This window comes from Soonwooa sp. (genome assembly GCF_032062245.1).
GTDB lineage: Bacteria > Bacteroidota > Bacteroidia > Flavobacteriales > Weeksellaceae > Soonwooa.
Window position 1 is genome coordinate 1 of the sequence record NZ_DAMBQF010000006.1, and the last position, 57,671, is coordinate 57,671.

At 34.8% G+C, this 57,671-nt stretch carries 46 protein-coding genes and 1 tRNA gene (1 of these 47 running past the window's edge); 28 read left to right on the forward strand and 19 right to left on the reverse strand.

Annotated elements, in window-relative coordinates:
• Positions 1–59: 59 nt before the first annotated feature.
• Positions 60–1,610, forward strand: coding sequence for a recombinase family protein (locus RT037_RS05020; RefSeq protein WP_313028554.1), 1,551 nt, complete (start codon positions 60–62; stop codon positions 1,608–1,610).
• 389 nt (positions 1,611–1,999) lie between these two features.
• Here the strand turns inward: RT037_RS05020 and RT037_RS05025 are convergent, their stop codons facing one another.
• From RT037_RS05025 to RT037_RS05040, 4 genes are all read right to left on the reverse strand, one after another.
• The gene (locus RT037_RS05025) at positions 2,000–4,015 is read right to left on the reverse strand and encodes a LamG-like jellyroll fold domain-containing protein (RefSeq protein ID WP_313028556.1); all 2,016 of its coding nucleotides are present in this window, start codon (positions 4,013–4,015) and stop codon (positions 2,000–2,002) included.
• A 107-nt stretch (positions 4,016–4,122) separates the two neighbouring features.
• Positions 4,123–4,776, reverse strand: a complete 654-nt coding sequence (locus RT037_RS05030; protein WP_313028558.1) for a response regulator transcription factor — start codon at positions 4,774–4,776, stop codon at positions 4,123–4,125.
• 3 nt (positions 4,777–4,779) lie between these two features.
• The gene (locus RT037_RS05035; RefSeq protein WP_313028559.1) at positions 4,780–6,495 is read right to left on the reverse strand and encodes a sensor histidine kinase; all 1,716 of its coding nucleotides are present in this window, start codon (positions 6,493–6,495) and stop codon (positions 4,780–4,782) included.
• A gap of 320 nt (positions 6,496–6,815) precedes the next feature.
• Positions 6,816–6,889: transfer RNA gene (locus RT037_RS05040), tRNA-Arg, on the reverse strand.
• Positions 6,890–6,948: 59 nt separating this feature from the next.
• On the opposite strand from RT037_RS05040, the gene RT037_RS05045 reads away from it, so the two are divergent.
• The 5 genes from RT037_RS05045 (at position 6,949) to RT037_RS05065 (ending at position 11,952) form a co-directional block, all read left to right on the forward strand.
• Positions 6,949–7,995, forward strand: coding sequence for an ABC transporter substrate-binding protein (locus RT037_RS05045; RefSeq protein WP_313028562.1), 1,047 nt, complete (start codon positions 6,949–6,951; stop codon positions 7,993–7,995).
• 2 nt (positions 7,996–7,997) lie between these two features.
• Positions 7,998–8,822, forward strand: coding sequence for a type II CAAX endopeptidase family protein (locus tag RT037_RS05050; protein ID WP_313028563.1), 825 nt, complete (start codon positions 7,998–8,000; stop codon positions 8,820–8,822).
• A gap of 10 nt (positions 8,823–8,832) precedes the next feature.
• Entirely contained in the window at positions 8,833–9,411 is a 579-nt protein-coding gene (rdgB, locus tag RT037_RS05055) for an RdgB/HAM1 family non-canonical purine NTP pyrophosphatase (protein WP_313028565.1), read from the forward strand.
• A 9-nt stretch (positions 9,412–9,420) separates the two neighbouring features.
• Complete coding sequence (locus RT037_RS05060) at positions 9,421–10,335, forward strand: ribonuclease Z (protein ID WP_313028567.1); 915 nt, start codon at positions 9,421–9,423, stop codon at positions 10,333–10,335.
• A 78-nt stretch (positions 10,336–10,413) separates the two neighbouring features.
• The gene (locus RT037_RS05065; RefSeq protein ID WP_313028570.1) at positions 10,414–11,952 is read left to right on the forward strand and encodes a serine hydrolase; all 1,539 of its coding nucleotides are present in this window, start codon (positions 10,414–10,416) and stop codon (positions 11,950–11,952) included.
• Positions 11,953–11,989: 37 nt separating this feature from the next.
• On the opposite strand, the gene RT037_RS05070 is transcribed toward RT037_RS05065, so the two are convergent.
• The gene (locus tag RT037_RS05070) at positions 11,990–12,898 is read right to left on the reverse strand and encodes a CorA family divalent cation transporter (RefSeq protein ID WP_313028571.1); all 909 of its coding nucleotides are present in this window, start codon (positions 12,896–12,898) and stop codon (positions 11,990–11,992) included.
• A gap of 222 nt (positions 12,899–13,120) precedes the next feature.
• Between RT037_RS05070 and RT037_RS05075 the strand changes: the two genes are divergently transcribed.
• The 5 genes from RT037_RS05075 (at position 13,121) to RT037_RS05095 (ending at position 17,798) form a co-directional block, all read left to right on the forward strand.
• Positions 13,121–14,143, forward strand: coding sequence for a beta-ketoacyl-ACP synthase III (locus RT037_RS05075; RefSeq protein ID WP_313028574.1), 1,023 nt, complete (start codon positions 13,121–13,123; stop codon positions 14,141–14,143).
• A 157-nt stretch (positions 14,144–14,300) separates the two neighbouring features.
• Positions 14,301–14,879, forward strand: coding sequence for a hypothetical protein (locus RT037_RS05080; RefSeq protein WP_312323811.1), 579 nt, complete (start codon positions 14,301–14,303; stop codon positions 14,877–14,879).
• Positions 14,880–15,015: 136 nt separating this feature from the next.
• Positions 15,016–15,585 carry a YceI family protein gene (locus tag RT037_RS05085; RefSeq protein WP_313028576.1) on the forward strand — a complete coding sequence of 190 codons (570 nt, stop codon included), beginning with the start codon at positions 15,016–15,018 and terminating at the stop codon, positions 15,583–15,585.
• Between the two features lie 83 nt (positions 15,586–15,668).
• Positions 15,669–16,313: an alpha/beta hydrolase gene (locus RT037_RS05090; RefSeq protein WP_312324758.1), complete on the forward strand. Its 645-nt coding sequence runs from the start codon at positions 15,669–15,671 to the stop codon at positions 16,311–16,313.
• A gap of 66 nt (positions 16,314–16,379) precedes the next feature.
• Positions 16,380–17,798, forward strand: a complete 1,419-nt coding sequence (locus tag RT037_RS05095) for an L-serine ammonia-lyase (protein WP_313028579.1) — start codon at positions 16,380–16,382, stop codon at positions 17,796–17,798.
• A gap of 79 nt (positions 17,799–17,877) precedes the next feature.
• Here RT037_RS05095 and RT037_RS05100 read toward each other — a convergent pair whose 3' ends face one another.
• From RT037_RS05100 to tsaE, 4 genes are all read right to left on the reverse strand, one after another.
• Positions 17,878–18,741 (reverse strand): prephenate dehydrogenase, encoded by an 864-nt coding sequence (locus RT037_RS05100; RefSeq protein ID WP_313028698.1) that lies wholly within the window; start codon positions 18,739–18,741, stop codon positions 17,878–17,880.
• A 130-nt stretch (positions 18,742–18,871) separates the two neighbouring features.
• Positions 18,872–19,243, reverse strand: a complete 372-nt coding sequence (locus tag RT037_RS05105) for a hypothetical protein (RefSeq protein WP_312322078.1) — start codon at positions 19,241–19,243, stop codon at positions 18,872–18,874.
• 9 nt (positions 19,244–19,252) lie between these two features.
• Positions 19,253–20,449 (reverse strand): alanine dehydrogenase, encoded by a 1,197-nt coding sequence (locus RT037_RS05110; protein WP_312322077.1) that lies wholly within the window; start codon positions 20,447–20,449, stop codon positions 19,253–19,255.
• Between the two features lie 60 nt (positions 20,450–20,509).
• Positions 20,510–20,917, reverse strand: coding sequence for a tRNA (adenosine(37)-N6)-threonylcarbamoyltransferase complex ATPase subunit type 1 TsaE (gene tsaE / locus RT037_RS05115; RefSeq protein ID WP_313028584.1), 408 nt, complete (start codon positions 20,915–20,917; stop codon positions 20,510–20,512).
• A 110-nt stretch (positions 20,918–21,027) separates the two neighbouring features.
• Here tsaE and dnaG point away from each other — a divergent pair, with 110 nt between their 5' ends.
• On the forward strand, positions 21,028–22,950 hold the full coding sequence (gene dnaG, locus RT037_RS05120) for a DNA primase (protein WP_313028586.1): 1,923 nt from the start codon (positions 21,028–21,030) through the stop codon (positions 22,948–22,950).
• A gap of 67 nt (positions 22,951–23,017) precedes the next feature.
• Positions 23,018–23,701 carry an ATP-dependent Clp endopeptidase proteolytic subunit ClpP gene (gene clpP / locus RT037_RS05125; RefSeq protein ID WP_312322074.1) on the forward strand — a complete coding sequence of 228 codons (684 nt, stop codon included), beginning with the start codon at positions 23,018–23,020 and terminating at the stop codon, positions 23,699–23,701.
• A gap of 255 nt (positions 23,702–23,956) precedes the next feature.
• Here the strand turns inward: clpP and RT037_RS05130 are convergent, their stop codons facing one another.
• Positions 23,957–24,721 (reverse strand): TIGR02757 family protein, encoded by a 765-nt coding sequence (locus RT037_RS05130; RefSeq protein WP_313028588.1) that lies wholly within the window; start codon positions 24,719–24,721, stop codon positions 23,957–23,959.
• 185 nt (positions 24,722–24,906) lie between these two features.
• Between RT037_RS05130 and pyrF the strand changes: the two genes are divergently transcribed.
• Both pyrF and RT037_RS05140 read left to right on the forward strand, forming a co-directional pair.
• Positions 24,907–26,265 (forward strand): orotidine-5'-phosphate decarboxylase, encoded by a 1,359-nt coding sequence (pyrF, locus tag RT037_RS05135; protein WP_313028590.1) that lies wholly within the window; start codon positions 24,907–24,909, stop codon positions 26,263–26,265.
• Between the two features lie 164 nt (positions 26,266–26,429).
• Complete coding sequence (locus tag RT037_RS05140; RefSeq protein WP_313028593.1) at positions 26,430–29,249, forward strand: aminopeptidase; 2,820 nt, start codon at positions 26,430–26,432, stop codon at positions 29,247–29,249.
• A gap of 69 nt (positions 29,250–29,318) precedes the next feature.
• Here RT037_RS05140 and RT037_RS05145 read toward each other — a convergent pair whose 3' ends face one another.
• Both RT037_RS05145 and RT037_RS05150 read right to left on the reverse strand, forming a co-directional pair.
• Positions 29,319–30,107, reverse strand: a complete 789-nt coding sequence (locus tag RT037_RS05145; protein WP_313028595.1) for a T9SS type A sorting domain-containing protein — start codon at positions 30,105–30,107, stop codon at positions 29,319–29,321.
• A gap of 292 nt (positions 30,108–30,399) precedes the next feature.
• Positions 30,400–31,155: a T9SS type A sorting domain-containing protein gene (locus RT037_RS05150; protein ID WP_313028596.1), complete on the reverse strand. Its 756-nt coding sequence runs from the start codon at positions 31,153–31,155 to the stop codon at positions 30,400–30,402.
• 245 nt (positions 31,156–31,400) lie between these two features.
• On the opposite strand from RT037_RS05150, the gene RT037_RS05155 reads away from it, so the two are divergent.
• The 3 genes from RT037_RS05155 (at position 31,401) to RT037_RS05165 (ending at position 35,628) form a co-directional block, all read left to right on the forward strand.
• Positions 31,401–34,637: a hypothetical protein gene (locus RT037_RS05155; protein ID WP_313028699.1), complete on the forward strand. Its 3,237-nt coding sequence runs from the start codon at positions 31,401–31,403 to the stop codon at positions 34,635–34,637.
• Between the two features lie 298 nt (positions 34,638–34,935).
• Positions 34,936–35,334 (forward strand): OsmC family protein, encoded by a 399-nt coding sequence (locus tag RT037_RS05160; protein WP_312324636.1) that lies wholly within the window; start codon positions 34,936–34,938, stop codon positions 35,332–35,334.
• A 12-nt stretch (positions 35,335–35,346) separates the two neighbouring features.
• A complete protein-coding gene (locus RT037_RS05165) occupies positions 35,347–35,628 on the forward strand; it encodes a GNAT family N-acetyltransferase (protein ID WP_313028598.1) in 282 nt (93 codons plus the stop codon).
• An 82-nt stretch (positions 35,629–35,710) separates the two neighbouring features.
• Here the strand turns inward: RT037_RS05165 and uvrA are convergent, their stop codons facing one another.
• A complete protein-coding gene (gene uvrA, locus RT037_RS05170; protein ID WP_313028599.1) occupies positions 35,711–38,497 on the reverse strand; it encodes an excinuclease ABC subunit UvrA in 2,787 nt (928 codons plus the stop codon).
• A gap of 394 nt (positions 38,498–38,891) precedes the next feature.
• Here uvrA and RT037_RS05175 point away from each other — a divergent pair, with 394 nt between their 5' ends.
• The 3 genes from RT037_RS05175 to RT037_RS05185 all read left to right on the forward strand — a co-directional run bounded on the left by RT037_RS05175 (position 38,892) and on the right by RT037_RS05185 (position 42,496).
• Entirely contained in the window at positions 38,892–40,688 is a 1,797-nt protein-coding gene (locus RT037_RS05175; RefSeq protein ID WP_313028601.1) for a TonB-dependent receptor, read from the forward strand.
• Between the two features lie 65 nt (positions 40,689–40,753).
• Positions 40,754–41,578, forward strand: a complete 825-nt coding sequence (locus RT037_RS05180; protein ID WP_079665622.1) for a S1 RNA-binding domain-containing protein — start codon at positions 40,754–40,756, stop codon at positions 41,576–41,578.
• Positions 41,579–41,581: 3 nt separating this feature from the next.
• Entirely contained in the window at positions 41,582–42,496 is a 915-nt protein-coding gene (locus RT037_RS05185; RefSeq protein ID WP_313028605.1) for a TIGR01777 family oxidoreductase, read from the forward strand.
• Positions 42,497–42,546: 50 nt separating this feature from the next.
• On the opposite strand, the gene RT037_RS05190 is transcribed toward RT037_RS05185, so the two are convergent.
• Together RT037_RS05190 and RT037_RS05195 are read right to left on the reverse strand one after the other, a co-directional pair.
• Entirely contained in the window at positions 42,547–44,307 is a 1,761-nt protein-coding gene (locus RT037_RS05190; RefSeq protein ID WP_313028606.1) for a long-chain fatty acid--CoA ligase, read from the reverse strand.
• A gap of 90 nt (positions 44,308–44,397) precedes the next feature.
• Entirely contained in the window at positions 44,398–46,170 is a 1,773-nt protein-coding gene (locus tag RT037_RS05195; RefSeq protein WP_313028608.1) for a long-chain fatty acid--CoA ligase, read from the reverse strand.
• A 164-nt stretch (positions 46,171–46,334) separates the two neighbouring features.
• On the opposite strand from RT037_RS05195, the gene RT037_RS05200 reads away from it, so the two are divergent.
• From RT037_RS05200 to RT037_RS05220, 5 genes are all read left to right on the forward strand, one after another.
• Positions 46,335–47,477 carry an acyl-CoA dehydrogenase gene (locus tag RT037_RS05200; protein ID WP_313028609.1) on the forward strand — a complete coding sequence of 381 codons (1,143 nt, stop codon included), beginning with the start codon at positions 46,335–46,337 and terminating at the stop codon, positions 47,475–47,477.
• 36 nt (positions 47,478–47,513) lie between these two features.
• Positions 47,514–47,879: a hypothetical protein gene (locus RT037_RS05205; protein ID WP_312323336.1), complete on the forward strand. Its 366-nt coding sequence runs from the start codon at positions 47,514–47,516 to the stop codon at positions 47,877–47,879.
• Positions 47,880–48,040: 161 nt separating this feature from the next.
• On the forward strand, positions 48,041–49,015 hold the full coding sequence (locus RT037_RS05210) for a DUF2891 domain-containing protein (RefSeq protein ID WP_313028612.1): 975 nt from the start codon (positions 48,041–48,043) through the stop codon (positions 49,013–49,015).
• Positions 49,016–49,056: 41 nt separating this feature from the next.
• Entirely contained in the window at positions 49,057–49,518 is a 462-nt protein-coding gene (locus RT037_RS05215; protein ID WP_313028613.1) for a hypothetical protein, read from the forward strand.
• A 22-nt stretch (positions 49,519–49,540) separates the two neighbouring features.
• Positions 49,541–51,799 carry a reprolysin-like metallopeptidase gene (locus RT037_RS05220; protein WP_313028615.1) on the forward strand — a complete coding sequence of 753 codons (2,259 nt, stop codon included), beginning with the start codon at positions 49,541–49,543 and terminating at the stop codon, positions 51,797–51,799.
• A gap of 86 nt (positions 51,800–51,885) precedes the next feature.
• Here RT037_RS05220 and RT037_RS05225 read toward each other — a convergent pair whose 3' ends face one another.
• A complete protein-coding gene (locus tag RT037_RS05225) occupies positions 51,886–52,683 on the reverse strand; it encodes a T9SS-dependent choice-of-anchor J family protein (protein WP_313028617.1) in 798 nt (265 codons plus the stop codon).
• Between the two features lie 92 nt (positions 52,684–52,775).
• A complete protein-coding gene (gene ychF, locus RT037_RS05230) occupies positions 52,776–53,867 on the reverse strand; it encodes a redox-regulated ATPase YchF (protein ID WP_079667096.1) in 1,092 nt (363 codons plus the stop codon).
• A 401-nt stretch (positions 53,868–54,268) separates the two neighbouring features.
• On the opposite strand from ychF, the gene RT037_RS05235 reads away from it, so the two are divergent.
• Complete coding sequence (locus RT037_RS05235; RefSeq protein ID WP_313028618.1) at positions 54,269–54,568, forward strand: hypothetical protein; 300 nt, start codon at positions 54,269–54,271, stop codon at positions 54,566–54,568.
• Here RT037_RS05235 and RT037_RS05240 read toward each other — a convergent pair.
• Both RT037_RS05240 and mtgA read right to left on the reverse strand, forming a co-directional pair.
• Positions 54,546–56,582, reverse strand: coding sequence for a recombinase (locus RT037_RS05240; protein WP_313028621.1), 2,037 nt, complete (start codon positions 56,580–56,582; stop codon positions 54,546–54,548). The genes RT037_RS05235 and RT037_RS05240 overlap by 23 nt on opposite strands.
• A 17-nt stretch (positions 56,583–56,599) precedes the next feature.
• Complete coding sequence (gene mtgA / locus RT037_RS05245) at positions 56,600–57,247, reverse strand: monofunctional biosynthetic peptidoglycan transglycosylase (RefSeq protein ID WP_313028624.1); 648 nt, start codon at positions 57,245–57,247, stop codon at positions 56,600–56,602.
• 135 nt (positions 57,248–57,382) lie between these two features.
• Here mtgA and RT037_RS05250 point away from each other — a divergent pair, with 135 nt between their 5' ends.
• Positions 57,383–57,671, forward strand: partial view of a peptide chain release factor 3 gene (locus RT037_RS05250; RefSeq protein WP_313028625.1) — the 5' end (the start) only. It continues 1,307 nt past the right edge of the window; the window shows 289 of its 1,596 coding nt (coding positions 1–289); its start codon is at positions 57,383–57,385; its stop codon lies beyond the right edge, outside the window.

Consider the following 57,671-nt stretch of genomic DNA (forward strand, 5'->3'; position numbering starts at 1 on the left):
AAAGAATACTTCAACAGAAACATTAACAACTTAAAAGTAAGTATCATTTAAAATGTACAATGGGTTGTGCTAATAACAATATATCGATCAACAAAGTAATTTATGAAGATCATTCAGCGAAAAGTTTTAATCGCCCTGAGTGGAAAAAATACCTTCTTGAAATAAGAGACAAAAGCCATAAAATCAACTTAGTCTTATTTACCAAGTGGAACAGATTCAGTTGTAATACAGCAGATGCTTATCAAATGATAAGTTTACTTCATAAAAATCACATTATCCCTCAATCTATTGAACAGCCATTGGATATGTCTGTTCCTGAAAACAAGCTTATGCTTGCGATTTATGTATCCACTCCGGAGGTAGAAAATGACAGAAGGGCACTCAACACGTTTCACGGTATGCGGAGAGCAAAAAATGAAGGTAGATTGATGGGAATTGCTCCATATGGATATATCAATAGAAGCCATGAAGATGGCAAAAAGTATATTGCCATCAAAGAGCCAGAAGGATCTAATATAGCCTGGGCATTTAACGAGGTTGCAAAAGGACATATTCCCGCAGATCATGTTCGATTGCAGATGAACAAAAGAGAGGGTGCTTCAATGTCAAGAAGTGCATTTGCAAAAGCTATGAGAAATCCGGTTTACTGTGGTAAAATATATATTGAGGAATATAAACAGGAAGAGGCCTATTACATTGATGGAAAACATGAACCACTGATTAGAGAAAGACTGTTTAATCAGGTTCAACAGATTATGGACAAAAAAAGAAGAGTAGAAGGACCGGGCGGAAGAGTATTAGAAAATGAACGTTTTCCATTACGTGGAATTTTGCGTTGTCCAAGATGTGGCAAAAATCTTACGGCAAGTGGGGCTAAAGGAAAGTCTAAAACGTATTACTATTATCATTGCCATTATAAATACGGATTTCGTTTTGATTCAGATCGATTAAATGAACTATTCGAATTGGAAATTTCGAAATTGGAATACAATCCTATCATCAAAGATTTGATGAAAGATATACTTTTAGATAACTACAAACAATTCACCTTTGATATAGATGCAAAAAGGAAGTCCATATCAAAAGAGATTAATGAGTTGAATGAGAAAGTTGCTAATGCAAGAGATAAATATCTTGCAGATAAATTAGATGAACAAGATTACAAAGAGGTAAAAAAAATAACAAAAGCACAAATTGAACAGCTGGAACAAGAGCTCCAGCATATTGTTTCAGAGAGTAAAATACTTGATATAAAAACAAAAATAGAAAATGCTCTCGACTCAATGGAAAACCTTGCAAATCTCTATCAACAGGGTGATTTACAGACAAAAAGAACGATAGGGTGTTTGATATTTCCTCAAAAAGTCGAATTTGACGGAAAAAGTTTTCAAACACCTAAAATGAATATTGTCGCTCAATGTATCTATCAGTATAACAACGGCTTAGGAAATAAAAAAAACCGACATAAGAGAAAAAAATCTACAAATGTCGGTCTTGTGACCTTGACGAGCGTATCTTCAAACACTTTTATGGATGATTTGGTTCGTTTGAGCCAAATTAAAAAGGATTTACCTCTTCCTAATTTAGAATTTAATTTTTTACAGTTATAAATTTTTTGCAAGATGATTGTATATATTTGAAATAATCGAAATTGGAATCGTTTAACTTCATTTTACTTCGATTGGTTTTCCCTTTTTATCATAAAGATTTTAACTCCAGTATTTAATTTGTGTATAGTTAATAGCGTTTATACAAAGATGAAACTTGGTACATTGAAGTATATTGTTGAGTAAATAAAAATTAAAACAATGCTTTTGCCGAAAACTTATTATCATTTGGAAAATAATATTATATTTTCTAATTCATACAAGATCGTCCATTCAATTTAATTCACAAAAATTTGATGTTATCTTACTTTTTTCTCTAAACATATCTAATAATGAAAAAAGACAGCCCGTAAGCTGCCTCTTTTCAAAACTTGGGTTTTGATGGTTTTGTTTTATTTTTTGATGACTTTGAAAGATTTTGTAGTTCCATCCATCATTTTTAAATTGATAATATACAATCCTTTTGATAATGAAGATAGGTTTAATGATTTTTCAGGCTTAAGATTCTTAATCGTTTTTCCAGAGTTATCATTAATAGAAATTGATGCGATAGAATCTAGGTTCGATATATTAATAACATCTACAAATGGATTTGGATAAATGCTAATCAGTTTTTTATTCAAATCATTAATAGACAAAAATGAACCTGTAGTGAAAGAAGATTCCGAACAACCAATGGCTGTTTCAGTAGAACTATCTGGAACAATTTTTACAAAATAAGTTGTATTTTCTTCTAAACCTTGTAATTGATAAGTTGTTGATGTGACATAAGCTGACACTAAATCATATTTTCCAGAGGATTTTCCTACGAAAACTTTGTAGCTGGTCGCTCCGTTTACTGCTAGCCAACTCACAGTAGGAACTCCGTTTGGAGATGTTCCATTAGAAGGAAGTGTTACTGTTGCACAAGAAAGTGGCGAAACATATTGCGGACAAGAATTACCTGTTACAATTGGAGAAGCCAATAGCCAGTTGGACTTTGTTCCTGCCAATGCAAAGTTATTCAATGTTACGGAGTTACTTTTTCCTGTTTCATCTACCAATGTGGTCACAGCGCTATTATCAGCTTCATTGTTCCCTTGGTTGAATTTGAAATAACTCACCAATCCATCCTGAGAAACTGGATTGGCAACTTCACAGCTTTTGCTATTTTTCAATTCGTTTTCGCTGAGTGCTCTGTTCCAAATACGAACCTCATCTATATCGCCTTCGAAGTGTTCATCAATACCGTTTCTCTGGCTACCTCCAATGAGAAATGAAGTACCTGTTGTATTTAGATTCATCGTCGCGCTTTGCACAAGTACACCATCCACATATAACTTTATTGTACTATTTTTTAGCGTTACCGCCACATGATGCCATTGATCATCTCGTAAATTGTATGGACTAGTTGTATCATTAAATTCGCCAACAAAGGCCAAATTGCCATTAGAAAGCATTAAACAAAATCTTTTGGAGTTAGCGTAAGTTCCATAATTGAAAATCGCGGATGATGTATAAGGACTTGTTCTTACTGATGGCGCTTTTATAACAGCTTCTATTGTTCTTTCTGCCGACCCTTGTGGTAGAAAAGAATTTGTTCCCGAGATATAATCATTAATCCCGTCAAAATTAAGAGTCGTTGCAGCGGGCGCATCTATATATCGGATTTTTGCTCCCCAAGTATCAGCAACTAAAATCCTTCCGTTTTTTGTTACAAATGTAGAAGTTGGAGCATTCAAGGTTGTGTTTGGAAATGTCGTCACTGTTTTTCTATCGGCTGATATTTTTCTAATCCAATTACTGCTTGTAACAGCGAGGTATATATTTCCAGAAGAATCTAATCTCAAGTTATGAGGATTATAGAATCCGTTTACCAGTAATTGTCTATCCGTACCATCTTTTTTTATGGAATAGACTGCACCATTATCCGTGTAATATAACAAATCCAAATTTGGATCATAGGTAATACCCATAGGACTTATCAAACTAGCAATGTTAGTGTGGCCAGTTCCATCTTCTTTTACTTTTTGAAGATTTTTACTCTGATTGCCTATAAAATAGATATGATTATCATTACCAGACGTTAGATAATAAACACCCGGAGCAGGTGCAATAATTTCTGGATTAGTCCCATCGAGATTCATTTTCATTAGGTTTCCGCCAACCAGAGCAAACAATTTGTTATTACTGATCAAAAGACCGTAAACATTGCCTGAAAAAGTATTCAATACAATGGGATTGCTTCCGTCGGCATTGGTTTTAATAATTCTTCTGTTTCCAGTATCACTGATGTAAATGCTACCATCCTGATCTGCAATCACATCATAAGGTGCGTTGAGATTATCTACTAAGATTGTTTGAGCTGAGATAGGATTACCTAGAAATAGGCAAACTCCCAGACAAACCATTTGGAAAAAAGTTTTCATAATCGTTTATTTTTACTAATTGTTGAAGCAAAAATAATCACAGCTATTTGACATAATATAAAACTGGGACGAAATGCAGAACTTTGTAGATGAAAGGAAAAAATCGACTATAAATTTTGTCTGAAATTCCTAGAAAGTGGTAGTCTAAAGCTTTTTACAAGCACTTCATCAGATGATATTTTTTCCAAAAAAGAAGAGTTTATAAAAATAGAACGATGGATTTGTTTAAAGGATGAGGGTAATTCTTTCGAAAACTCCAGCAAAGTATTTCTGATGGTGAACTTAGAATTTGTAGTGATAATATCAAGATAATTTCGATCGGATTGGATGTAAATAATGTCGTCCAATTTTAATTTAATATCATTGTAACCATCTTTCACAAAGACATATTGCTTTTGTTTTTTCTGGATGATGATTTTAATCGCAGTCAGCAAATCCACTTCTCTAATTGGTTTTGTGAGATAAGATTCTGGAGAGATTTTGAGTGCATCTTCTATCGTTTTAGAATCAGTCTGTCCAGTAATAAAAATGATATTGCAATCTTCACTTTTTTGTTGGCTCAGCGCTATACCTTCCAGATTGCCTTCCAGATTGATGTCCATCAAAATCAAATCCGGTTGTATTATTTCCATTTTTTCCTGAGCTTCTTTCACAGAATGAGCCATAGAAATAGCCTCGCAACCATTGCTCTCCAAGATATCTTTGATGTAATCTGCAATCAGAACCTCGTCTTCAACAATTAAAATTTTGATAAAATTCACAACCTACAATTTCATATTAAAACTAAACTTAAACCCATTTTCCAACTCGATTCTGTATTCTATTTTCAATTGGCGACAGAGTTTTTCCACGAGATTCAGTTTCGTGATTTCATTTTTCGCCATGCCATTATCTTCGTATTGAAAATAGATTTTACTTTCGTCCGTATCTATTTTGAGATCAATTTTTTTATTTTCTTGATTTGGAAAAGCGTGTTTCATAGAGTTCATACAAAGCTCCGTGACAAGCAGTCCGATATACATCGCACTATTAACCGGAATCACTAAATCTTTAACATCAAACTGAACTTCGATATGATTTTCAACGAACAGAAAGTGAAGATTTTGTTTAATTTCCAATAAAAACGATTTCAGATTCAGATTTTTCTTGTCTTGATTATCATACAATTGACGATGCAAAATCCCCAAAGAATCGATTTTCGCAATGATTCTCTTGTTACTCAGATCATCATTAGAATTCTTTTTCAGCTCATTATCAATCAAAATCCTCACAAGCTGAAGATTATTGTTGATGCGATGATGCGTTTCGGAAACCAGGAACTCATTCTGCTGAGAAACAACGGTCAATTTCTTATTTTGCTTTGTGATAATCTTGACATAATTAAGCAAAATAACAGTGAAAATCAGAATGGCAATCAACCCAAAAAGAATGGAATATTTTAGAAGATTCTGTCTTTTGATTTCTTCTTCCTTAAGCAAAAGAAGCTTTTTATTCTCTTCGATTGTTTTTTCCTTTTCGGCAATTTTAAAACGTTCTTCATATTCCAAAACTTTACTATCATACAATTTGTGATAATAATCTTCCGTTAGGTTTAATCTGATTCTCAGGTATTTGTGAGCTTGTTGATAATCGCCTGTTTTCTCATAGACGTTTTGCAAATGATCCGCAAAAACAAGTTGATTATAATTAAGTTTGTTTGCCTCCGAGAGATTATAACCTGCAATACCGACGTTGATGGACGCAGTGTAATCTTTTGTTAAGTCCAAATTTCTGGAAAGATTGATCATCGCATCGGATTGCAACTGGATATTGGAATTTCTTCTCGCCAAGTTAATAACCTGTTGTAACTGCTCTATAGCTTTTCGGTAATTTTTCCTGCCTTCGTAAATATTTGCAATCTCCATCATAGAGATCAGTTCGTTTTCAGAATCTTTTAATTCTCTTGAAAGGACCAAAGATTTCTGTGAATATATCAGGACACTGTCGGAATTGACTTTATATTTTGAAAAAAGAGCGGCCTTCCTGTTGTAATATTTTATGAGATACAAATCCTTGATTTTGTGGTTTCTTAAAATGTTTTCACAGATACTAAAATATTCTTCAGCTTTTTTGAACAATCTGCGGTATCTGTAAAATTCTGCCAGATGTGTGTAAACATAAAACTCTTCCTGCAAAAGTTTTTTCTGTTTGAAAATCCGAAGTGCATTTTTATAAGCCTCGGGAGATTTTTCATACTCTTGCTTCAGCTTGTAGGCATTTCCAAGCTCTACATATAAAAAGGCTTTGCTGATTTCGGATTTTGATTTTGAAATGTGTTGATTAATGTAAACAATTGCAGAATCAATTTTATTTTGGCGAATGAGCTGGTGCGAATATTGAATTGGATTTTTGTCATTAGCATCTATAAAAATAAAACTCAACAAAAAACATAATCCGAATATTTTTGGAATTATATAAATTTTTGGAATTATTTTTTTCATTTTGACAATCTGTAAATCAATTTACAAAATAAAGGTATTTTATAACAATATCAAATTTATCTAAACTTAACCGACTTTTCTAATATATTATTAATTCAATATCTCCTGTAAGGTATAAAGCGCTATATCACAGTTCCGAATCTATTTTTAATGGTAAATAATGCTAGGTGTTAAAATAAAACCTTGCTTAAATATTAGAAAAAAATTATAGAGAATAATTACGAAACACTTTATTTCTGCTGAGAATTTATAGCTTCGAAAGAACCATCTTTAAAAAATTGCGCCAACTGTCATCAGTTGGCGCCATTTGGCAATGTGTGTGACCTCGATAGGATTCAAACCTATAACCTTCTGAGCCGTAATCAGATGCGCTATTCAGTTGCGCCACGAGGCCGTTGTTACCTTGTTTCGTAAGGGTTTGCAAATATAACACTTTTTTCTTTTCTTTGAAATATGAAAGCACTTTTTTTTATTTTATTTTCATTTTTCTGTTTAACATCGTGTAAGAAAAAAGAAATTCCAACTGCCGAAAACGCTGTAATTATTTCAGAACGTTTAAGTTATAAAAATGACGGAAAGCAGTTTGTCCTGAAGTCAGGAAAATTCGAAAATTCTTTTAATTCCTCAAAATTAGGCTTCAAAAAAGTGGTTTTGCTCAATTCTTCGTTGTTAGGCTTCTTTACAGAGCTTAATTTGGTGGACAGAATTGTTGGACTTTCTAGTCCAGAGTATGTTTTTGATGAAAATATTAGAAAATCTGTAGCTTCTAACAAAATCGCAAATATCGGTAACGAACAAAAATACGACGTCGAAAGAATTCTTTCTTTAAAACCAGACGCGATTTTTACAAACTATGTTCCGAGCTTCGAAAATACTTATGAGATCCTTAGAAAAACCAATATTCAAATTATTTTCCTTGACGAATATTTGGAAACGACGCCACTTAACAAGTCAAAATATTTGTTGTTGTTTGGTGAATTATTCGGTGTTAAAGATTTGGCGGAACAGAAATACAAATCTATTGAAACAGGATATCAATATCTGAAACAGTTAGCATTAAAAAGTGCCGAAAAACCGGTTGTTCTTTGCAACGAAATGTACGGAAGTCAATGGTTTTTACCAGGCGGAAAATCTGCAGCAGCTAATTATTTTCGAGACGCGAATGCTAATTATATTTTAGCAGAAAATACGGAAATTAATGCAATTCCACTTAGTTTTGAAGAAGTTTACAAAAAATCTGAAAATGCAAAATATTGGGTGAATATTGGCGCTTATCAAACGAAGCAAGCGATGTTAAATATCAATCCTAATTATTCGAAAATGAAGGTTTTCCAAAATGGAAAATTGTACATGATTAACAACCGCGAAGTTGGGATGGCAAACGATTATTTCCAAAGTGGTGCTGTGCGTGCGGATTTGGTTTTAAAAGATTATATCAAAATTTTTCATCCAGAATTATTTCCGAAAGAGAATCTTTATTATCTTAAAGAATTGAAATAACGATGAAATCCACAGTTCAACCTCTTAATTTTTTCTCGGCAGTTATGCTGTTTCTCGGTCTTATGGCTGGGCAAACAATTATTGCATTTGCGGCCGCTTTATGCATTTACGTATTTCATATCGACTATGCTTCGTCATCGTGGTTTATGCTGATTGGCTATATGTTAAGCATGGTTTTACCACTTGTTTTTTATCAATTTTTTGTTTTAAAACCCAAAGGTCTCGACTTAAAATTTGATTTTAAAAAAAATACATTCGTCACTTATATTTTAGCGTTTCCGTTAATGTTTGGGATGATGTTGATTACCGAATATTTGGTGACTTTGGTCCCAACCAGTGGTTATTTCTTCGGCGATTTGTACAAAAATTTCACCAATCAAATGTCATCATTAGCGATGGATAATGTGACAATGATTTTGTTAACGGTGATTTTGGCGCCACTTTTAGAAGAATTTTTATTCCGAGGTTTAATTCAAAAATCAATTATTAAAACAGGCTTAAATCCTAGAATAAGCATTCTGATTTCCGCTTTTATTTTTGGTGCTTTTCATGTCTATCCATGGCAGTTTGTCGGAGCTTTTTTGTTGGGTATAGTTTTAGGAATCGTTTACGAAGAAACAAAATCTCTCGTGTTACCAATATTTTTACACGCTTTCAATAATTTGATTTCGGCTTTAATCATGATGGAGTATGGTCCAGATACAACACAAGGCATTCTTCCGATTGAGCCAATCTACAGTTTTTTGATTGGTGTAGGGATTTTTAACATATTTATGTTGGCGTTTACTTTCTATTTTCGAAGAAAAGCTAGTATCTTTGAAGGATAAATTATGCTCGATGGAAATATTGGTTGCGACACACAATCTTCACAAAAAAGAAGAAATTCAACAGATTTTAGGTTCCGATTATTTTGTTTTAAGTTTAACAGATTATGACTTAAACGAAGAAATTGTTGAAGATGGACATTCTTTCGCAGAAAATGCTTTAATAAAGGCTAAATATTGTTTCGAAAAAACAGGAAAGCCAAGTCTTGGTGATGATAGCGGATTGGTTGTAGAAGCTTTGGATGGCCGTCCAGGTATTTATTCTGCACGTTATGCTGGCGATCACGATTTCAAAAAGAATATCGAAAAAGTTCTTGACGAAATGAAAGACGAAACCAATCGTCGTGCTTATTTTATCACAGTTTTATGTTTGGTTGATGCTTCTGGAGAACATTATTTTGAAGGACGTGTTTATGGTAATTTAACTAAAGAAGTCTTTGGTGAAGGCGGTTTCGGTTACGATCCGATTTTTATGCCAGACGATCTTAACACAACTTTTGCAGAAATGTCAGTTTCAGAAAAAAACAAAATTTCGCACAGAAGTAAAGCACTTAAAACATTTTTAGACTATCTTTCAGTAAATCCTTTGTAATATAAATTTGTGAGTACATATCTGACCATATTAGGTTTTAATTCCGCAATTCCGACAATTAATTCGTCGCCAACAGCACAGCTTTTGGAGATGGAAGAACGTATGTTTTTGATCGATTGCGGAGAAGGAACTCAAGTTCAGTTACGGAAAGCAAAAGCGAGGTTTTCTAAGCTTAATCATATTTTTATTTCGCATCTTCATGGTGATCATTGTTTTGGATTGCCAGGTTTAATCGCGTCTTTCAGACTTTTGGGTAGGACGACGCCTTTGCATGTTTATGGTCCGAAAGGGATTAAAAAAATGCTTGAAACAATTTTTACAATTACTGAAACACATCGCGGTTTCGAAATCGTGTATCATGAGTTGGATAAAAAAGTTTCGGAAAAAATCTATGAGGACAAAAGGGTAGAAGTGTTCACAATTCCTTTGGATCATAGGATATATTGCAACGGCTATTTATTTAAAGAAAAACCGAAAGAGCGTCATCTTAATATGGCGGCAATTTCCGAGTTTTCGGAAATCGAAATTTGCGATTACCAAAATCTTAGAAACGGAAAAGATTTCGTTTGTGAAGATGGAACGACAATCCCAAATGCAGAATTAACGACTGATCCAAAAGTGTCGGTTTCTTACGCATTCTGTAGTGACACACGTTACAAAGAAGATATTATCCCTTTGATAAAAAATGTGGATGTCCTGTATCACGAATCGACTTTTCTACACGAATTAAAAGAAATGGCGGACTATACAGGCCATACAACGGCGCAGGAAGCTGCGACTATTGCGAAGAAAGCAGAAGTTGGTAAATTAATCATGGGGCATTTTTCTAATCGTTACGATGATTTGACAGTGATGACCACTGAGGCACGTGAAATCTTCCCCAATTCTTATCTTCCAAAGGCTTTAGAGTGTGTAAAGCTTTAGAAATTCGGTATTTTAAAAAGACAATTATTTAGTTTTCCCTTATTTATTCAATATCTTTGGCTTCATAATAAGTTAATTATGAAGAAAAGATTAATGTTGACGTTGGTCTTAGCAACTTCGACTTTTTGGGCGCAAATGCCTGAAGCGAAGCTAGACGAACTCATCAAAAACACTATCAAAACTTTTGACGTTCCTGGGATGTCAGTCGGCATTGTTAAAGATGGTCAAATGGTTTATTCTAAAGGATTCGGTGTTAGATCGTTGAAGAATAATCTTCCGATGGATAGCAAAACTTTGGTCGGAATTGCTTCCAATTCTAAAGGTTTTACGGCAACAGCTTTGGCGATGTTGGTGGACGACGGTAAGTTAAATTGGGACGATAAAGTGTCAAAATTTATTCCTGAATTCCAAATGTACGATCCTTATGTTTCTAAAGAAGTGACGGTTCGTGATTTGATTACGCATCGCGCTGGACTTGGTTTGGGACAAGGCGATTTGATGTTTTTCCCAGAAGGCGGAACGCAAACGATCAAAGATATTGTACACAATGTTCGTTATCTAAAGCCTGATCATTCTTTCCGTACAAAGTTGGAATACAACAACATTATGTTTATTGTCGCAGGTGAGGTTATTACGAGAATTAGTGGATTGTCGTGGGCCGATTTTATCGAGCAAAGAATCCTAAAACCTGTTGGTATGACTGCAAGTTTTGGTTCTTATAATCGTGCTAAATCTTCATCAAATATTATCGATGCACATGCACCTGTTGACGGAAAAGCGATTGCTGTTCCTCATGATTGGAACGAGACTGCGAACGCAGCAGGGGGAATTATGAGTAATGTTGAAGACATGACGACTTGGGCAACTTTCTTAATGAATAATTTCGTTAATAAAGAAGGCAAGCGTTTGGTTTCGGAAAAGAATGCGCACGAGCTTTGGTCATTGCAAATTTCTGATAAAGTGGCGCCAAAAAATCCTTATGACTCTCATTTTTACGGATATGGTTTAGGTTGGTTTTTGACCGATATTAAAGGGAAACTGCAAGTTCAGCACAGCGGTGGATTAATCGGAACAGTGACTTTATTTACAATGATTCCTGAGTTGAAATTAGGGATTGTAGCTTTGACAAATCAACAATCTGGTGCAGCTTTCACAACGGTGACTAACGCCATTAAAGATAGTTATTTGGGCATTGAAGATCGCAATTGGTTAAAAACTTATTCGGAAAGAATGACTAAAAACGAAGAGCGTTTTAACAAACAAAAGAAAGATGTCTATGACCAAGTTAAAACTGCTGAAAAAACATTTAGTCTAAAACCTGAACAATTTGTCGGAACTTATAATGATGCTTGGTTTGGTGATGTCGAAATTAAACAAGAAGGCAAAAAGTATAGATTGTATTGTAAAACTTCACCAAGACTGAAAGGTGATCTTTTACCTTATAACAACAATACTTTTGTTGTTAAATGGGATGACAGAAGTTATGATGCAGACGCATTTTTTGTTGTTGATTTTGATGAAAATGCGAAAGCAAAATCTGCAACTATGAAGTCTATTTCTGATGTTACGGATTTCAGTTTTGACTTTGGAGATTTGGATTTGAAAAAAGTGAAATAAGAATCTTAATTAAAAATAAAATGGTAGTCTATAAAGGCTACCATTTTTTTCTTCTGAAATAAATAAAGGTCACAATGACGATAAGCGCCATAAAACTTAGAGTTCCGTAGTAGCCATACGGATATTTTAGTTCGGGCATGTTGTTGAAATTCATACCGTAAACTCCCGCAATAAAGGTTAGCGGTAAAAAATAAACCGAAAACATCGCTAAAAGCTTCATGACTTGATTGGCCTTTTGGTCGGATAAAGCCAGAAACATCGATATTAAGTTGGTTGTTTGCGCATTAAGATGATCAAAATCTGCGATAACATCTTTTTGCTTGTCGATTAAGTCCATAACTTCAACATCTTCCAACTTTAAAGTATGGAATTTATTTATCCAATCCGACGAGATATTTAGGATTCTGGTGTTAAGTCCAGATTTTCGTTTCAGTTTATAAAGGCGTCTTATTTGGTTGGTTTGGTTGGTATTTTTTAAGAAAATTTCGTTCTCCATATTGTCGAGAACTTCCATGAGATGCTGGCTTTCATCGTCATAAGTTTTCATAACTTGTAAAGCAAGTTTCAAAGCAAGTTGATCTGAAGTTATTTTTTCTTTCAAATTTGGGTGCTTTTCAAATTCTTCGTTCACCTCGCGGATGCTTTTACTCTTCATCCGATGGATCGTAATGATAAGCTTCGGAAGCACAAAAAGGCTCAACTTGGTACTAACATCACTTATAGAGTTAAGTGTTTGGCGCTCCAGATCGGTGTTTTCACGCATCAGAAAGAATTTGACCCCGTCCACTTCCTCATATTTTGGTAAGTGGTTGGGATCGATGGTATCTTCCAAAAGCAGGTTGTTAATATGATAACGATTATGGAGAAAAGCTAGGTCATCTTCGCTCGCCATTTCGACGTCCAACCATTCGCAGTGCTCGTTTTTTAATATGCTTTCAATTGCCATAGCGCAAAGCTAAATATTTTTTGGAATTATTTGTATTTTATGCTAAAAATAAGGTTTTCTAATAGTTTAATGAAAGCTTTAATCACTTTTGTTTTTAATATTAAATTAATTTAAAAACTTTTTATTTATTAACGCTTTCGAAATTCTGTTATAATATCTTAAATAAAGTTTTATGTAATGAATAAAATATTATTTTTGCAAAGCGATTTACAAATTTAGAAAATGTATAAAAGTAAAATTACAGGTGTAGGACATTACGTCCCTGAAAATATAGTGACAAATGATGATTTGTCAAAATTGATGAATACCAATGACGAATGGATAACCGAAAGAACAGGTATTAAAGAAAGACGTCATCGTAAAGATAGAAATGACAGCGAAGAGACAAGTGCTTTCTTAGGTTTTAAAGCTTCCGAAATGGCGCGTAAAAATGCAAATCTTACGGGTAAAGATATCGATTATATTGTTTTTGCAACTTTGTCTCCAGATTATTTCTTCCCTGGTAACGGTGTTTTGCTACAAGAGATGCTTGGTTGCGATACGATTGGTGCGCTAGATGTTAGAAACCAATGTTCTGGATTTGTATATGCTATGAGCATTGCGAATGCGCTGATTGTTTCAGGGACTTACAAAAATATTTTGGTTGTCGGTGCAGAGATTCATTCTTTTGGATTGGACTTTAGCGACAGAGGTCGCGGTGTTTCAGTTATTTTCGGAGACGGTGCTGGTGCGGTAGTTCTGTCAGCGACAGAAGATGAAAATATACAAGGTATTTTATCTGTAAATATGCATTCTGAAGGTAAATATGCGGAAGAGCTTGCAGTTAAATTCCCTGGATCAAAATTTGGTTGGGCAGATCGTCTGTTAACAGAACCAGAAGCGATAACGCCAGAAGATATTTATCCTGTTATGAATGGTAATTTCGTGTTCAAACATGCGGTGACGCGTTTTCCAGAAAGTATTATGGAAGCGTTGACTAAAGCTGGTAAAACGATCGAAGATCTTGATCTTTTAATCCCACATCAAGCGAATATTCGTATTGCACAATATGTTCAACAATTGTTGCATTTGCCGGATGAGAAAGTGTTTATCAATATTCAAAAATACGGTAATACAACGGCAGCTTCCATCCCAATTGCGTTGAGTGAGGCGATCCAAGAAGGTCGTATGAAGCGTGGCGATTTGGTATGTATGTCAGCTTTCGGAAGCGGATTTACATGGGGAAGTGTCCTTTTCGAATACTAAAATTTTAAAAATATCAATAAAAAAGCGTCTTTTCGGGCGCTTTTTTTGTTTTTTTAAATCGTTGACAATCTTTTGTTTAAAGCTTTATTTGCAATGCAAAGTTATTTTGGCATAGATTTTTCAAGTCTGTTTCTCGTAAAACGAAAAAAATTGAATTATGAAATCTTTAAAACAAGCAATTTTAGCAATAGGTGTATTAGCAGGAGGTATGACATTCGCACAAAATTCAGATATGAATAACATGCTTAAAGTCGGTGTTAACGGTGGTATTTCTACTGGAGGTAACACATCCGCTAATGTAGGATTAGATGTTTCTTATCAAAATTTAGTAACGCCAGGGTTTGGTTTGGGTATTGCGACAGGATATAACCACTTCTTTGGAAAGTCTGCGACTATTAACAATGTTAAAGTTGATAATAATGACTTCGGGGTAGTTCCTGTAGCAGCATTATTTAGAATTTATCCTCAGCAATATGGATTTTATCTAGGTGCTGACTTAGGTTACGGTTTTATTGTTGGCGATGATAATGTTACTGATAATGCGGCGTACAACGCAAAAAGACCTGATGGTGGATTTTATTTAAAACCAGAAATCGGTTACCATAATAAAGATTGGAACTTCTTTGCACATTATACAAAAGTATTTACGGGTGATAAAGGACAAGTTGCTGACCAAAAATTTAATGCCGGTTCAGTAGGTGTTGGTGTATCATACAATATTCCGTTAGGGAAATAATCAATCTATTATAATCTTACTAAGCCTGTCTTCGGATGGGCTTTTTGTTGTAATCATGTTTTCTTATCATAAATCAATTTTTATTCTGAATGGTTATGGCTAAGTTTGCACTATAAAATTATAAATAATTAAAAAAATGAAAAAATTAGCTTTAGTTGCTTTAATGATTGGAGGTTTAGCATTTGGACAAACTACAAAAGTAGTAGCATCTGATGTACATTGGTGGGGTTACAAAATCGCAAAATCTCAAGCATCATCTCATGATGGGACGGTTAATGTGAAATCAGGTAACATCGTTGTTAAAGATAATAAAGTTGTTGGTGGTACTTTCGTATTAGACATGACAACAATTAGCGCGACAGATGTTAAAGATCCAGAAACAAAAGCTAAGTTGGATGGGCATCTTAAAAATGGTGACTTCTTCGAGGTAGAAAAATTCCCAACAGCTGAATTTACAATTACTGCAGTTAAACCGAATTCTGGTAAACTTTGGAATTCTACAATTACTGGTAATTTAACTGTAAAAGGAAAAACTAACGCCATCAGCTTCCCAGCAAAAGTTGGTGTTAGCAAAGGTGTAGCATCTATCGTTACAGATAAATTTAGCTTTGATCGTCAAAAATTTGATGTAGCTTACAAATCATCTATGGCTGACGTTTTGGTTAAAGATGATATCGATATGAAAGTTAAAGTAACTGCAAAATAATTTGCTAAAATTTTAAGAATATTTAAAAAAGAACAGCTTGTCTGTTCTTTTTTTGTTTCCTACTTTTGATAGTAGTTTTGATTATGAAGTTATATGTTGTGAGTGGCCTTGGTGCTGATTTTACCGTTTTAGAAAAATTGACTTTTGACCACGATATCGAAGTCGAATTTCTAGATTGGTTAATTCCCGAAAATCAAGAAGAGTTTTCGCATTATGTAAAAAGAATGGCGGACAGAATCGAAGATGCAGAAGATTTTTATCTTTTAGGATATTCCTTTGGAGGCATTATGGTACAAGAAATTCATCGTCTTAAACCTGCCAAAAAAGTTGTAATTCTTGGAAGTATTCGCAGCGATGAAGAAAAGTCGCCACTTATAAAATTAGGAGGTTTTACTAAAATCCCAAGATTGGTGCCCGAACGTTTTTTTAATGAAAACTCGGCGGTGGTGTATTCTTTTTTAAGAAAGTTATTCGATCCCAAAAATCCTCATATTAATAACTATTTCCGAGTGCGTCATCCTTATTATCTCAAATGGTCGATCGAGAAAATTTCGGAGTGGAAATTCCAAAAAATGCCCAATATTATCCAAGTGATGGCAGATAAAGACATTGTTTTTCCGATAAAAAATTCGAAACCCGATTTCGTTATTAAAAATGCAACCCATTTATTTCCAGCGACAAAACCAAAAGAAGTGTCAGCAATTTTGCTGGAAGTCTTCAAATCTTAACAAAATTTTAATATTGACTTTTTAATTTGTAAATTGATAGTATCTTTAGAGCCCTAATTTTATTGAATGGAATCGATCAGTGTTTTTGAAATTATAAAAGTTGGAATTGGCCCGTCAAGCTCGCATACAATGGGACCTTGGAACGCGGCAGAAATGTTTTTGAACCTTATTAAAAAAGACAGAAAACTTTCTGATGTTAAAGAAGTTTTTGTAGAATTCTTTGGTTCGCTTGCAAAAACGGGAATTGGCCACGGAACAGACATTGCTGGGATGTTGGGACTTTCTGGTGAAGATTTTAAAACCATCGATACAACAAAAATTGATGAAAAAATTGCACATATTAAGGAAACGCAAATTCTTAATCTTGGTGGCGAACATCCATTAACCTTTATCTACGGTCATCATTTAATTTTAAATAAAGAAAAAACGCTTGACTTTCATCCAAACGGAATGATTTTCAAAGTGGTTTTCAACGATGGTGAAGAGCTAAGTCAAGATTATTATTCGCTTGGTGGCGGTTTTGTTGGGACTAAAGAAGACAACACATACAGCGAAATGTGTGTTCGTACGTTGTATCCTTGCCATCACGGAAGCGACATTATTAAATATATTGAGCAACTAAATTTAACACGAGTTTCTGATTTAATTTATCTAAATGAAGAATCTTGGAGAACTCGTGAAGAGACCAACCAACAAGCTTTAGAAATTTGGAAGAATATTAAAGAATGCGTCTACAAAGGCGTTAACAAAAAAGGAATTCTTCCAGGTGGACTTAATGTAACACGTCGCGCTTCCGAAATGAATGAAAAACTTCTCGGTTCCAAAATTTATAAAAATATGGATCAATGGTTCCAAATGGTTTGCGAAGAGGAAAAAACTTTCAATTCTATTACCAAATGGATCAGTTGTTTTGCGTTGGCTGTTAATGAAGAAAATGCTGCTTTTGGAAGAATTATCACAGCTCCAACCAATGGGGCAAGTGGCGTTATTCCTGCGGTTTTGATGTATGCACAGACTTTTACAGAATTTAATAAAGAAGAAGATATTATTAGATTTATTTTAACGGCTGGCGAAATCGGAACTTTATTTAAAAAAAATGCAACCATTTCTGCTGCGATGGGCGGTTGTCAGGCAGAAGTTGGCGTTTCGTCAGCGATGGCTGCAGCTGCATTAACCGAGATTTCTGGAGGAACGCCTGGGCAAGTTTTGATGGCTGCAGAAATTGCTATGGAGCATCATCTTGGTTTGACTTGTGATCCGATTGGCGGTCTCGTGCAGATTCCTTGTATTGAACGTAATTCGATGGGCGCGATTAAAGCTATTACGGCTTCCAATTTAGCATTAGAAGGTGATCCGAGTAAAGCTCGTGTTTCTCTTGATAACGTTATCAAATCGATGTGGGAAACGGCTTTGGACATGAATTCTAAATACAAAGAAACGTCTGAAGGCGGTTTGGCTGTCGCAGTTAACGTTGCAGAATGTTAAAATAAAAAATATAGAAGCCGCAAATTTGATTTTTTAAGTATTAATTTAATATTTATAAAATCGAATTTGCGGTTTTTTTTTATTTATCCAAAATTCCTCGTATTCTATTTGCGTTAATGATAAGTTCTTCTAAAAAGTCGAAGTTCTCTTTTTCTAAAGCTGATTTGAATTTTTTCAATTGAGAAATATGCTCATTTAAAACATCTAAAACATTTTCTTTGTTTTGTTTAAAAATGGGAACCCACATTTCTGGATGCGATTTTGCAAGACGAACCGTGCTCGAAAATCCAGAACTTGCCAACTGGAAAATTGTGTCTTCCTCACGTTCTTTTTCCAAAACGGTATTTGCTAAAGCATAAGACGTAATATGTGAAATATGCGAAATGTAAGCGGTGTGGACATCATGTTTATCAGCATCCATGTAAAGGATGTTCATTTCTAAATTTTCGTAAACTTGCTTCACTAATTCCACTGCGAAATCGTAAGAATCTTCGTGATTACAAATAACAGCGGCGCGATTGCTAAAAGCTTCGGAAGTTGCTGCCTTTGGACCGCTGTTTTCGGTTCCCCACATGGGATGACTTGCCACGAAGTTTTTACGATTCGGATGTTGTTCGACGATGTTGATTATTTCTTGTTTCGTAGATCCAACGTCCATCACGACGGTTTTATCCGAAATCCTATCCAAAACTTCTGGCAGAACAACTTTTGTCGCTTCAACAGGTAAAGCAATGATTATTAAATCCGAATCCTGAACAAGATTTTCAAAAGTCGTGATTTCATCAATGATTTTCAGGTCTTTTGCTGTTAAGAGATGGGCTTCACTTATATCAAAAGCTAAAACTTTATCAACGAAATTTTTATTTTTTAATTTTAAAGCCATCGATCCGCCGATAAGTCCGACACCAATAAGTCCTATAGTCATAATTTTAATTTTAAAAATAAAAAACCCCGTCCTAGGACGAGGTTATTATATTGCATACGAAATCTCCATCCTAGTTTAGGTTGTTAACTCGTAATAATATGTTGCTTGGTTATACATTGTTGCAAAGCTATGAAAAGACTTTCAAATTTTAGTTTAATTTTTTAAAAGTTTTTATCACCACAGAATCTTTTGTCTTTTCGTAAGTCAATTCGTATTTCGGATTCTTTTCGGGCGACGTCATATAATATTCTGGGAAAGGTTGCTTTTGCGCTTGGCTCTTGTCAAAGTCAATTGTTCCTTTTGCAATAATGGAATCTTTCAGATATTTAGCATCGATATTTTGCGACGCAAGTTGAGCTTTCAAAGCAATTGGTATAGACACTTCTTTGGTCATACTTTCTCCAATAACCCTGTCGTTTGGGAAGTAAGAGCAACTCGCACCTTTTTTATTTAAAATGAAAAAGACAATAATAAGTCCTGGAAGAAATCCAATAAGATAGAATTTAAGTTTTTTGAGCATTATTTAATTTTAGAAAATCAACAAGTTAATGTCGTGATATGGTAAATCGAATTTTTTACAAATCACCAACTTTGTGTGGCGACCTTTGTACATGTAAAGGCTTTGTTTAACCTCTTTTTTGCTAAGCAGCATATTCTCGTAACCGCCATCTTCGTCGTAGCCAAGGATGTAACTTAAGAAGAAATTACTAATCGCTTTAGTTGTACTTCTTGGCATTCTCGCTGTTAAATTCGGAAGTCCGCAATGTACAACGTCATGTTTTATAATGAAAGGCTTTTCAAGGCTTGTCAATTCAGAAGTTTCGATGGCTTTTCCGTTGTCAACTGTAATATCGATGATAACGCTACCTTTTTTCATTTTCAAAACCATATCTTCTGTCACAACTGGTGGAAGGTTAAGTCTTGGTAACGCGCCAATTACAACATCAGCACGACGTACAGCTTTTGTTAATTCGCGAGGATCAATAATAGAAGTCGGTACACGATGATCAACAATAGAATGCAAACGTCTAAGTTTCGATAAAGAATTATCAAAAACACGAACATTGGCGCCTAATCCGATTGCAGCTTTAGTCGAAAATTCGCCAACGATACCAGCGCCGATAACGACTACTTCGGTTGGACGAACGCCTGTGATTCCGCCTAACATCACACCACTTGACAGAGCCAAAAGCTCTGACGCGTATAAAATAGAAACGCTTCCTGCAATCTCACCAATTAGTCTAACAAGCGATAGTTGCTCATATTCGTCGGTGATAAATTCGAAAGCGATAGCATTTATTTTTTTCTCAGCTAATTTTACAAAATAATCTTTGTCTCGAAGATTAAGCTGCAAGGCCGAAATGAGATAAGTATTCGGTTTTAGATAATCAATTTCCTCGTTAGTAGGAGGATTTATTTTAAGAATAATATCTTGTATAAAAGCCTCTTGAGGATTATCAACTATTAAAGCACCTGCTTCTGCATACTGCAAATCTGTGTATTGCGCACCTTCGCCAGCACCTTTTTCGATGACAACTTTGTGTCCCGCTTGCACAAGGACTTGCACCGCATCAGGGATTAAACATAATCTCTTTTCGGAAAGGCTAATTTCTTTTGGGATGCCAATGCTATGCATTTTTCCTTTGCGTACAACCTCAAGCTTTTCCTCTTTTGGGATAAGTTCTTCCTCTTTAAAGGGCGTAAATATGGTAGAAGTGTGACTCATGCAGTCTGCAATTTTTATTAGATTAAAGATACAAATATAATCAACTTGCTTATTATATCATTATTTGAAATTAATAATCCTTTCTTCGCCAGTGTGGGTAATTTGCATTTCGTGGAATTCTTCCGGAAGAAGCTCGCTTTCGTAGATTTCTGGCCACTCGATAATGCAGAGATAAGCGTTATCAAGATATTCTTCGATGCCAAAATCATAAGCTTCTTCAATATTTTTTAAACGATAAAGATCAAAATGAAATATTTTTCCGTTCGGAGAATTGTATTCGTTAACAATGGAGTAGGTCGGCGAACTTACTTCGTCTTCACTTCCCAATGCGGAAACCAATTGTTGCGAAAAAGTTGTCTTACCAGCACCCAAATTTCCCTTTAATAAAAGGATTGGTCTGTCCAACTGAGATTTTACATAGTCAACAACTTCTTGCCATTCTTCGATGCTTCGAATCTTGAATTCCATCTTTTAAAAATTTTGGTAAAATTACGGATTTTGAAGTTGATTTTATTTAAACAAAAAGTTTCCGATATTTTTTATTTTTTAAATCCTAAACCAATCACTAAATTTACATCGTGATTACTAAAGAAACTATAGATAAAATTTTCTCTGCAGCCCGCATTGAAGAAATCATCGGCGAATATGTACAACTAAAGCGCGCTGGCTCTAACCTAAAAGGTCTGAGTCCCTTTGTGGATGAGAAGTCACCAAGTTTTATTGTATCACCAAGTAAGCAGATTTTTAAAGATTTTTCTTCCGGAAAAGGTGGTGGTGTCATCACTTTTCTCAAAGAATTAGAAGGCTTTTCTTATCCCGAAGCTTTACGACATCTAGCCAAGAAATATGGTATTCCTGTGGAGGAAGATATTGTCGAAATGTCGCCGGAGCAAAAGCAACAACGTGACCAAAAGGATTTAATTTATAAAATACATGAGGTTGCTAATGACTTTTTTATCGAGCAACTTTGGGACGCAGAAGAAGGTCAACAGATTGGACTTTCGTACTTTAGAGAGCGAGAGCTTCGTCAAGATATCATTAAAAAATTTCAGCTTGGTTATTCGCCCGAGAAGAAAGATGCCTTTACAGAATATGCTTTAGCAAAAGGCTATGACAAAGACATTCTCGAAAAGTCTGGACTTTCCGTTTTCCCTGAAAATGCACCAAAAGGTGTTGACCGTTTTCGTGAGCGCGTGATGTTTCCGATACATAGTTTTTCGGGACGTGTTCTAGGTTTTGGCGGACGGATTCTTAATAATACCATCAAAACGGCGAAGTATCTCAACTCTCCAGAAACCGAAATTTATCATAAATCCAATGTTCTTTACGGACTTTTCCAATCCAAGCAAGCGATTTCTAAACAGAATCTTTGTCTTTTGGTGGAAGGTTATATGGATGTTATTGCGCTTCATCAAGCCGGGATTGAGCATGTTGTTGCAAGTAGTGGAACGGCGTTAACAGTCGAGCAAATCAAGTTGATTAAACGTCTTACAGAGAATGTGACGATTTTGTTTGACGGTGATGCAGCTGGGATTAAAGCGAGTTTCCGAAGCATTGATATGTTGCTGTCAGAAGGGATGAATATTCGCGTTCTGTTATTTCCTGATGGTGATGATCCAGACAGTTTTTCGAGAAAGCATCCACAAGATTATGTCGAAGATTTTATTCAGAAACATGCGCAGGATTTTATCGATTTTAAAGCAGAAATTCTTTTTCAAAATACCGATAACGACCCAATTAAAAAAGCAGAAGCAATTCGTGAGATTGTAAAGTCTGTTGCTTTTGTGACCAATGGTCTTAAACAAGAAATTTACCTTAAAGAAGTTGCCAATAAGTTTAAACTTAGCGAGCAGAATTTGTTTAATGAGTTACAACTCCAAAAAGATTACAAAAATAAAGAGTATCGTCCGCGACCTCAAGTTGCGCAACCTGAACAAAAGTTAGAAATTGTTGCCAATATTGATAGCAAAATCAGTCCGCTTTTTGTTTTGGAAGAAAAACTAATTGAGTTGATGATGAAGTTTGGAGATGTTGTTATTGAACGAAAAGATGCGGAAGGTGAAACTTACAAAATATCGGTGATTGAAGAAATTATTCAACATTTAGAAGAAGATGATTGTCAATTGCAAACCGAAATCAACCAAAAAATTGTTGATGAAATAAAAGCTGGACTTCAAGAAGATGAATTGCGATCAAGTTCTTTTTTCTTTAAATTAATGGACGAAGATATTTCGGGGAAAATGGCGGATACTATGATTAATCCTTATGAAACAAGTAATTGGGCGAAGTTTAATATTTATTTTAGCAGCGAAGAAGAAGTTGTTCCCAAAATGGTAAGTGACACAATTTTGCGTTACAAACGAGAATATGTCATGAAGATTATTGAGGATCTTAAAAAAGCTTTAGAAACCGAAGACGAAAAAGAAGAAATTTATTTTAAAATCGTGAAACTTTCTCAACTTCGCAACCACTTAGACGCCATGTTGTATAGGATTTTATGACAGAATGGCGTACTTTAGCAAAGGAACAGAAATTGCAAATACAAACTCGAAAAAAATACCAATTTATATGGACTTAAAAAAAGAATTTAGAGATTACGCGGTGAAGCATCAAGGTATCAATGGCCTTGCAACCGACCAATATATGGGAATGTTCAGCCCAACTAATTTGACGCCGTACATTATGGAAGAACGTCGTATGAATGTTGCACAGATGGACGTTTTCTCAAGATTAATGATGGACAGAATCATCTTTTTAGGAACAGGAATTGACGACCAAGTTGCGAATATTGTGACAGCTCAGTTGTTATTCTTAGAAAGCTCTGATCCATCGAAGGATATTCAGATTTACATAAATTCTCCAGGTGGTAGCGTTTATGCAGGTTTGGGTATCTACGACACCATGCAAATTATCAAGCCAGATGTTGCTACAATCTGTACAGGTATTGCGGCATCGATGGGTGCTGTGCTGTTAGTTGCAGGAGAAAAAGGAAAGCGTTCTGCACTTAAGCATTCTCGTGTGATGATTCACCAACCGAGTGGCGGCGCACAAGGTGTAGCTTCGGATATGGAAATCAACCTTAGAGAAATGTTGAAGTTGAAGAAAGAACTTTACGATATTATTTCTCAACACTCAGGTCAAACTTACGATTGGGTAGAAAAAGCCTCTGACAGAGACTATTGGATGACGTCGGAAGAAGCAAAAGGCTTCGGAATGGTTGATGAGGTTTTGGAAAGAAAAATCGCTAAATAATATATAAAACTCAGTGTGAACTGAGTTTTTTTATTTTTTAACATTTAATTCATCTTGTTTATTGAATTATTTTATATCTTTAATCTAGAAATAATGGAAATGATACCTTTGGCAAGACATATTTTCGATATTACTACACTTAATTTGATACATTTTGAGATGGCTGGGTAGCCGTCTCTTTTTTTTATAAGTACTAACTAAAACAAAATGAGATGTCTTTCTATTGAAGTGGTTTATAAAGAATCACTTCTTTTTTTATTCAAATTCTTTACTGATGCCAAGTCCGAATAAAGCGTAGTCATAAATTGCTGGGTCTTTTGCATTAAGTTGTCTCAAAACCAAATCCAATTCTTCTAAAGTTTTCCAATCGTTTTGTTTTCGCGTGACAAGATTTAGTTTTCGAGAAATATTGGCGGTGTGGACATCCAACGGAATGGAAAGATATGCTTGATCGATGTTTTTCCAAATTCCAAAATCGACACCACGATTATCGTCTCGCACCATCCAACGCAAAAACATCATAATCCTTTTCGACGCAGAGTTTTTGTAAGGCGAACTTACATGCTTATGAGCGCGATGTTCCTCTTTTAAAAATTCTTTCCTAAAACGTTCGATGCTGTGATAGAAGTTGGTTTCATCATTTTTTAAAAGAAATAAATCTTCCAAACTGTCGTGTTCTCGATAAATTCTTTGGAACTGTTTCAGAAAATATTTAAAATCTTCCATGTGAAAAGTACGATGCGCCGCTTTGTTTGGAAATTTTTCTAAATCTGAATTTTTAAAATTTAAAACAAAATCATAAGGCGAGTTTCCCATAAGTTCCATCATCAAATCTGCATTTTTTATAATCGCCTTTCTATTGCCCCAAGCGATACTAGCTGACAGAAAACCTGCAATTTCTATATCTTGTTTAGTATCAAAACGATGCGGAATTTGGATTGGATCATTTTCAATAAATGATGTATTATTATAAAAGTCAGCTTTTTCGTTAAGAAGATCAATAATGTCTTGTTGAAGCATTTTTTATTTTTATTAAATTTTTTGTCAGCGGCTGTAATATGAAATGTTGCTTTTATTAAGGCTTTCAGAGTTTCAAACTCTGAAAGCTTTATTAGAAAATTTATGTTTAAAAATTCAATTTCTGACGGTGCAAAATTACAATATTGAAAATTAAATTTTAACTTTGTAGAAAGTGAAAAGTAAAAATGGAAAGTAAAAAAGAATTTTTTTTAGAATGCTACAAATTGGGCATTATCAAATTCGGAAGATTTACATTGAAAAGTGGCATCGAAAGTCCTTTTTATGTTGACTTACGTCCTTTGGCATCAGAACCAAAAATCTTAAAAAATCTTGCCAACTATCTTTTGGATATGTTGCCTTTGGATAATTTTGATGTGATTTGCGGTGTGCCTTACGCAGCGCTTCCGATGGCAACAGCGATGTCTTTAGAAAGTTACATTCCGTTGATTATTAAAAGAAAAGAAGCTAAAACTTATGGTACAAAAAAACTTCTTGAAGGTATTTATAAAAAAGGCGACAATTGTCTTTTGGTGGAAGATGTGATTACATCAGGAAAATCGCTTGTCGAAACTATAGAAGAAGTTGAAAATGAAGGTTTAAAAGTTGCCGATATTGTTGTTGTTTTGGATAGAGAACAAGGCGGAAAAGAAAAATTAGAAGCCAAAGGTTACAAAATTCATACGCTGTTTACGATTTCGGAAGTTGTGAAAATTTTGAAAGAAGTTGAACATCTTACTGACGAAGAAGTCGCTAGAATAAATGATTTCTTAAACGGAAACCAAGTTCAGTTTCAAGAAAAAAAGAAAATTTCTTACGAAAATAAATTAGAAAAAGTGGAGCATCCGATGGCGAAGCGCCTTTTGGAAATCGCTATTGCAAAAAATTCTAACCTTATCGCTTCAGCTGATGTTTTGTCAACTCGAGAGCTTTTAGACTTTGCTGATATGGTAGGTCCACACATTGTTGCGCTTAAAACGCATATCGATATTTTGACAGATTTTGATGCAGATTCTACGATTTTACCATTAAAAGATTTAGCGCAAAAACATAATTTCTTAATTATGGAAGATCGCAAATTTGCTGATATTGGTAACACGCAAGAATTGCAATTTTCATACGGAATGTACAAGATTTCTAACTGGGCAGACCTTGTTACGGCGCAAGTAATTGGTGGAAGTGCTAGTCTCGATGGTTTCCTTAATGTTGGTGTTGTAGCGATTTTGGGAATGTCTTCTAAAGGTACTTTGACCGACGCGCATTATCGTGAAGAAGCAATGAAAATTATCGAAAACCAATCTAACGTTATGGCTTGTGTTGCGCAAAACGAAATTCCAGATAATTTGATTTTGATGACGCCAGGCGTTAATCTTTCGGATTCCGGAGATAGCAAAGGTCAACAATATAACACACCAGAAAAAGTGATTAATAAATATCATACGGATTTCATTATCGTTGGTCGCGGTATTTATAAAGCCGAAAATCCAGAACAGGAAGCCGTTAAATACAAAATGGCAGGTTGGGAAGCTTACAAAAACGCTATGTAAAATTATCTTTTTTAAAATACAGAAACAGTTATCGAGATTTTCGATAACTGTTTTTTTGTTTTGATATTAAATTTTAAACTATAATTCATTTTTCCAGAATTAATGCAGACCTGATAAAGAATTTCGAAAGTTTTTTTGCTAAATTTGAGTATTGCAAATATTTGATGAATAAATTATTTTTTGGTAGCTTGTTTTTGATGCAGGGGATTTGGTGTTTTGGACAACAAGATAGCATTCGGATTTCGGCAAAATTGTCTGCTGATGCGCAAAACTTAATCGTTGAGCAGCAGATTGTATATCATAACCCACATGAGGTTTCGATTGATAAAATCAAACTTCTTAATTGGGTTGCAGCTTACCAAAATCGAAATACGCCACTTCTTAAACGCAAACTTAAAGATCGAAAAAAGGATTTGTATTTTGCAAAACCGACAGAACTTGGTGCGCTTAATAACTTGCATGTTGAATTTGATGGTAAAACAAAAGACATTGAGAAACTTCAAGAAGAATTTTTGTATTTAGATTTAGACCAAAAACTAGAACCTCAATCTTCAAAAACTATCAAATTACGTTACGAAGTCAAACTTCCAAATGCAAAATTTACGGGTTATGGTATCGATAAAACCGACATTAATCTCAAATATTTTTTCATAGTTCCTGATAGTTTTGAAAATCAAGATCAATATCCAAAACATTTTCTAGACACCGAACAAAACTTAAATAGCGCTTCATATTGGGATGTTAATTTTGATGTTCACGAGGCTTTTAAAGTTGAATCGAATCTTCATCATACTGGGATCTTAAAAACCGAATTTGCTGGTGTTTCTGTCAATGATCCAGAGTTTTATATTTCATTAGATAATATTAATAAAATCTCTGTCAATGTTGATGAACAAAAGATTAATGTTGTTTTTGGTTATCCAATTACACAAGACGATCGAGCAAGTCTAGAGTTTTATTTGCCGCTTCATCTTAAGTTTTTAAAAAAGCGTTTTGGTCACCTTCCTGACAAAATATTTATTAGTGAAAAATTCCGTTCCGCGGAGAAGTTTGTGGGAATTGATGATATCAAGTTTTGGAAATTTCATTACAAATTGTTTGCAGATCCAGAGAAAATAGATTTGCATTATTTCGGGATTGTGTCCAAGCAAATCATTAATAATCTTTTTGTTAACGAAAAAAATGTAGATCATTGGTTAAAAAATGGATTACAAACTTATTGTGAATTTCAATATTTAAAAGAGTTTTATCCAGAGCATAAACTTTTGGGCGACCTTCCTAATCAAGCAAAAATACTTGGGATGAAACCTTTGAAGATTTTCCATGCGTCGGATCTTAAGCTGACAGAACGTTATCCATTGGCTTATCAATATATTTTGACACAAAATCTGGATCAAAAAATCGGCGAAAATTATGAAGATCTAAGTAAGTTTAATGCTTTTGCAATCAGCCATTTTGAAACAGGAATTCTGTTTTATTTTGTGGCTGATCAAATGGGTTTTGCGAAATTTAATTCATTTTTAAATTCGTATTTCTCAGATCATTTTCAGAAACCAGTTGTTGCAAGTGATTTTTTGTCAAAATTAGAGTGGGAAAGTGGCGGAAATTCTCGTTTTTTATCATCTTTAATTGAAGAAAAAAATCGTGTCAATTTTAATCTTAAAAAATTTGTACGAAAAGATGAGGCTTTCGACGTTAAAATAAATAAACTCGGAAAGTATAACCTACCATTTAAACTACAAGCTGAAACCGAATCTGGACAAAAAGAAACGCAATGGCAGTACGCAGATTCTGAATCTAAAACATATCAAATAAAAGCCAACGATGCCGAAAAGATTATTGTGAATGATGATTTTTCTTTTCCCGAAACCAATTTCAGAGACAATTATCTTTATACCAAAGGTTTTTTTTCTAATATGAAAAGGCTTAAATTAAAACTGATAAAAGATATTCCAAATCCTGAATTTAATGAGCTTTACATTTCGCCGCGACTAAATTATAATGCTTATGATAAAGTAATGTTAGGTTTTAATCTTGTTAATAAAGGCGTTTTTGATCAAAAGTTTGTCTATTCTGTTTCGCCGTATTACAGTACCGGGACTGGACAATTGACTGGTAAAGCTGGCGTTTCTTACAACATTATGCCAGCGGACAGCTTTTTTAGAAGTTGGCAAATTGGTGGTTCGGCGTCGTATTTCCATTACGATTATGATTTGGCATATCAGACTTACAGCTTTTTTACTAATTTTTCATTTAATAAAAATCCTAGAAGTGCGATTGGAAGAAATCTGTATTTCAGTTATGGCCATTTTCAAAAAGATTTGGACGCGAAACGTATTTTAGCAAAAGAATACGGAAAATATAACTTGTGGAATGTCGGTTACTCGTATAGCGATAATGCTTTAATCCACGAAAAATACATCAATGCAGGTTTCCAATGGATGGAAGATTTTCAGAAATTATCGACTGAAGCTTTTTACCGTTGGGAATATATGAAGGATCGAAAAATAAGTTTTAGATTTTTTGGAGGCGTTTTCATCAATAACAATACGCAAAATAGTACGTTCGATTACGGGATTTCTAAAGTGTCAAACTATGCTTTTTCTTACGGTTTGTTAGGACAAAGTGCAACAACGGGAATTTTGTCTCAACAATATATTTTGGCGGAAGGCGGCTTCAAATCTGATTTTAAAACCAAAGCTAACCAATGGATTACAAGTGTTAATGTCGATTCTCACATTTGGAAAATGTTTAACTTATACGCCGATTTTGGCCTTTATAAAAGCAAAGGTCAAGGCGCAGACTTTATTTGGGATTCTGGTGTTAAACTAAAAATTATTCCAGACTTTTTAGAAGTTTATTTCCCAGTTCAATCATCTCTTGGTTTCGAGCCTGCGATGAAGGATTACGGTTACAGAATACGATACACGCTTATCCTTAATCTTGGCTCGCTGTTGAGTAATCTTCGCCGAGGCGTTTATTAAGATATTTTTTAAAACAAAAAAAGACCGCTCATAAGAACGGTCTTCATTATTTATTGAAGTTTAATTCAATTATTTTTTGATAACTTTTTGAGAAACCGCTTGACCGTTAACAGTTGCAGTTACAACGTAAGTACCTTTTGCTAAGTTAGAAACATCAAGTTTAGTGTTTTCTTTAACTTCAGCAGTTTTAACAACTTGACCAGCCATGTTGATTACAGATACGTTAGCAGCTTGACCGAAGATTAATTCGTTAGCAACTACTGTATTTTTTACTAAGTTAACTTTAGAAGCGTTAACATCACCAACAGCAAGATTCTTATCAGTTTTGATATCATCTACAAATAATGCATTAGTAGAGCTTTTTTGAAGTTTGATAGAAAAACTTGGAGTTGATCCCCAGTTAACACCAGTAAGATCTAATTTAATTGTAATCCAATCGCTAGCGTTGATACTTCCTGTGTAAGAGTTAGCACCAGTTCCAGTCAATGTAACATCTCCTGTTGTCCCAGCAGGAACATTGAAATACTTACTTCCTGCAGCTGTACCATCACCTGCGTTGAAAGAAACTCCTCCAGCATTACCTTTAACTTTTAATGTAATAAAGTTAGCTCCTGCAACATTCATGTTCTTGTTAGCAGTCATTACATAGATGTTAGAAGTAGCAGCGTTATCAGTGATTTTTAAAGCACCTGATCCACCAATACCACCTGTAGCACTTTGCTCACCAGATTTAAGGTCAAATCCTAAGCTTGATTGAAAAGCTGCCCAATCGTTAAAGTCTGAACCAGCAAATAAATTAGTTTGTGCAGATACTAAAGAGACTGCAGCAACAGCTAAAATTGTAAAGATTTTTTTCATAATATAAAAAATTTAAGTTTTGTTAAAAATTGGACTGCTAATTTACAAATTATTTGAATTTAAAAACAAATGAATTAAAATTTAACAATTTTTTAATGTTGAAATTTAAATTGTCATTTTAAAATTAGCCTTTTATTCAATCAAAATATCATAGCAGCAGAAATAGTTAAACAATTATTTATAGTACAAAATTACGTCTTATTCCTTTTATAAAAACATGATTCATATTATGTTTCTATTAATAAAAAAGCCTCCAAAATTGGAGGCTCAACTATTTTTTAAGAAATAATAATTATTTTTTGATAACTTTTTGAGAAACTGCTTTACCATTAACTGTTGCAGTTACTACATAAGTTCCTTTTGCTAAGTTAGAAACATCTAATCTAGAGTTATCTTTAACCTCAGCAGTTTTTACAACTTGACCAGCCATGTTAATAACAGATACTTTAGCCTCTTGACCGAAGATGATTTCGTTAGCAACAACTGTATTTTTAACTAAGTTAACTTTAGTTGCATTAGTATCGGTAACAGCTTGTGTAGGAACAGTTACTCTAATGTCATCGATGAAGAATCTAGAGTTAGAAGCTTTATCTCCTTCGAATTTAATCTTAACTGCATTATTAGCACCAGTTATATTAATTGTATAAGTCGTAAATGAACCTTTTACCAAAGTAACAGAAGCTTTATCCAAAGTAGCACCTGTTGCAGAAATTTTCAAATTTGTGCTTTCATTGTTACCATCCCAAGCACCAGCTCTGAAAGTTAAAGTTGCATTACCTGAAGCATTAATAGAAGGTGTAGTGATATCACCTAGTTTTGAACTAGTTCCTAATTTAAGAGAACCATCAGCTTTATACGCATTATTAAGAACCCATGTTCCTCCAGTTGTATAAGTTGATAGAGCTGTTGCAGCAATATTTCCAGACCAACTACCATCGTTACCTCCTGTTCCATCCATATCAGCGAAAGTCGCTTCGAAAACAGTTTGTTGTGCACTAACAGTCATTGAGATAGCAGCAACTGCTAATAAAGAATAAAATTTTTTCATAATGATAAAATATTTAAGTTAAGTTTATTTTTCTGGTGCAAATTTACTTTTGTATTTTTCCTTTTAAAAATTTTTGAAGTTAATTAATCATTAATAATGTTTAACTTTCATTTTTTTTTGAAGAGGATGACAAAGATAAACTTTTATTTTAAATATAAAATTTTTGTCAAAAATTCTCGTTAATCACTTGTAAATCTTTTACTCTTCTGTATTATTCGTAGATTTACGCCAGAAAAAAATTGAAATTGTATCGACAGATTTTTACCATTTTGTTGTTCTGTTTGGCTTGTTTTACAACACAAGCTCAAATTTTCACGTGGAAAAATCCAAATCTCCCCAATGACTCTATTAAAAAAGATAGCTTAATTTCGGCGAAACTTAACAAAGATTTCTTTGCTAAAGATACATTAGACTTTATTAAAAAATCGCCGCAGCTTGTTTATGATGAAGAGGTTTTAGTAAAAAACACAAAATCTCGTATTCTAGGCGATCTTAATACAAAAGGTTCCATCGTAAGAGGAATAACATTCGGTAACAACCAAGGTTCTTCGGTGCAAAGCTCGATGGATATGCAGATTTCGGGGAAGTTGAGCGATGATGTTTCAGTATTAGCATCCATTTCGGATCACAATTTACCGATTCAGGCGGATGGTTATACACAGACTTTACAAGAGTTTGATAAGATTTATGTTCAATTAAATATTAAAAAACACAGCATTATTCGAGCGGGACATCTCGATTTAGATGATAATCAAACTTTTTTTGGACGTTACCAACGCCGAAGTATGGGCTTACAATTCCAAACCAATTGGGAGCAAAATGGCAACAAAACTTTTCTAGATATTTCGGGAGGTATTGCGAGAAGTGAGTTCAACCGAATGCGCTTTCAAGGTATCGAAGGCAACCAAGGTCCTTATCGACTTTTAGGAAAAAACGGCGAACAATTTATCACCATTATTTCGGGTTCGGAGCAAGTCTACATCGATGGCGTTTTGATGAAGCGTGGCGAAAACCTCGATTATATCATTAATTACAATACGGGCGAAATTACATTTACGAGTTTTAGACCAATTTATAAACAGAATTTCATTACCATAACTTATAATTATACGAACCGAAATTACACCCGATTTTTAGTAACTGGAAATCTCCAACATCAGCGAGAACGTCTCAAAGTTGGGCTTTCTTGGTTTATTGAAAATGATAATAAAAATGCACCACTTGCGCTTAACCTTAGTGATGAAGACAAACAATATCTTATTAATGCTGGTAATAATGGCTACATGATGTATGCGCCTTCTGGTGTTAAAACCGAATACGACGTTAATAAAATTCTCTACAAAAAAATCTTTGACGGTTCGACTTATCATTACGAATTCTCAACCAACAAAGATGATGAGTTGTATCAAGTAAGCTTTACGTTTTTTGGAACGGCTAAAGGTGATTACAGAATACAGCAAACCACTAATAATGGTCGCGTTTTCGAATTTGTAGGACAAGGTTTGGGCGATTATCAGGCGGTTCGACGATTGCCAGCTCCTGAGAAGACGCAAGTATTTTCCACCAATGCCGAATATGCTTTAGAAAATGGCGTAATTGGCGTGGATGCTTCGATTAGTAATAACGATCTTAATCTTTTTTCATCAAAAGATAATAATGAAAATATTGGTTATGCCGCTCGCGTCTATGCTAACAAAAGTTTTATTAAAAACAATTGGAAAGGCACGCCGATGTTTGAGTATCAATATATTCAAAAGAATTTTAAAGTCTTGGACAGAATTAACAATGTTGATTTTTGGCGAGATTTTAACTTAACGGAAGAATTTAGTCATATTACTCAAAACAGATTTGTGTTTGGTTTTGACAACCTTTGGAATAATGCTACTTTTTTAAATTATAAATTCAATTATCTTGACGAAAAAGCAACGTACAAAGGCATTAAAAACGATTTAGGTTTCGGTTGGAAAAACGATAAATGGATAACCCAAGCCAGCGCGTCTTATTTGGATACCAAATCCACTTTGGTTAACTCGCAGTTTATTCGAGCCAATGCTTCTGCCGAATTATTAGGTACAAAAGGAAGTTGGTCTGTTGGTGGCGCGATGGAGCATAACCTTAAAAAATATAACGACACGCAACTTTACGATGTCACGAGTTTTAGCTGGAAAGAAATTTTCTTACAAAAGAAAATCGCAGATAGCACACGTACAAAATTTTTGATGAAAGTCTATCTTCGAGATAACGACTCTATTCGAGATAATCGTTTACAAAAGATGAACAATATTCTCGGGATAATGGCGGAAAGTCAAATCATTAAAAGCGAAAAAACTCAGTTGTCTGCTTTGCTGCATTATCGCAAGTTTTTCTATAAAGATCAAACTTTAACGAATGATCAAAACCAAGATTTCGTGGTTGGTAACTTGATGTACAACCAACAACTTTTCCGAAACGGTATGCGTTTGCAAGCTTTTTATGAATTAGGAAATGGCCAAGAAGCGCAACGAGAGTTTCAATATATTAAAGTGACCGATGGGCAAGGCGTTTACAAATGGACGGATTATAATGGCGATGGTATTCAGCAGTTGGACGAGTTCGAAGTTGCAGAATATATGGATCAGGCGCAATACATTCGCGTCTACACCAACACTGTGAAGTATTTGGCATCCAACAAAAACAAATTGCAATTGGCTTTGTTTGTAAATCCAGCAGTTATTTTTAGTTCCGAAAATGCTTTCCTAAAAAGATGGAATTTCAATGTATCATTATTATCGCAAAACGCTTTTATGAAAGGCGATCGCGTTGTTGTTCTTAATCCTTTTGCTAAAGAAAATGATAAAATTATGAAAACCCAGAACATCTTGTTTTCGGCTTTGTTTAATTCTACAGACAAATCTAAATGGAATGCAAATTATCGCTTCACGGCAAACGACAATTTACTCAACGCTAATTACAGTGTAGAAGAACGTTCCCAAGATTCGCACTACTTTAATTTGGGATATTGGTTTAACAAAAATTTCCGCACCGATTGGGAAAACCAACTTCAGAATGTCACCAATCATTCGCAGATGTTTAGCACCCGCAATTATCTTCTTCAAAACTGGGAAACCAAGCCCAAAGCCACTTATCGTTTAACAGAAAGTCTTCAAGCTGAACTTTTCGGTGCGCTTCGTCAAAAGAAAAGAACCGACGGCGACGAAAAACTAAAAGCTTACGAATTGTCAGGAACTTTGCAATGGGACCACAAGAAAACCTCTGTCAGAGCCAATTTCTCATTTATCAAGAACGATTTTACAGGTAACAGTTTCAGCATTGTTGGCAACCAAATGTTGGAAGGTCTCAAAGCTGGCAAAAACCAAGTCTGGAGCGTCTATTGGCAACAAAGCCTCAACTCGTTTTTACAACTTAACATCAACTACGAAGGTCGTAACTCTGGCGAACGTACGATCCACACGGGCAGTATGCAGATTCGTGCGAGCTTTTAGTTTTTTTATTTGGGCGGCATTTCGGGCTATTCAGGGGTTTCGTCCTCAGAAGCCCAAACCTTTTTCCAAACTATTCTTCGGACCGCTTCTTTCAGTCGCGCCCTTACTATCCCGGCCGCAGATTCGGATACCAATTTTATATTTTCGAAAGATTAGGGAAATTTTAGTTTTTTAATTTTAAAAATGATATTCATAAAAAACGGTCTCGCTTTTGTTTTTGGAACGGAAAAGTTAATTCCTATCTCACATCAATTGGGATATAGAATGATAATCTTAATATTGTAAAAAATAAAACGATATGGATGTTAATGTAACTGCAACAATAGGAAACGAACTTTATTTAACTAAAGTCACAACGGGAAATCATGAGATAATCGTTGATGAGCCAATTGACAAAGGTGGAAAAGATTTAGCTCCAAAACCAACAGAACTTCTTGCGGCATCTTTGGCAAGTTGTACAGCCATTACGCTGAAAATGTATGCTGAGAGAAAAACTTGGGATGTTGGCGAAATTTTTGTTGATGTGACTTTAGTTGATAGCGATGACAAAATGAAAACGACACTTAATAGAAATATTCGATTTTCGAAAACTGATATTCCGGAAGATCAGATGAAGCGTTTTCAGCATATTGCGAATGCTTGTCCAGTTCACAAGATTTTGGAAGGTTCAATTACAATAAATTCTGAATTCAAATAAAAAAATATAAAAATGGAAATCAAACAACAAAACAACGAAAAAAATGGAATGTTCGAAGCTTTTATAGATGGAAGACATGCTGGCGAAATGACTTATACTTGGGCTGGTGAAGATAAATTCATCATCGATCACACAGGTGTTGAAGAAGCCTACAACGGTCTAGGTGTCGGAATGAATCTTCTAAATGCATTGGTAGATTTCGCTAGAAAAGAAAACAAAAAAGTGATTCCGCTTTGTCCTTTTGCAAGCGCAATGTTCAAAAAACATACAGAATTGCAAGACGTTTTAGCGTAAAAATAGGACTATTTATCAATAAAAAGGCTTTCAGAGTTCAAAACTCTGAAAGCCTTTTTTATTTTTAAAACTTCAAGAAAACTTAAAGTTTTTCAGCGATGTACTTTGCGGTTGCCGATATTTTATTCTTTGCTAAATCTTCAGGCGTTCCAGTGAAAACCACTTCGCCACCATGTTTTCCAGCATTTGGACCAATATCGATAATATAATCAGCGCATTTGATGATGTCGGGTTGATGTTCAATCACAATCACCGAATGTCCAAGCTCGATCAAAGCTTGCAGCGATTTCATCAATTTATTAATATCATGGAAGTGCAATCCTGTCGACGGTTCATCAAAAACAAATAAAGTTTTGTCCGTCGTAACACCTTTTACTAGGAAAGACGCGAGTTTTACACGTTGCGCTTCGCCACCAGAAAGGGTAGAAGAGGATTGTCCTAGTTGCAAATAACCAAGTCCAACTTCTTGTAATGGTTTTAGCTTTTGTACAATTTTGGATTCTTGCAATTCTGTGAAAAAGTTGATTGCTTCGTCAACGGTCATTTTTAAAATATCCGAAATGCTTTTCTCGTCAACTTTAACTTCAAGAATTTCACTTTTAAAACGTGTGCCGTGACAATGTTCGCATTCCAATTCGATGTCCGCCATAAATTGCATGGACACTGTGATCACACCTTCGCCTTTACATTCGTCGCAACGTCCGCCATCTACATTGAAAGAGAAATGCTTAGGTTTTAATCCCATTAGCGACGCCGATTTTTGTTTCGAAAATAAATCACGAATGTCGTCATAAGCTTTTAGATAAGTGACAGGATTAGAACGTGAAGATTTTCCGATGGGATTTTGGTCGATTAACTCAATGTTTTTAATCAACTTTTTTGGAAACTCCACACTGTCATAATCGGCTTTTTTGCCGCCCATTCCCAACTGAATTTGCACCGCATTGGTTAGGATTTCCTTCATCAAAGTTGATTTTCCACTTCCGGAAACGCCCGTTACAACGGTTAAAACTTCCAATGGGACATCGACGTCAATATTTTTAAGATTGTTTTGACGAGCACCTTTTATTTTTATAAACTCTTTTGGAACACGACGCTTTTTCGGAACTTCAATATTTAGTTCGTTGTTAAGATATTTAGACGTTAAAGTATCTGCTTTTTTCAAATCTTTATAATCACCAGCAAATACCAAATCGCCACCAAGATAACCCGCTTCTGGACCAATATCGATGATGTAGTCTGCAGCGTGCATTACGTCTTCATCGTGCTCTACAACGATAACGGTGTTGCCAAGGTCACGAAGATTTTTTAGAACTTCAATAAGATTTTCGGTGTCGCGCGAGTGAAGACCAATACTAGGCTCGTCCAAAATATAAATGGAACCAACCAAAGAGCTTCCTAAACTTGTCGCCAAATTAATACGTTGACTTTCACCACCAGAAAGCGTGTTGGACGTTCTGTTAAGATTAAGATAACCCAAACCAACTTTTAGTAAAAATCCGATTCGAGATTTTATTTCGTAAAGGAGACGTTTCGCAACTTCGGCATCATATTTTGATAATTTAAAACTTTCAATAATCGGTGAAAGCTCATCCAAAGGCAATTCAATCAAAGACTGGATGTTGTGCCCATCAATTTTTACCCAAGATGTTTCTTCACGCAATCTAAGACCTTCGCAAGTCGGACAAGTCGTTTTACCACGATAACGTGACAACATCACACGGTATTGAATTTTGTAAAGATTCTCCTCCAACATTTTGAAGAAATTATCAATACTTGGGAAACTTGCAGACTTGTCGCCACGCCACAAATATTGTTTTTGTTCTTTTGTGAGTTGGTGGTAAGGCTTATGAATAGGGAAGTCTTTTGCTTTTTTAATGAAAGAGCGTTTCCATTCGCTCATTGTTTCGCCCTTCCAAGGTGCAATGGCATCTTCAAAAACAGACAGATTTTTATTTGGAATGACAAGATCTTCGTCAATGCCAATTATTTTGCCGTAACCTTCACAAGTTGGACAAGCGCCATAAGGATTGTTAAAGCTGAAATAATGTACATTCGGTTCATTAAAATCGATGCCATCTAACTCAAATTTATTAGAGAAATCTCGAACCTCGTTGTTCTCTGTATTTTTCAAAAGACAACGTCCGTGACCTTCGTAGAACGCCATTTGGATAGAATCCGCCAAACGTTGCAAGAAGTTTTCGTCCTCTTCGTAACTGAAACGGTCGATAACCAAAAATATTTCTGTATTAGCTTCTGGTACGAAACCAAAACTTTCTAAATCCTCAATATTAGCAAGATTTCCGCCAACTTCCAAACGTGTAAAACCAGAAACCTTTAAAGTTTTTAGTTGTTCGGTAAAGTTGTCAACTTCATATTGCAAAGGTGCCATCAAGATAAAACTCGTGTCTTTTTTTGAAGCCTTAATAAAATCGATAACATCAGTTACAGAATCTTTTTTGACTTCCTCACCAGAAATTGGTGAAAAAGTATGGCCAATTCTGGCGTACAACAACTTTAGATAATCATAGATTTCAGTCGATGTACCAACTGTAGAACGCGGATTTGACGAAATTACTTTCTGCTGAATCGCAATTGATGGCGCAAGACCTTTGATATCGTCAACTTTTGGTTTTTCTAATTTTCCTAAAAATTGTCGCGCATAAGAACTCAAACTTTCAACATAACGACGTTGACCTTCCGCATAGATTGTGTCGAAAGCTAGCGAAGATTTTCCACTTCCTGAAACGCCCGTTATCACAATGAGTTTGTTTTTTGGTATTAAAACATCAATGTGTTTCAGATTGTTAAGATGTGCGTTTTTAACAAAAAGTTGTTTTTTTATATCGATTTCTGCAGTTGTAGCCATATCAAAATTAAGACCCACAAAATTACGAAAAAATGCGTTTTTTTCAGCTAGTTATTTTGTTAATGTTTATTTAGAAATCCTTTGAAAATTTTAGGTTTAAATTATAAACAGTTTCTTAAAGAAAAAGAGCAGTAAAATAAATTACTGCTCAAGTGATAACTTAAAATATAGCAATTTCTTATGAAGAAAATTGTTTCGTTTTTCTGTCAACATATTAACAAAGGATAATACTGGTTGTTAATATTGTTTTGTTTTGAAATGTCAAAGTAATATTTTTTTTATTTAAAATATTGTTTTAAAGGAAATATTTAATTTAATCTTAAAATAAATTATTTTTTGTTGTTGATTTTTTTAATTATTGCATAGCTTTGCCCCCGTAAAATTGTAAAAAACTATGAAAAAGCTTTTGTTAACGGGTTTTGCGTTGTCTTGTGCATTTTTTTCGGCACAGCAGCAAGACATAGAAGAAGTTGTCGTAAAAGGAAAATTTTTTTCAACTCCAATTACTAAAGTTGCGGAAAATATTACGGTTATTTCTAAAAAACAAATTCAAGAATCACCAGCACGAAGCGTTGCTGATTTGCTACAATATTTCACTGGGATGGATATGCGTCGCCGTGGGATGAATGATGTACAAACAGATCTTAGTATTCGTGGTAGCTCTTTCGAGCAGGTTTTGGTTCTGATAAATGGTATCAAAATGAATGATGCACAAACGGGACATAACACGTTTAATCTTCCTTTTGATATGGCGAGTATCGATCGTGTTGAGATTATAAAAGGTCCTGCAGCACGACGTTTTGGACAGAATGCTTACGGAGGTGTCATTAATATTATTACCAATGTTGGTAAAGACAATGCTTATCAAATTAATGCTGCAGGTGGGGATTTCAAAACTTGGTCTCTTGGTGCTTCTGCTGATTTTGGAAACGAAAATTTCGGAAATTTTATTCAAGTTGGTAAAGCAGAATCTGCGGGTTATCGTTTTAACACAGACTCCGATGTGCAAAATGTTTGGTATCAAAATCAGTTTAAAATCAAAGATGCAAACTTCAAAATGCAAGCTGGTTTTACAGAGAAAAAATTTGGTGCAAATGGATTTTATTCGTCACCACTAGCCAAGGATCAATACGAAGAGACACAAACATCTTTGGTGAGTGCGTCTTACGATCAGTCTTTTGGAAATTTTGGAGTCAACGCCAATGTGTATTGGAGAAGAGGACAGGATATGTATTTGTTTAACCGTGTTAAGCCCGAAATCTACCGTAATATGCACATCGGTAACAATATTGGCGGTGAGTTGAATACGTCTTACGTGTCAAGTTTGGGGAAATCAGGTTTGGGTGTCGAGTTCCGTAACGAAGCGCTTCGCAGCAATAATCTAGGCGAAAGAGAGCGTTTTATCACGCAAGTTTTTTTTGAACATCACATTAGTTTGCTAGATCAAAAACTTAACATTATCCCAGGTGTAAGTTGGGCGAATTATCCAGGGACTGGCAACTTTTTTTATCCAGGTTTAGATGTCGGATATAATCTAGATGAGCACAACAAAATCTACGGAAATGTAGCTAAAACCAACCGAATCCCTACTTACACAGATCTTTATTATGTTAGTAAAACCGAAACTGGTAATCCTAACTTAAAACCAGAAAATGCATGGAATTACGAAATTGGCTATCAATATCAACGTGCATATTCTCTTTTGAAAGTAAGTGGTTTCGGTAGAAATACGGATAACGCCATTGACTGGACAAAGGATTCGTTGGCTGCTATTTGGCGTGCCGAAAATATTAGCAATGTAAAAACACTTGGTTTTGAAACCGAGGTCGCTCAAAAATTTAATTGGATTGTTAATAATCTATCTGTAGGTTATACTTATTTGGATAACAAAATTAATCGTGAAGATCAAGCCTTTTCCAAGTATGTTTTAGATAATCTTCGTCATCAATTCAATGCAAAATTGCAAGCAAAATATTGGCGATTCGGGACAGAAGTTGTCTATCGTTACAATGAGAGAATCGCTTTGGGAAGTTATAATCTTCTAGATGCGAAGTTAAATTATCAAACAGATAAGCTTAATATTTATCTTCTAGTCAATAATATTACAAATGCAGAATATACCGAAACGAGCCTAGTGCCAATGCCAGATCGTTGGTTTATGCTAGGATTTACGTTTAAAAATAAGTTTTAGAAACACAACATCCGTCATTAAGGCGGATGTTTTTATTTTACTTAATTTTGCAACAAATATTTACAATGCAAGTAGGAAAATTCCAGACGCTAAAGGTTTCAGAAGTTAATAATTCAGGTTACATTTTGATAGATGAATTAGGTGAGAAAGCCTTTTTATCTAAGATTCTAGTTAATTCGACTTTAGAAGTTGATCAAGATGTTGACGTTTTTGTGTATCAAGATGATGACAAATTAAAAGCGACTACCGAAACGCCTTTATGCGAAGTCGACGAATTTGCCGTGATGACTTGTGTGCAAAGTTTGCCGAGTGGTGCTTTTATGGACTGGGGAATTATCAAAGATTTGTTCGTGCCTTATAAACAACAAAAAGGGAAAATTCTTGAAAGCAAACGTTATATCGTTTACGTCTATATTGATGAAGAGAGTGGTAGAATTACGGGTACAACCAAGTTTAAACGTAATCCGCAATACACAGATTTACCATTTAAAAAAGGTGATAAAGTCGATTTATTAATGATTGGCGAATCCGAATTAGGATGGAATGTTATCATTGATAAAAAATATATTGCATTAATCTACGCTTCTGACGTTTATAAAAAGTTATATCCACTTTCTACTGAACAAGGTTATATTAAGGCGATTCGTGAAGATGGTAAGATTGATGTGTCTCTACAACCAGAAGGTTTTGAAAATATCGATGAGTTCAAACAAAAAATTATTGATAAACTAAATGACAACTACGGTTTGATTTATTTGTCGGATAAATCATCTCCTGAAGAGATAAAAGATGAATTGCAAATGAGTAAAAAGAACTTCAAGAAGGCGATTGGCGGTCTTTATAAAGACAAAATAATCGAAATTGAAGATGATAAAATCAGATTACTATAATTGATGATGAAATCTAAAGTTCTTGTCACTGGCGCTACAGGTTTAATCGGTTCTGCATTGTGTGAATTGCTCGTTTCTAAAGGTTACGACGTTCATGTTTTGGTAAGATTCAACGACGAAAAGCAGCAAAGTCCTTATAAAGCTTTTAAATTAGATTATGATAATAATTCTATCGAAGATGGTGCTTTGGACGGCGTTGAGTATGTTGTACATCTTGCTGGCGCGCCCATTGCGATGCGTTGGACAAAGTCTTACAAAAAATTAGTTGTAGATAGTCGTGTAATTTCTGCGGACATTATCAAAGCTGAAATTGAAAAACAAAATATAACACTTAAAGCTTTTATTTCTGCGTCGGCGATTGGCTATTATGGTGCAATAACGTCTGATAAAATCTTTGTTGAAACAGATTCGCCTGCCGAGGATTTTCTTGGTAAAGTTTGTCAAGCTTGGGAAAATAAAGCTTTGGATTTTAAGAATGTTGCCGATAGAGTGGTGATGTTGCGGACTTCTGGCGTTTTGTCTGACAAAGGAGGACTTTTAGCAGAATTAAAAACACCAATCGAGAAAAATTCGGGTGCACCATTAGGAAGTGGAAAGCAATATGTACCATGGATTCATATCGATGATATGTCTGCGATGTATTTGCAAGCGATCGAGGACGATACAATGATTGGCGCTTACAATGCTGCTGCGCCTGAGCATATCACCAATAAAGATTTAACGAAAGCCGTCGCGAAACAACTTAAAAAGAAACTGTGGTTTCCGAATGTTCCTGCTTTTGGATTAAAAATAATGTTTGGCGAAATGGCGAATTTAATCTTAAAAGGAAGTCGCGTTTCTTCGGAAAAGATTTTAAAACAAGGATTTCAATTTAAGTTTCCAAAATTAGAAGATGCTTTGAAGAATTTGTTGAAATAATAATTTATTAAAAAAAATGGCTACCAAATTTGGTAGCCATTTTATTTATATTATCTATCATAAAGTTTGTTATAAAGATCCATAAAATGTTCTTTAATCACTTTACGTTTTAACTTCAAAGTTGGTGTCAACATACCGTTTTCCTCAGACCAAATCTCGGGCGTTAATTCTATTTTTTTGATTTGTTCCCAATGGCCAAGATCCTTGTTGATGTTTTTCATTTCTTTTTCGATGGCAACTTTTAGTTCTGGACTTTTCGCAATCTCTTCAGGCGTCGTCCCGATGTTGACATTGTTATCTTTCGCCCATTTTTTAGCATAGTCAAAGTCGGGTTGTATAAGTGCTGTTGGCATTTTTTCACCTTCGCCAACAACCATAATTTGTTCAATAAATAAAGAAGCCTTCGCAAGATTTTCGATGACTTGTGGCGCAACATATTTGCCGCCCGACGTTTTGAACATTTCCTTCTTTCTATCTGTAATAAAAAGGAATCCATCTTTATCTAAATGTCCAATATCACCTGTTTTGAAGTAGCCTTCATTATCAAAAGCTTCTCTACTTAGTTCTGGATTTTTGTAATAACCTTGGGTTACCGTTGGTCCTTTAACCGTTATTTCGCCATCTTCGGCTATTTTAACATTAACATTAAAAAGAGGTTTTCCGATGGAACCCATTTTCATAAAGTCAAAACTGTTAACCGAAATTACAGGCGAAGTTTCTGTCAAACCATAACCTTCCTGAATCGGAATGCCAGCTGCCTGAAACATAATATTAAGTCGTGTAGAAAGTGGCGCAGATCCAGAAACTAAAGTTAAAATATTACCTCCAATACCAGCTCTCCATTTAGAGAAAACCAATTTGTCAGCAATCTTGTGGAAGAAACTTTTTGGTGCTCCAAGTTTATAATTTTCGGCAATTTTGAGTGACCATAAGAAAATACTTTTTTTGATGCCGCCAGCTTCGGTTCCTTTTTTATAAATTGAATCATAAACTTTCTCGATAACACGCGGAACAACAGTCATATAATGCGGTTTTACTTCTTGAAGATTTTCACTAAGCTTGTCTGTGCTTTCAGCGAAATAAATAGCAAAACCATTGTAAGTGAAAAGGTAGAAAATCATCCTTTCGAAGACGTGACACATTGGTAAAAAACTTAATGCACGACTGTCGTTGCCCTGTCTGCGCGGGATTCTGTCTTCGCAACCAATGATGTCTTGGGCGATATTGTTGTGCGTTAACATCACACCTTTTGGTTTTCCTGTCGTTCCAGAAGTGTAGATAATCGACACTAAATCGTCTGGATAAATTTCTTTTTTTATTTGGTCAACTTCAGCTTGAAGACTGTCGTCTTTCCCAAGTTCTAAAATATCTTCCCAATGTTTAGCAGCATTAACTTTATCAAAAGTATAAATCTCCTTCATCAAGGGAAGTTGATCACGGATTTCATTAATTTTATTAAATAATTTTTCATCTGATACAAAACAAAATAACGAATCCGAATCGTCAAGATTATAGACGAAATCCGCTTTCGAAATCGATGGATAGATAGGAACCGTGATAATACCGAGTTGTAAAGCTGCTTGGTCGATAATGCACCATTCGGTTCTGTTGGTTGTGGTGATAAGTCCTATTTTGTCACCTTTTTTTAAACCTAATTTTATTAAACCTCTAGAAAATTGATTGCTTTTTGTAATGAATTCTTCAGTTGAAAGATTTCTCCAACTTCCACCAATTTTGTCATTGATGTAGTCTTTTTTTGGATATTTTTCTAGTGTAATATAAGGAATATCGAAAATTCGAGTTAATGTCATGTTGCTTGTAACAAAGATTGAATGCAAATATAACAATTATGAGTTTTTTCAAAAAAATAAAGCTATCCAATGGATAGCTTTTTATGTTAACTATTTTCTGTCGTACAACTTTTCATACAAATCGTTGAAAGCTTCTTTGATGGCTTTACGTTTAAGTTTAAGAGTCGGTGTTAGTAGTCCATCATCTATTGACCATACTTTTGGTGTGAGTTCAATCTTTTTAATCTGCTCCCACTTGCCTAATTTTTTATTAAGCGTTTCCATTTCTTGCATGATTCTTTCCTTTAGTTCTGGGCTCTTTGCCATTTCTTCTAGTGTAGTACCAATGTTGAGATTTTTAATTTTAGCCCAGTTTTGCGCAAAATTAAAATCTGGTTGTACCAAAGCGGTTGGCATTTTTTCACCATCGCCAACGACCATAATTTGCTCAATGAATTTTGAAGCTTTAGCATGATTCTCGATAACTTGAGGTGCAATGAATTTTCCTCCAGAAGTTTTGAACATTTCTTTTTTTCTATCGGTGATAAATAAGAATCCATCGTCGTCAATGTGTCCAATATCGCCCGTTTTGAAATAACCATCTTCTGTGAAGGCTTCCTGCGTTTTTTCGTCGTCCTTATAATAACCGCCAAAAATAGAAGGTCCTTTTACTGTAATTTCCCCATCAGCAGCTATTTTAACATCGACATTACTTAGTGGAACGCCTACAGAGCCTAATCTCATTTTTTCGAAACTGTTAACCGAAATAACTGGTGATGTTTCTGTTAAGCCATAACCTTCCAAAACTGGGATTCCCGCAGCTTGAAACATTCTGTTTAACCTTGAAGAAAGCGCCGCAGAACCTGAAACTAATGTTATTAAATTTCCGCCCAAGCCTTCTCTCCATTTTTTGAAAACCAGTTTGTCAGCAATAATGTGCGCAAAAGATTTTGGCGCTTGTAGATTGTATTTTTCGGCAATCGAAATTGACCAAAGGAAAATTTTAGATTTAAGACCACCAGCTGCAGTTCCTTTATTATAGATGGAATCGTAAACTTTTTCTACCAAACGCGGAACAACTGTCATATAATTTGGTTTTACTTCTTTCACGTTTTCTCCGATTTTCTCAATGCTTTCCGCATAATAAATAGAAAATCCATTATTGATGAAAATGTAATAAACCATTCTTTCGAAAATATGACAAATCGGTAAAAAACTTAATGCACGAAGGTCTTTATAATTAATGCTTTTATCTCTAGGGATTCGAGAGTCGCTTCCCAATACATTTGACACGATGTTTTGGTGTGTCAGCATCACGCCTTTAGGACGTCCAGTTGTACCAGAAGTGTAGATTAATGTCACTACGTCATCTTCTTGTATGCCTTTTGATAAATCTTCTACCTCTTGCTGTGTCGCATCATCTTCTCCAAGATCTAATATTTCTTTCCAATTAGGTGCGCCGTCGACATCATCAAAACAAAAAACACCAGCCAAAGATGACACCTCAGGCTTTACAACCTGCATTTTTTTGTATAAATCAACATCTGATACGAAGCAATATTTTATTTCGGCATTATTAAAAATATACACATAATCTTCCTCCGAAATGGTTGGATATACAGGCACCGAAATAGCGCCGATTTGAGAAATCCCCAAGTCCATAATGCTCCATTCTGTACGGTTGTTGCTTGTAATTAATCCGATTTTGTCACCAGGTTTTATCCCTAGTTTTAACAGTCCTCGAGAAATTTTGTTTGCTTGGTTAATAAACTCTAAGGTGGACGTTTTTTTCCATTCCCCATTCTTTTTCGTAACCAAAGCATCATTTTTAGGATATTGATTTAGAGCCTTATGAGCAAAATCAAACGTTCTTTTAACAGACATATCGTTAAATATTTGATAATTTTTAAATTGAATTTAATAAAAAGTAGATTTTCGTAAATATAGTTTTTTTTAACTAAATGACAAAAATGTATTTTATTCGATACATATCGTTATAATTTTCGTAAAAATCGTAAATTTACGAGCAATTAATACTAGTAATTGATATGGATTTTAATTTATCAGAAGAACAACTGATGATTCAGCAGGCAGCTAGAGATTTCGCTCAGACTGAATTACTTCCTGGTGTTATCGAAAGAGATACACATCAAAAATTCCCGACAGAACAAGTTAAGAAAATGGGAGAACTTGGTTTCCTAGGTATGATGGTTGACCCAAAATACGGAGGAGCTGGTCTTGATAGTGTATCTTACGTTCTTGCAATGGAAGAAATTGCAAAAATTGATGCTTCTGCTGCGGTAGTAATGTCAGTTAATAACTCTTTAGTATGTGCTGGCCTAGAGAAATTTGCTAGCGAAGAGCAAAAAATGAAGTATCTAAAACCTCTTGCAAGTGGAGAAGTTATCGGAGCTTTCGCATTGTCTGAGCCAGAAGCTGGATCTGACGCAACATCTCAACGTACAACTGCAGAGGATAAAGGTGATTATTATTTATTAAACGGTACTAAAAACTGGATTACTAATGGTGGTAACGCTGCTTATTATATCGTTATTGCGCAGACAGATCCAGAGAAAAAGCATAAAGGTATCAACGCCTTCATCGTAGAGAGAGGTTGGGAAGGTTTCGAAATTGGTCCTAAAGAAGACAAATTAGGAATTAGAGGAAGTGACACTCATTCTTTACTTTTCACAGATGTTAAAGTACCAAAAGAAAACAGAATTGGCGAAGATGGTTTCGGATTCAACTTTGCAATGGCGGTTCTTAACGGTGGTAGAATTGGTATCGCGTCTCAAGCTTTAGGTATCGCTTCTGGTGCTTACGAATTGGCGCTTAAATATGCTAAAGAAAGAAAAGCTTTCGGTACAGAGATTATCAACCACCAAGCGATTGCTTTCAAATTAGCTGATATGCACGTTAACATTACAGCGGCTAGAATGCTTTGTTTCAAAGCGGCAGTTGAGAAAGATGCTGGTAAAGATATCTCAGAAAGTGGCGCTATGGCAAAACTTTATTCGTCTCAAGTTGCGATGGATACAACTATCGAAGCGGTACAAATACACGGCGGATATGGTTATGTTAAAGAATATCACGTAGAACGATTGATGCGTGATGCGAAGATTACACAAATCTACGAAGGTACTTCAGAAATCCAAAAGATTGTGATCTCTAGAAGTATTGCTAAGAAATAATTTGTTGTTATCTTTATCAATTAAACATAAATTATCATGAAATATTTTTGGATTTTTTTGGCGGTAGCAGTGCTTTTACTAGGTGGTTTTATTTGGTATAAATTTTATTTTGTATTTGGAGAAGGCGTTAAATCTGGTTATCTAAACTATGCTGTTAAAAAAGGAAATGTTTTCAAAACCTATGAAGGAAAGTTGATCCAAGAAGGGTTTGGTACTACCAAAGTTGGTGGTGCACTTGGAAGCAATCAGTTTGAATTTTCTATCGAAGATGAAGCTGTTTTCAAACAATTAGAACTTAATAGCGGAAAGTATTTCGATTTACATTACAAAGAATATCATGGTAGCTTGCCGTGGCGAGGAAATACAGTGTATGTCGTTGATAAAGTTATCAGCATGAAATAATAAAAAAAGTCCCTTTCAGTAATGAAAGGGATTTTTGTATTTTTAAACTTCGTATTAAATCATTATTAATTAAATATCTAAGCCTTTTAGCTTTTGCATCGATAAGTCTATCTGCACAAAAAACTCAATTAACAGATGCGTTAGCAACTAAGTTATCCGAGATGCCTTTGAAATGCATTGAGCAAGAATATCCAAACAAGACTGCTCATATTATCAACTCTTTACAAGAAGTTAGCTTATCACCAAAAGATCTGCATCCTTCTTTTTATGGTTGTTTTGACTGGCATAGTTCTGTTCATGGACATTGGATGTTATTGAAAATTTTAAAAGAGAAACCAAATCTTGCACAATCTTGGCGCATCACAAAGATTTTAGACAAAAGTTTCAATGCCGAATCTCTAAAAAAGGAAGCACAATATTTTACTAAATATGATCTCGCAAAAAACTTTGAACGAACCTACGGTTGGGCTTGGATCCTAAAACTTGATGAAGAATTAGCAACTTGGGATACACCACAAGCTAGGACTTGGCATCAAAATATGAAACCTCTTACAGATGAGATTTTGCGAATGTGGAAAGATTATCTTCCTAAACAAACTTATCCTAACAGAACAGGCGTTCATCCCAATTCTGCTTTTGCAATAGGCTTTGCCATCGATTGGGCGAGAAAAATTGGCGATAAAGATTTTGAAAATCAATTGGTACAAAAGGTTAAAAATTTTTATTTAAAAGATGAAAAAACGCCTGCCTATTTAGAGCCAGATGGTTCGGACTTTTTCTCACCAAGTTTGGAGATAGCCGATCTTATGCGTCGTGTACTTTCACAAAAAGATTTTGAAAATTGGTTGGATCAATTTTATGATAAAAGAAGTCTCGAAAATATTTCTCAAATACCAATTGTAAGCGATTTGTCAGATTATCAAACGGTACATTTGGCGGGCTTGTCCTTTAGTAAAGCTTGGTGTATGAAGGGGATTTCCAGAGCTTTATCAAATAGTCATCCACTTAAAAAGCAATTTGAAGATACGGCGGAACATTTCTTAAAAAACGGAATGCCATTAATCTTTAGTAGTAATTATGGCGGTGATCACTGGTTAGCTAGTTTTGCCGTTTTTGCTATTTCAAATGTAGATTAATTTTATTTTTTGCTATATTATTTCTATATTTACCGAAAAAGATGAAAATATTTACAACAATAGCAATTGGATTGTCTTTAATGTCATGTAATGGCACTTCTAGCATGCATGCGCAAAAAGGTAAAACAATGCAAAAAGTAGAATATACAGAGGAGCGGAGGTTGAACAAAGATTTTGATTCAAAAGAAATTTTTGCATTATCAACAATGGATGAAGTTACAAATCTCTATAATAAACTGCAAGATCCACAATTCAAACGTTCTGCGCCTATTCCTATTATAGAAGCTGGTGAAAGTCTATTAGTTGTAAAGCCAAAGGCAAGTTCTGCAACAGATTACTCAGATATTAAAATCGAAAGTATTCAAAATGATGAAAAAAATATTATTGTAAAATATAAAAAAATTGAAAACTGGGAATATAAGGAAGCAAAACAAACGCATCCTGTTTTAATTTTAAAAATTAAAAGTAGTCCTAAAAATTTAATTTTAGAAAAAATAAAATAATATAGTCGCAAAATAAATTTTAATGAAATCAAAATTATTATTGGGGTTAGGGGTAACTCTAATGTCTACTGGAGCTTTCTACGCTCAACAAAATTCTTGGATGAACATTGCTACAAAGAATGTGTCTAATGCAAGAGAAAGATCAATTACTGTAACAGATTACAAATTAGTGAGTCTTAACAATTCTCAGTTTGAAGCGCAGTTATCAGCTATCGGAAAAAACTCAGGGAAAACATTAATGAAGTTCCCTAATGAGCAAGGTACTACAGATACTTTTGAAGTGGTAGAATCTTCTACAATGCACCCAGATCTACAAGCAAAATATGCTGATGTTAGATCTTTCACAGGGGTTAAAGTTGGAGATCCTTTAACGAGAATTACATTTACATACGATCCATATTTTGGATTTAATGCAAGCGTAAGAAATTCGCAAGGAATTTATTACATTGATTCTTATTCTAAAGATAATAAGATTTACATGATGTATAATCGTAAGAATGCGTCTTCAGCACGTAATTTTAACTGTCTTTTTGATGAGCACGGCGAAAAGGAAATCCATCAAACAATGGAAAATGCTAGCCAAAGCAAAACAGTTAAAGACGGTCAAATGCGTAAGTATAGACTCGCTTTGGCTACTGCTGTAGAATACACGTCATATACAGCAAATGCAGCTGGAGTTGGTAATGGTACTGATGCTGAGAAGAAAACAGCAGTTATGGCAGCTCTTAACTTAACAGTTAATAGACTTAACGAAGTATACGGTAACGATCTATCTGTTAAACTAGAATTAGTGCCTAATAACGATTTATTGATCTTTATCGATTCGGATAATTATAATCCATTAAGTGCATCTTCTATGCTTGGGACTAACCAAACGGCTGTTGATAACTTAATTGGAAAACCAAATTACGATATTGGTCACGTATATTTCCAAGCACAACAAGGAAATGACAATGGTGTAGCTTATCTTCGATCTGTTTGTAATAGCAATTTGAAAGCAGGTGGTGTAACGGGTTCTGCAAATCCCGTGGGCGATCCATTTGTTATTGACTTCGTAGCACACGAGATGGGGCATCAGTTTGGTGCTAACCATACACAAAATAATAACTGTAATAGAAACGATGGAACATCAATTGAGCCAGGTAGTGCTAGTACTATTATGGGGTATGCTGGTATTTGTTCGCCAAATGTTCAAAGTAATAGTGATGCTTACTTCCACTCGGTGAGTATAAGAGAGATGTACGCTCATGTTACAGGTGCAGCTAGCTGTAGTGTTAATACACCCACAGGTAACAATGCGCCAACTGCAGATGCAGGTCCAGATAGAACGATCCCTAAAGAAACACCTTTTGTACTTAAAGGGATTGGCTCTGACCAAGATGGTGATACCATTACTTATAACTGGGAACAAATAGATACTGGTGCAGCAACAATGCCGCCAAGACCTGCGAACGCGGTAGGCCCAATGTTTAGATCAATGACTGCGACAGTTTCTCCAGAGCGTTACTTCCCAAGATTATCAACGATTATCGAAGGTTATAATCCTAACATGAATGCCCAAGCTAATTATAGATCTTGGGAAAAACTTTCTAACGTAGCAAGATCTCTTAATTTCTCACTTTTAGTTAGAGATAACAATCCGGTTGGTGGACAGTCTGGTAGAGATGATGTTAAGTTGACGGTATCTGTTGAAGCTGGACCTTTCCTTGTAACTTCTCAAAATGCCGCAGATATCGTTTGGAATTTAGGTTCAACACAAACAATTACTTGGGATGTTGCAAATACAAATGTTGCCCCAGTTAATACTGCCAATGTGCAGATTTTATTATCGACAGATGGTGGTTTAACCTTCCCTCATGAGTTGGTAGCGAGTACACCAAATAATGGTACATATACATTTACAGTCCCTGGAGGATTAGGTGTAAGCGATAATGCAAGAATCATGATCAAGGCTATTGATAATGTATTCTTAAACGTTAACAAGGTTAAATTTAAAATTAACTCAGACTTAGCAACAAGTAATGTAGATGCTGCTAAAGAGGTCGTTATCCATCCGAACCCTTCGAAAAATGGTATCTTTACCATGGAAGTTGATGCTAAAAATGTATCATACAGAGTCTTCACTGCAGAAGGTCGTCTGGTTTCATCAAAAAAAGATGTAAAATCTTCAGGTAAGAGCATGGATAAAATTGATTTATCTCAATTAGGTTCTGGAGTTTACTTCTTAAAAGTGGATTACGATGGTAAATCGACTTCTAAGAAATTAGTTATCGCTAAATAATAAATAATCAATCAGGCAAAAACACATAATAAGAAAGCTACTCAATTTTGAGTAGCTTTTTTTTGTTTCCTTAATTTAATGAAAAGTTATTTTTTAATAATCTTTCTAGAGATTACATCTTTACCAGAATAAATATTAACAAGATAGTGACCAGAAGTTAAGTTTTGGATGTTGGCTTCAGAAGCTTTTGTTTCCAAAACGATATTTCCAGACATATCAAAAACACGAATTTTTTCGATGTTGTTAAGACCTTCAACTTTTATTAAATCAGAAGTTGGATTTGGGTAGATTTTAATACCAATTTTGTTTGCATCAGATGTAGCAAGTTTAGCTTCCTCAATAACTTGGATATTATCTAATATCAAAACTAAAAGATCCGTACAATTATAATGTCTGAATACAACTTGTACAGCTTGTCCCGCATATTGGCTAATGTCGACATTAACGTGTTTTGCTTCCTGCATATATCCAGCATCAAGCGTTTCTTCGAAAACAGGCGTTTCAGTTCCTGTAAAATTTGAGCTTGCCGGAATCACATAAACAGCATAATGCTCTTGAAAGTAGTCAGCATCAAAAGCGCCAATATCAAACTTTAAGGACAATGTTTTATCTGCATTGTTTGGCAAATTAATAATAGGGCTTGTCAATGTGTTGTCGGGTGTAAAAGCTTCCATGAACCATGACCATGATGTAGCATAATATCCAGAAAAAGCATCAACTTCTGAATTGTCAAATTCCCATTTTTCGCCATCACCGTCTCGATCTTCATTAATCCAGGAATTACGCCCAGATTCTGTTTCAAAATCTTCACTGAAAATTACAGTTTGTGAGAAACCTGCAAAGCCTACTAAAAATAAAGCTGCAAAAGATAGTTTTTTAATCATAAATAATATTTTAAGTTGACCAAATGTACTAAAAAACAAAACACTCGCCTAAAAGCAAGTGTTTTGATAATTTATTTAAACTAAAAATTTAATTAAACATTAAATCTAAAGTGCATAATATCACCATCTTGTACGATGTATTCTTTACCTTCTACAGAAAGCTTTCCAGCCTCTTTTACTTTAGCTTCAGAACCGTAAGTCATGTAGTCGTCGTACTTGATAACTTCGGCACGGATAAAGCCTTTCTCAAAGTCTGTATGGATAACACCAGCAGCTTGTGGCGCCGTCCAACCTTTCCCGATTGTCCAAGCTCTAACTTCCTTAACACCTGCCGTAAAGTAAGTTTGAAGTTTCAATAATGCATAGGCTTGACGAATCAATCTATTAACGCCTGGCTCTTCTAGACCTAGCTCTTCTAGGAACATTTGACGCTCTTCATAAGACTCTAGCTCGTTGATGTCAGCTTCGATTTGTGCTGCAAGAACAACAACTTCAGCGCCTTCATTTTTCGCCATTTCTTCGATTTTAGCAATCCAGTCGTTACCGTTTTTAATTGAGTTTTCGTCAACATTACAAACGTAAAGAACAGGCTTATTTGTCAACAACTGTACTTCGTCGATAATCGACTTTGTTAAATCATCCACTGGGAATTCTCTTGCGTTTTTTCCGTCCTCTACAAATTGTTGAAGCTTTTGTAAAGTTTCGTACGTCAAGATATCTTCCTTTTTACCAGATTTGATGAATTTTTTTGCTTTGTCAACTGCTTTTCCGATTGTTTCAAGATCTTTAAGCTGAAGCTCGATATCGATAATCTCTTTGTCACGAAGTGGATCAACAGAACCTTCTACGTGGATAATATTACCATTATCAAAACATCTCAAAACATGGATAATCGCTTCACATTCGCGGATGTTAGCCAGAAATTGATTACCAAGACCTTCACCTTTGCTCGCACCCTTTACAAGTCCTGCGATGTCAACAATCTCAACAACTGCTGGCAAAACACGCTCAGGATTTACGATTTTTTCAAGTTCGAAAAGTCGTGGATCTGGTACCGAAACCGTCCCTAAATTAGGCTCGATAGTACAGAAAGGGTAGTTCGCAGATTGCGCTTTGGCATTACTAAGACAGTTAAAAAGTGTTGATTTTCCAACGTTAGGTAGTCCTACAATTCCACATTTCATTATATGTCGATGTTTATTTAGTTAATATTTAATAATTTGAATATTGAATTTGCTTCAAATAATCGCGTGCAAAGATAGTGATTTTGTTTTTTAAATTTTAATTTTACATCGTCGCAGAAAAGCGATTGTAGCTTGGCTAAAAAATAATTAAAACGCAATAGCTATACTTTTTAATTTTAGATCAAAGGAGCTACTTTACATGACATCTTTAAGGTTTTGGTAGTTTAATATAATTAAGCTTCGTTCGGTATAAACTAACGTCAGTTCGAGTTGATTTTTCTATGAAATGACAGCTCGTATAAAAAAAGTGTTTTATCCCCGAAAAGATGTTGGTTATATCCTCCGTATTCCTTTGTGATTAATATTTAAGTGAAAAAAAATATTGTTGAAAAGCTTTAATAATGGGAAAGAAAAAGAAAAGAGAGTTTTTGTCTTCGGAATTGGTAAAGAGTTTTGCAAGAATCCACGGATTTGAGTCAAAACTTCGGGCCTTTGAGGTTAAAGATTTCTTACAAGATTATCTTTCTACTAATCTTTTTAATGAGATAGAATCGGTTAATATTGATGCAGATCAACTTTTAATAAAGATAAAATCACCTTTGTTAAAAAATGATTTTAGACTTCGAAAAAGTTTTTATTTAAATAAAATTAAAACCAATCTTGGCGACGATTTCGATTTTAAAGATCTTTTGGTTTTGTAGAAGATTTTGATTTTTCCATTAATTCTTGCGCTTTTCCGTCTAGTCTTGAGCGTATCGGAATAAAGAATCTCAAAGGATTTTTGATAAAATAATTAAAGATTTCTTTAAAGATGGCGCCCACTTCTGTAGTATTCATTTTTCTTGAACGGAACGCCAAGATCATCGATAGTCCAAAGCTGACAATAAAGTTGAAAAATCCAATTAAAAATACGGTGACAAAGCCTATCCAAAACGTGTAAGAATCTACAGAAAAGTCTTTACCATAAAGTCCTAGTGCAAAGTTACCAGCCGCAAAGGTAATGTGTCGAATATCCAGGTCTAATCCGAAAAACAAACCGATAGGCGCCGTCGCGCCTAAGAAAACCCCGAACCAAAAGTTAGAGACAATCCCAGCCCAGTTTTTAGAATAATATTTAGATAGGCTTTCCGCAAATTTGTTTCCGAAGAAATAATTGATAAATGGATTCTTCGCAATACGTTCTGGTATTTTGTAAAATATAGAGTTGTTGCCAATATTACCAGAAATAATCCCAGAAATAAATAAGAAAAAACCAGCAATACAAGCATGGAAAATAGCTTTTGATTCAAAAGGGTTGAGATCGGTCAGCAACTTGGTCGATTTGTCGATGGCAAAATTTTGTTTAAATAAAACTTCGAGTCCATATACAATCGCCAGCGCAATCGGGAATGCCAGCAAGACGTTTCCAACAAAGGCAATAAACTGCGTTCTAAATAATTTTGAAACCAAATGCGCAAAATCTGTAAAGTTTGATTTTCTACTTTCTCCATCAGCAAGCACTTTTGCCATAGTCGCCGCTGTCATTGCAGGTTGCTTGGTCGCAAGTGTAAAATGCATGAGGTAGATCATCACAAAACCCATCGCATAGTTAAGCGAATACAAAAATGCGTGACTAAAATCGCTACCTTCGAGACTACCGTACAACATTTTGAGAACACAAAGTGCTCCAACGATAACACCGCCACCACTAGCTTTCCAAAACATTTTCATGTAATCTTTAGCGTTAGAGGTGATATAGTGCGTTCCTGTTTCTGCCGTGTGGTTGGTAATTAGGTGCGACATCAATCGTGTGCTGTCAGAGATCAAATCTTGTACATTATTCTTATGAGATTTGTAGCGAAGAATATTGAGAAACAACTGTTTTGATCGTACGACGTAATCTTCAGGTGTGTCAATAACAAAGATTTGTAGGATATCGGACATCCTCGTCAACTGCTGACGAATCTTTAAAAGATAAAGATTAATCTTACTAGAAATTCCATATTTTCCGCTGTTCTTAAAAGCGATATTTACGAAATCTTGACATTGTTGTAGATAGACTTTTATCTGCTTGTAAACTTCATCCTTTGAGTTGAGTTGGAAGTTAGGATCTTCTTTGAATTGTGTTATTAAAATATCCAATTCGTTTTGTAAAGCCAAAAATGGATTATCGAGATTACGATACTTAGGTACCATCTTCATAACTTCCACATCCATCGCATTCCCGATAACGCGCCATGCTAAAACATTGAAAGCAAAAAGCAATTCTCGTTTCACATAAGGATTAGCAACAAAGCGGTCAACTTTCAAAAGTCTAAAAAGCTCACTTAGTTTATCTTCTTGCGAATTAATGAAAAAATCTAAATCTTTTTTTGGTGTAACCGAAACAACATCTACGAGGTACCAAATAGTGTCTTCGTTTTCGATGCTTGGCAGAAATTTATTTAGAAGTCGTTTTTTCAGTTCAGGGAAGAAAGCGTTTTCGGATAAAATATCCGCCTCTGTCAAAGATAGATTGAAGGTTTTATCTTTAAAAATATTATGAATATAATAACTAAGGTTTTCTGTAATATGGTGATTATCTTTAAGATAAGCTACAAAAACGCCGATGTCTTCTTTTTTTACCGCAGCTATTAGTTCAGCAAGCGGATCTAGAGAAAAAGTTTCGTTTTTGGCACTAAAATATTTTTTTAGAACCATACTAAAATTGTCTCTGTTTTTTAATCTTAAAGCCATAAGTCTTGCAAAGATAATTATTTCAGAACAATGTTATTCATTTGGCGCATTACCCAATTGTGCTTTTTGCGCAAATAAGGTGTAGGATTTTTTGGATCGTATTTTTTTGGATTAGGTAACACAACAGCGATCCAAGCGGCTTCGCTTTTTGTTAAATCTTTAGCGCTTTTACCAAAGTAATAATTAGATGCTGCTTCTACACCAAAAACGCCTTGTCCCATTTCGATAGAGTTAAGATAACGCGCAAGGATAACGTCTTTGCCCCAAACTTTTTCGATAATAAATGTATAAACAACTTCCAATCCTTTTCGGAACCAGCTTCTACCTTGCCACAAAAAAACATTTTTTGCAGTCTGTTGAGAAATCGTACTTCCGCCACGACGGATTTCACCCTTCTTTTCGTTGTGTTTTAATGCCTTTTGTATGGCTTTTGTATCGAAACCGTTATGCGTAAAAAATAATTGATCTTCGGACGCTATCACCGCTTTTTTTACATTATTTCCCATGTCGTCATAAGAAATATAATCGCGCTCTAGTTTTCCGTATTTAATAATACCACCCAATTGCGTCCACGTTATTGGTGGATTAAAAAATAGGCCAAGTGCTATGAATAGGATGTTAGCAATGATTATTACTAAAATTAATTTCTTTAAAAATTTAAACATTTTATACTGTTTTCATGGGCAAAAATACTTAGATTTTAATAATTTTCAAATGATAAAGTATCAAGAAAAATTCATATCAATTCTAATTTTAGTTTTTGAATAAAAATCACGATTTTTGCAATCTGAAATTTTATTATGTCTTTAGAAAAAGAAATTAGCAAAAGAAAAACATTTGGGATCATCGCGCACCCCGATGCTGGTAAAACGACTTTGACGGAGAAATTACTACTTTTCGGAGGAGCGATCCAAGAAGCAGGTGCGGTTAAATCCAACAAGATAAAAAAAGGTGCAACGTCTGACTTTATGGAAATCGAACGTCAAAGAGGGATTTCTGTAGCGACGTCGGTGTTGGCTTTCGAATATAAAAATCATAAAATCAACATTCTCGATACGCCTGGTCACAAGGACTTTGCGGAAGATACCT

Bases quoted from the DNA above. Each gene is read 5' to 3' on its own strand.
- RT037_RS05020 (WP_313028554.1), top strand. From the start codon at position 60: ATGGGTTGTGCTAATAACAATATATCGATCAACAAAGTAATTTATGAA.
- RT037_RS05025 (WP_313028556.1), bottom strand. From the start codon at position 4,015: ATGAAAACTTTTTTCCAAATGGTTTGTCTGGGAGTTTGCCTATTTCTA.
- RT037_RS05035 (WP_313028559.1), bottom strand. From the start codon at position 6,495: ATGAAAAAAATAATTCCAAAAATTTATATAATTCCAAAAATATTCGGA.
- RT037_RS05045 (WP_313028562.1), top strand. From the start codon at position 6,949: ATGAAAGCACTTTTTTTTATTTTATTTTCATTTTTCTGTTTAACATCG.
- RT037_RS05050 (WP_313028563.1), top strand. From the start codon at position 7,998: ATGAAATCCACAGTTCAACCTCTTAATTTTTTCTCGGCAGTTATGCTG.
- rdgB (WP_313028565.1), top strand. From the start codon at position 8,833: ATGGAAATATTGGTTGCGACACACAATCTTCACAAAAAAGAAGAAATT.
- RT037_RS05065 (WP_313028570.1), top strand. From the start codon at position 10,414: ATGAAGAAAAGATTAATGTTGACGTTGGTCTTAGCAACTTCGACTTTT.
- RT037_RS05070 (WP_313028571.1), bottom strand. From the start codon at position 12,898: ATGGCAATTGAAAGCATATTAAAAAACGAGCACTGCGAATGGTTGGAC.
- RT037_RS05075 (WP_313028574.1), top strand. From the start codon at position 13,121: ATGTATAAAAGTAAAATTACAGGTGTAGGACATTACGTCCCTGAAAAT.
- RT037_RS05080 (WP_312323811.1), top strand. From the start codon at position 14,301: ATGAAATCTTTAAAACAAGCAATTTTAGCAATAGGTGTATTAGCAGGA.
- RT037_RS05085 (WP_313028576.1), top strand. From the start codon at position 15,016: ATGAAAAAATTAGCTTTAGTTGCTTTAATGATTGGAGGTTTAGCATTT.
- RT037_RS05090 (WP_312324758.1), top strand. From the start codon at position 15,669: ATGAAGTTATATGTTGTGAGTGGCCTTGGTGCTGATTTTACCGTTTTA.
- RT037_RS05095 (WP_313028579.1), top strand. From the start codon at position 16,380: ATGGAATCGATCAGTGTTTTTGAAATTATAAAAGTTGGAATTGGCCCG.
- RT037_RS05105 (WP_312322078.1), bottom strand. From the start codon at position 19,243: ATGCTCAAAAAACTTAAATTCTATCTTATTGGATTTCTTCCAGGACTT.
- RT037_RS05110 (WP_312322077.1), bottom strand. From the start codon at position 20,449: ATGAGTCACACTTCTACCATATTTACGCCCTTTAAAGAGGAAGAACTT.
- tsaE (WP_313028584.1), bottom strand. From the start codon at position 20,917: ATGGAATTCAAGATTCGAAGCATCGAAGAATGGCAAGAAGTTGTTGAC.
- clpP (WP_312322074.1), top strand. From the start codon at position 23,018: ATGGACTTAAAAAAAGAATTTAGAGATTACGCGGTGAAGCATCAAGGT.
- RT037_RS05130 (WP_313028588.1), bottom strand. From the start codon at position 24,721: ATGCTTCAACAAGACATTATTGATCTTCTTAACGAAAAAGCTGACTTT.
- pyrF (WP_313028590.1), top strand. From the start codon at position 24,907: ATGGAAAGTAAAAAAGAATTTTTTTTAGAATGCTACAAATTGGGCATT.
- RT037_RS05140 (WP_313028593.1), top strand. From the start codon at position 26,430: ATGAATAAATTATTTTTTGGTAGCTTGTTTTTGATGCAGGGGATTTGG.
- RT037_RS05145 (WP_313028595.1), bottom strand. From the start codon at position 30,107: ATGAAAAAAATCTTTACAATTTTAGCTGTTGCTGCAGTCTCTTTAGTA.
- RT037_RS05150 (WP_313028596.1), bottom strand. From the start codon at position 31,155: ATGAAAAAATTTTATTCTTTATTAGCAGTTGCTGCTATCTCAATGACT.
- RT037_RS05160 (WP_312324636.1), top strand. From the start codon at position 34,936: ATGGATGTTAATGTAACTGCAACAATAGGAAACGAACTTTATTTAACT.
- RT037_RS05165 (WP_313028598.1), top strand. From the start codon at position 35,347: ATGGAAATCAAACAACAAAACAACGAAAAAAATGGAATGTTCGAAGCT.
- uvrA (WP_313028599.1), bottom strand. From the start codon at position 38,497: ATGGCTACAACTGCAGAAATCGATATAAAAAAACAACTTTTTGTTAAA.
- RT037_RS05175 (WP_313028601.1), top strand. From the start codon at position 38,892: ATGAAAAAGCTTTTGTTAACGGGTTTTGCGTTGTCTTGTGCATTTTTT.
- RT037_RS05180 (WP_079665622.1), top strand. From the start codon at position 40,754: ATGCAAGTAGGAAAATTCCAGACGCTAAAGGTTTCAGAAGTTAATAAT.
- RT037_RS05185 (WP_313028605.1), top strand. From the start codon at position 41,582: ATGATGAAATCTAAAGTTCTTGTCACTGGCGCTACAGGTTTAATCGGT.
- RT037_RS05190 (WP_313028606.1), bottom strand. From the start codon at position 44,307: ATGACATTAACTCGAATTTTCGATATTCCTTATATTACACTAGAAAAA.
- RT037_RS05195 (WP_313028608.1), bottom strand. From the start codon at position 46,170: ATGTCTGTTAAAAGAACGTTTGATTTTGCTCATAAGGCTCTAAATCAA.
- RT037_RS05200 (WP_313028609.1), top strand. From the start codon at position 46,335: ATGGATTTTAATTTATCAGAAGAACAACTGATGATTCAGCAGGCAGCT.
- RT037_RS05205 (WP_312323336.1), top strand. From the start codon at position 47,514: ATGAAATATTTTTGGATTTTTTTGGCGGTAGCAGTGCTTTTACTAGGT.
- RT037_RS05210 (WP_313028612.1), top strand. From the start codon at position 48,041: ATGCCTTTGAAATGCATTGAGCAAGAATATCCAAACAAGACTGCTCAT.
- RT037_RS05215 (WP_313028613.1), top strand. From the start codon at position 49,057: ATGAAAATATTTACAACAATAGCAATTGGATTGTCTTTAATGTCATGT.
- RT037_RS05220 (WP_313028615.1), top strand. From the start codon at position 49,541: ATGAAATCAAAATTATTATTGGGGTTAGGGGTAACTCTAATGTCTACT.
- RT037_RS05225 (WP_313028617.1), bottom strand. From the start codon at position 52,683: ATGATTAAAAAACTATCTTTTGCAGCTTTATTTTTAGTAGGCTTTGCA.
- ychF (WP_079667096.1), bottom strand. From the start codon at position 53,867: ATGAAATGTGGAATTGTAGGACTACCTAACGTTGGAAAATCAACACTT.
- RT037_RS05235 (WP_313028618.1), top strand. From the start codon at position 54,269: ATGGGAAAGAAAAAGAAAAGAGAGTTTTTGTCTTCGGAATTGGTAAAG.
- RT037_RS05240 (WP_313028621.1), bottom strand. From the start codon at position 56,582: ATGGCTTTAAGATTAAAAAACAGAGACAATTTTAGTATGGTTCTAAAA.
- mtgA (WP_313028624.1), bottom strand. From the start codon at position 57,247: ATGTTTAAATTTTTAAAGAAATTAATTTTAGTAATAATCATTGCTAAC.